The sequence below is a fragment of the Mycobacterium sp. genome (assembly GCF_019247635.1).
In the GTDB taxonomy this organism is placed as follows: domain Bacteria; phylum Actinomycetota; class Actinomycetes; order Mycobacteriales; family Mycobacteriaceae; genus Mycobacterium.
Genome location: NZ_JAFBAR010000062.1, coordinates 1 through 41,003, shown reverse-complemented (window position 1 = coordinate 41,003; position 41,003 = coordinate 1). Strand labels below are relative to the sequence as shown.

Annotated in this window: 39 protein-coding genes and 1 tRNA gene; 22 read left to right on the top strand and 18 right to left on the bottom strand. The window is 66.8% G+C overall.

Annotation, left to right across the window (positions count from 1 at the left end; genetic code table 11):
• Window positions 1-126 precede the first annotated feature (126 nt).
• The gene (locus JO236_RS09045) at window positions 127-975 is read right to left on the bottom strand and encodes an SDR family oxidoreductase (protein WP_293327598.1); all 849 of its coding nucleotides are present in this window, start codon (window positions 973-975) and stop codon (window positions 127-129) included.
• Window positions 976-1,290: 315 nt separating this feature from the next.
• Between JO236_RS09045 and JO236_RS09040 the strand changes: the two genes are divergently transcribed.
• Both JO236_RS09040 and rsrA read left to right on the top strand, forming a co-directional pair.
• Complete coding sequence (locus JO236_RS09040; protein WP_293327615.1) at window positions 1,291-1,941, top strand: sigma-70 family RNA polymerase sigma factor; 651 nt, start codon at window positions 1,291-1,293, stop codon at window positions 1,939-1,941.
• Window positions 1,938-2,246 carry a mycothiol system anti-sigma-R factor gene (rsrA, locus tag JO236_RS09035; RefSeq protein ID WP_293327595.1) on the top strand — a complete coding sequence of 103 codons (309 nt, stop codon included), beginning with the start codon at window positions 1,938-1,940 and terminating at the stop codon, window positions 2,244-2,246. Before JO236_RS09040 ends, rsrA begins: the two co-directional genes overlap by 4 nt.
• A 125-nt stretch (window positions 2,247-2,371) precedes the next feature.
• Here the strand turns inward: rsrA and JO236_RS22500 are convergent, their stop codons facing one another.
• Window positions 2,372-2,446 (bottom strand): 50S ribosomal protein bL37, encoded by a 75-nt coding sequence (locus JO236_RS22500; RefSeq protein ID WP_089025046.1) that lies wholly within the window; start codon window positions 2,444-2,446, stop codon window positions 2,372-2,374.
• A gap of 206 nt (window positions 2,447-2,652) precedes the next feature.
• Between JO236_RS22500 and JO236_RS09030 the strand changes: the two genes are divergently transcribed.
• Both JO236_RS09030 and JO236_RS09025 read left to right on the top strand, forming a co-directional pair.
• Window positions 2,653-2,868, top strand: a complete 216-nt coding sequence (locus JO236_RS09030; RefSeq protein WP_293327613.1) for a biotin/lipoyl-binding carrier protein — start codon at window positions 2,653-2,655, stop codon at window positions 2,866-2,868.
• Window positions 2,869-2,927: 59 nt separating this feature from the next.
• The gene (locus JO236_RS09025; RefSeq protein WP_293327592.1) at window positions 2,928-4,427 is read left to right on the top strand and encodes a sensor histidine kinase; all 1,500 of its coding nucleotides are present in this window, start codon (window positions 2,928-2,930) and stop codon (window positions 4,425-4,427) included.
• A gap of 57 nt (window positions 4,428-4,484) precedes the next feature.
• Here the strand turns inward: JO236_RS09025 and whiB1 are convergent, their stop codons facing one another.
• Window positions 4,485-4,739 (bottom strand): transcriptional regulator WhiB1, encoded by a 255-nt coding sequence (gene whiB1, locus JO236_RS09020; RefSeq protein WP_067205475.1) that lies wholly within the window; start codon window positions 4,737-4,739, stop codon window positions 4,485-4,487.
• Window positions 4,740-5,017: 278 nt separating this feature from the next.
• Window positions 5,018-5,995, bottom strand: coding sequence for a diacylglycerol/lipid kinase family protein (locus JO236_RS09015; RefSeq protein WP_293327586.1), 978 nt, complete (start codon window positions 5,993-5,995; stop codon window positions 5,018-5,020).
• Between the two features lie 57 nt (window positions 5,996-6,052).
• Between JO236_RS09015 and JO236_RS09010 the strand changes: the two genes are divergently transcribed.
• Entirely contained in the window at window positions 6,053-6,484 is a 432-nt protein-coding gene (locus JO236_RS09010; RefSeq protein ID WP_293327584.1) for a hypothetical protein, read from the top strand.
• Here JO236_RS09010 and JO236_RS09005 read toward each other — a convergent pair.
• The 3 genes from JO236_RS09005 to JO236_RS08995 all read right to left on the bottom strand — a co-directional run bounded on the left by JO236_RS09005 (window position 6,436) and on the right by JO236_RS08995 (window position 8,661).
• Window positions 6,436-6,894: a GNAT family N-acetyltransferase gene (locus JO236_RS09005; RefSeq protein WP_293327610.1), complete on the bottom strand. Its 459-nt coding sequence runs from the start codon at window positions 6,892-6,894 to the stop codon at window positions 6,436-6,438. The two genes, JO236_RS09010 and JO236_RS09005, sit on opposite strands and share 49 nt — an antisense overlap.
• Before the next feature lie 14 nt (window positions 6,895-6,908).
• Window positions 6,909-8,006, bottom strand: coding sequence for an isochorismate synthase (locus tag JO236_RS09000; RefSeq protein ID WP_293327581.1), 1,098 nt, complete (start codon window positions 8,004-8,006; stop codon window positions 6,909-6,911).
• A gap of 64 nt (window positions 8,007-8,070) precedes the next feature.
• Entirely contained in the window at window positions 8,071-8,661 is a 591-nt protein-coding gene (locus JO236_RS08995; protein WP_293327578.1) for an acid phosphatase, read from the bottom strand.
• Window positions 8,662-8,791: 130 nt separating this feature from the next.
• On the opposite strand from JO236_RS08995, the gene JO236_RS08990 reads away from it, so the two are divergent.
• Window positions 8,792-9,592: a ParA family protein gene (locus JO236_RS08990; RefSeq protein WP_293327575.1), complete on the top strand. Its 801-nt coding sequence runs from the start codon at window positions 8,792-8,794 to the stop codon at window positions 9,590-9,592.
• A gap of 28 nt (window positions 9,593-9,620) precedes the next feature.
• On the opposite strand, the gene JO236_RS08985 is transcribed toward JO236_RS08990, so the two are convergent.
• Both JO236_RS08985 and JO236_RS08980 read right to left on the bottom strand, forming a co-directional pair.
• Window positions 9,621-10,832 carry a hypothetical protein gene (locus tag JO236_RS08985; RefSeq protein ID WP_293327572.1) on the bottom strand — a complete coding sequence of 404 codons (1,212 nt, stop codon included), beginning with the start codon at window positions 10,830-10,832 and terminating at the stop codon, window positions 9,621-9,623.
• A gap of 14 nt (window positions 10,833-10,846) precedes the next feature.
• A complete protein-coding gene (locus JO236_RS08980) occupies window positions 10,847-12,352 on the bottom strand; it encodes a DEAD/DEAH box helicase (protein ID WP_293327569.1) in 1,506 nt (501 codons plus the stop codon).
• A 253-nt stretch (window positions 12,353-12,605) separates the two neighbouring features.
• Between JO236_RS08980 and JO236_RS08975 the strand changes: the two genes are divergently transcribed.
• Window positions 12,606-13,331 carry a ferritin-like fold-containing protein gene (locus tag JO236_RS08975; RefSeq protein WP_293327566.1) on the top strand — a complete coding sequence of 242 codons (726 nt, stop codon included), beginning with the start codon at window positions 12,606-12,608 and terminating at the stop codon, window positions 13,329-13,331.
• 69 nt (window positions 13,332-13,400) lie between these two features.
• Here the strand turns inward: JO236_RS08975 and JO236_RS08970 are convergent, their stop codons facing one another.
• Window positions 13,401-14,096 carry an MmpS family transport accessory protein gene (locus JO236_RS08970; RefSeq protein ID WP_416362197.1) on the bottom strand — a complete coding sequence of 232 codons (696 nt, stop codon included), beginning with the start codon at window positions 14,094-14,096 and terminating at the stop codon, window positions 13,401-13,403.
• Between the two features lie 170 nt (window positions 14,097-14,266).
• Here JO236_RS08970 and JO236_RS08965 point away from each other — a divergent pair, with 170 nt between their 5' ends.
• Window positions 14,267-14,524, top strand: a complete 258-nt coding sequence (locus JO236_RS08965) for a DUF3107 domain-containing protein (protein WP_293327560.1) — start codon at window positions 14,267-14,269, stop codon at window positions 14,522-14,524.
• Here the strand turns inward: JO236_RS08965 and JO236_RS08960 are convergent.
• Window positions 14,511-15,191 carry a TetR/AcrR family transcriptional regulator gene (locus JO236_RS08960; RefSeq protein WP_293327557.1) on the bottom strand — a complete coding sequence of 227 codons (681 nt, stop codon included), beginning with the start codon at window positions 15,189-15,191 and terminating at the stop codon, window positions 14,511-14,513. The genes JO236_RS08965 and JO236_RS08960 overlap by 14 nt on opposite strands.
• Before the next feature lie 206 nt (window positions 15,192-15,397).
• Between JO236_RS08960 and JO236_RS08955 the strand changes: the two genes are divergently transcribed.
• The 3 genes from JO236_RS08955 (at window position 15,398) to JO236_RS08945 (ending at window position 18,591) form a co-directional block, all read left to right on the top strand.
• Window positions 15,398-16,438 carry a DUF3152 domain-containing protein gene (locus JO236_RS08955; RefSeq protein ID WP_293327555.1) on the top strand — a complete coding sequence of 347 codons (1,041 nt, stop codon included), beginning with the start codon at window positions 15,398-15,400 and terminating at the stop codon, window positions 16,436-16,438.
• 104 nt (window positions 16,439-16,542) lie between these two features.
• Complete coding sequence (gene moeZ, locus JO236_RS08950; protein WP_293327607.1) at window positions 16,543-17,700, top strand: adenylyltransferase/sulfurtransferase MoeZ; 1,158 nt, start codon at window positions 16,543-16,545, stop codon at window positions 17,698-17,700.
• A 36-nt stretch (window positions 17,701-17,736) separates the two neighbouring features.
• Window positions 17,737-18,591 carry a TIGR02569 family protein gene (locus JO236_RS08945; RefSeq protein WP_293327552.1) on the top strand — a complete coding sequence of 285 codons (855 nt, stop codon included), beginning with the start codon at window positions 17,737-17,739 and terminating at the stop codon, window positions 18,589-18,591.
• Here the strand turns inward: JO236_RS08945 and JO236_RS08940 are convergent.
• The 3 genes from JO236_RS08940 to JO236_RS08930 are packed head-to-tail and all read right to left on the bottom strand — an operon-like array spanning window position 18,588 to window position 19,886.
• Window positions 18,588-18,884, bottom strand: a complete 297-nt coding sequence (locus tag JO236_RS08940; RefSeq protein ID WP_293327549.1) for an MGMT family protein — start codon at window positions 18,882-18,884, stop codon at window positions 18,588-18,590. The two genes, JO236_RS08945 and JO236_RS08940, sit on opposite strands and share 4 nt — an antisense overlap.
• 2 nt (window positions 18,885-18,886) lie before the next feature.
• Window positions 18,887-19,666 carry an alpha/beta fold hydrolase gene (locus JO236_RS08935; protein WP_293327546.1) on the bottom strand — a complete coding sequence of 260 codons (780 nt, stop codon included), beginning with the start codon at window positions 19,664-19,666 and terminating at the stop codon, window positions 18,887-18,889.
• Window positions 19,667-19,670: 4 nt separating this feature from the next.
• Window positions 19,671-19,886 carry a hypothetical protein gene (locus JO236_RS08930; RefSeq protein WP_293327545.1) on the bottom strand — a complete coding sequence of 72 codons (216 nt, stop codon included), beginning with the start codon at window positions 19,884-19,886 and terminating at the stop codon, window positions 19,671-19,673.
• A gap of 149 nt (window positions 19,887-20,035) precedes the next feature.
• Here JO236_RS08930 and JO236_RS08925 point away from each other — a divergent pair, with 149 nt between their 5' ends.
• From JO236_RS08925 to nudC, 4 genes are read left to right on the top strand one after another with little or no spacing between them, the layout of a single operon-like run.
• A complete protein-coding gene (locus JO236_RS08925) occupies window positions 20,036-23,173 on the top strand; it encodes an ATP-dependent helicase (protein ID WP_293327542.1) in 3,138 nt (1,045 codons plus the stop codon).
• Window positions 23,170-26,436 (top strand): ATP-dependent helicase, encoded by a 3,267-nt coding sequence (locus JO236_RS08920; protein ID WP_293327539.1) that lies wholly within the window; start codon window positions 23,170-23,172, stop codon window positions 26,434-26,436. Before JO236_RS08925 ends, JO236_RS08920 begins: the two co-directional genes overlap by 4 nt.
• 56 nt (window positions 26,437-26,492) lie before the next feature.
• Entirely contained in the window at window positions 26,493-27,563 is a 1,071-nt protein-coding gene (locus JO236_RS08915) for a potassium channel family protein (RefSeq protein ID WP_293327536.1), read from the top strand.
• A 36-nt stretch (window positions 27,564-27,599) separates the two neighbouring features.
• Window positions 27,600-28,532, top strand: coding sequence for an NAD(+) diphosphatase (gene nudC, locus JO236_RS08910; RefSeq protein WP_293327534.1), 933 nt, complete (start codon window positions 27,600-27,602; stop codon window positions 28,530-28,532).
• Window positions 28,533-28,541: 9 nt separating this feature from the next.
• Here the strand turns inward: nudC and mrx1 are convergent, their stop codons facing one another.
• Complete coding sequence (mrx1, locus tag JO236_RS08905) at window positions 28,542-28,796, bottom strand: mycoredoxin Mrx1 (protein WP_293327531.1); 255 nt, start codon at window positions 28,794-28,796, stop codon at window positions 28,542-28,544.
• A 108-nt stretch (window positions 28,797-28,904) separates the two neighbouring features.
• Here mrx1 and JO236_RS08900 point away from each other — a divergent pair, with 108 nt between their 5' ends.
• The 3 genes from JO236_RS08900 to JO236_RS08890 all read left to right on the top strand — a co-directional run bounded on the left by JO236_RS08900 (window position 28,905) and on the right by JO236_RS08890 (window position 31,691).
• Window positions 28,905-30,992, top strand: coding sequence for an ATP-dependent DNA helicase UvrD2 (locus JO236_RS08900; RefSeq protein ID WP_293327603.1), 2,088 nt, complete (start codon window positions 28,905-28,907; stop codon window positions 30,990-30,992).
• Between the two features lie 105 nt (window positions 30,993-31,097).
• A complete protein-coding gene (locus JO236_RS08895; RefSeq protein ID WP_293327529.1) occupies window positions 31,098-31,280 on the top strand; it encodes a hypothetical protein in 183 nt (60 codons plus the stop codon).
• Window positions 31,281-31,424: 144 nt separating this feature from the next.
• Window positions 31,425-31,691, top strand: coding sequence for a WhiB family transcriptional regulator (locus JO236_RS08890; protein WP_293327527.1), 267 nt, complete (start codon window positions 31,425-31,427; stop codon window positions 31,689-31,691).
• A 65-nt stretch (window positions 31,692-31,756) separates the two neighbouring features.
• Here the strand turns inward: JO236_RS08890 and JO236_RS08885 are convergent, their stop codons facing one another.
• Window positions 31,757-33,100 (bottom strand): ABC1 kinase family protein, encoded by a 1,344-nt coding sequence (locus JO236_RS08885; RefSeq protein ID WP_293327525.1) that lies wholly within the window; start codon window positions 33,098-33,100, stop codon window positions 31,757-31,759.
• 160 nt (window positions 33,101-33,260) lie between these two features.
• On the opposite strand from JO236_RS08885, the gene JO236_RS08880 reads away from it, so the two are divergent.
• Window positions 33,261-33,434: a hypothetical protein gene (locus JO236_RS08880; protein ID WP_293327522.1), complete on the top strand. Its 174-nt coding sequence runs from the start codon at window positions 33,261-33,263 to the stop codon at window positions 33,432-33,434.
• On the opposite strand, the gene JO236_RS08875 is transcribed toward JO236_RS08880, so the two are convergent.
• Both JO236_RS08875 and JO236_RS08870 read right to left on the bottom strand, forming a co-directional pair.
• Complete coding sequence (locus JO236_RS08875; protein WP_416362196.1) at window positions 33,431-34,315, bottom strand: cyclodehydratase; 885 nt, start codon at window positions 34,313-34,315, stop codon at window positions 33,431-33,433. The two genes, JO236_RS08880 and JO236_RS08875, sit on opposite strands and share 4 nt — an antisense overlap.
• Before the next feature lie 20 nt (window positions 34,316-34,335).
• Complete coding sequence (locus JO236_RS08870; protein WP_293327519.1) at window positions 34,336-35,724, bottom strand: zinc-dependent metalloprotease; 1,389 nt, start codon at window positions 35,722-35,724, stop codon at window positions 34,336-34,338.
• 81 nt (window positions 35,725-35,805) lie between these two features.
• On the opposite strand from JO236_RS08870, the gene JO236_RS08865 reads away from it, so the two are divergent.
• The 3 genes from JO236_RS08865 to JO236_RS08855 all read left to right on the top strand — a co-directional run bounded on the left by JO236_RS08865 (window position 35,806) and on the right by JO236_RS08855 (window position 40,836).
• Complete coding sequence (locus JO236_RS08865; RefSeq protein WP_293327516.1) at window positions 35,806-36,828, top strand: PDZ domain-containing protein; 1,023 nt, start codon at window positions 35,806-35,808, stop codon at window positions 36,826-36,828.
• 55 nt (window positions 36,829-36,883) lie between these two features.
• Window positions 36,884-39,859: a UPF0182 family protein gene (locus tag JO236_RS08860; protein WP_293327512.1), complete on the top strand. Its 2,976-nt coding sequence runs from the start codon at window positions 36,884-36,886 to the stop codon at window positions 39,857-39,859.
• 900 nt (window positions 39,860-40,759) lie between these two features.
• Window positions 40,760-40,836, top strand: a tRNA-Met gene (locus JO236_RS08855).
• Window positions 40,837-41,003: the final 167 nt, after the last annotated feature.

The window sequence follows — 41,003 nt, the reverse complement described above, 5'->3', positions numbered from 1 at the left end:
AGCTCAGCTACGAAGGGACCGCCGAGACCAGACTGACGCGCAGCGAGTCCGCGCGAGCGTAACGCCACTGCGAAATCCGGCGCTGGTTTTCGCCGTGGCGTTACGCTCGTGCCGCCAAATCCATTGTCAGGGCCCGGTGTAACCCGGCGGGTTGACGCCGTCGACCCAAAAGTCGACTCCGAGCGTCGAACCCGGGATGCAGTCGTACACCGACAGGTCGTCGACGCCGGAATCCACCAGGACGTCCTCGCATAGCAGCATGTTGCCCGTGTATTCGCGGGAGGGCTTGTTGAGGATGACGTAAGCCGCGTCGGAATACACCTCGGGCTTGCGGGCCCGGCCCATCGCCTCGTCGCCGCCGAGCAGGTTCTGCACCGCGGCGGTGGCCACCAGTGTGCGCGGCCACAAGGTGTTCGACGCGATGCCCTCGTCACGCATCTCCTCTGCGATCCCCAACGCGCACAATGTCATACCGAATTTGGCCATCATGTACGCCGTCGGCTTGAGCCACTCCTTGCCGAGCAGGACGGGCGGCGACAGCGTCAGGATGTGCGGGTTCTCCCTGCCCTTCAGGTGCGGGATGCAGGCCTGGGAGACCGCGTATGTGCCCCGCACCTGGATGCCGTTCATTAGGTCGAAGCGCTTCATCGGGACCTCGGCGATGGATCCGAGGTTGATCGCCGAGGCGTTGTTGACGCAGATGTCGATCCCCCCGAACTGCTCGACGGTCTTAGCCACGGCGGACTCGACGGAATCGGGGTCGCGGACGTCCCCGACAATCGGCAGTGCCTGTCCGCCTGCGTCCTCGAGCTCCTTGGCCGCGGTGTACACCGTTCCGGGCAGCTTCGGGTGCGGCTCGGCCGTTTTCGCGATGAGGGCGATGTTGGCGCCGTCCTGCGCTGCGCGTTTGGCGATCGCCAGACCGATACCACGGCTGGCGCCGGAGATGAACATGGTCTTACCTTCGAGGGACATGGCGTCACCCTAACGCTGCCGGTGACCGCCAATTTCATGGGTGCGCCGCTTGCGTAGTGCGTGGCTGTGGGGTTCACGCCCACCGATACCGGAAATAGCGCGCTGGGTCTTGCCGTTGTTTCATGCGATTTGTCCTGGTGAGAACAACCGGGGCAGACAGCGTCGGTCACGGCCTTTAGATTGGGAGGAGCGAACCGGGTGTCAACGGCGACGAGCTTGTTGGACGAGGAGCAGTTAGAGCGCTTCCTGCTGAGTCCGGTGTCGCCTTCGGTACAGCCCGCTGACACCGCAAACGAAGGGACCGTGTTAGGCAATATGGCCGACGTTGATGGCGTCACCCCGGTGGACGTGCCTGAGCCCGCGCCGCCCGATGAGACCGACGCCGAACTAACGGCGCGATTCGAGCGCGACGCGATCCCTCTGCTGGACCAGCTCTACGGTGGTGCGCTGCGTATGACGCGCAATCCCGCCGACGCCGAGGACCTGCTCCAAGAGACGATGGTTAAGGCCTACGCGGGATTTCGTTCGTTCCGCAAGGGCACCAATCTCAAGGCGTGGCTATACCGGATTCTTACGAACACCTATATCAACAGCTACCGCAAGAGGCAGCGGCAACCGGCCGAATATCCGACCGAGGAGATCACCGACTGGCAACTGGCAGCCAACGCGGAGCATTCCTCGACGGGGCTGCGGTCGGCCGAGGTGGAGGCGCTAGAGGCATTGCCGGACACCGAAATCAAGGAGGCGTTGCAGGCCTTGCCGGAAGAGTTCCGGATGGCCGTCTACTACGCCGACGTCGAAGGTTTCCCGTATAAGGAAATCGCAGAAATCATGGGCACGCCGATAGGTACGGTGATGTCGCGGCTTCATCGCGGCAGACGCCAGCTGCGTGACCTGTTGGCCGATGTCGCCAAGGAGCGCGGCTTTGTACGGGGCGAGCAGGCGCACGAGGAGGTGTCGTCATGAACGAGTTCTCATGCTCGGCCAATCCTGGCGGGGACTCCCACGAGGCCCACGCCTACATCGACTGCACCCAGGTGATCTCCGAGGTATGGACCCTGCTGGACGGTGAATGCACTCCCGAGGCCAAAGAGCAGCTGCGCAGGCACCTCGAGGCCTGCCCGGGATGCTTCAAGCATTACGGGATTGAAGAGCGGATCAAGGCGTTGATCGCCAACAAGTGCAGTGGCGAGAAGGCGCCGCAGGGCCTGCGCGAGAGGCTGCGGCTGGAGATCCGCCGGACCACCATCATCCGCGGGGGCCCGGGTTAACCCGCGCGACTAGGCCTGATGGTCCCACTCCTCCTCAAACCGCTCCGCGGTCTGCATCATCGCGCGACTAGCGCTGATGGTCCCACTCCTCCTCAGACCGCTCCGCGGTCTGCATCGTCGCGCGACTAGGCGTTGGGCCGCTTGCCGTGGTTAGCCTTGCTGTACTTGCGGTCACGCTTCTTGCGGCCACGCTTGGCCATCTTGGAACCTCCGTAGTTCGTCCATGTTGGGCTGGCATGACTGCGCCCGATTGTTGACCAGTGTCTCACGCGGCCGGCAGGCGAACCGCGCCAGACCGCGCGCCCGCTATCTCAGATGGTCTTGTGGTTCGATATACATGACCTTGATCGAAGCCTGATGGACCAGCAGCCAGCATGCGTCAATGGCCGGAACGAGTGGGGTGAAGATGGCCGAGGATGTTCGCGCCGAGATCGTGGCCAGCGTGCTCGAAGTGGTCGTCAGTGAGGGCGACGAAATCGGCAAGGGCGACATCGTGGTGCTGCTGGAGTCCATGAAGATGGAGATTCCCGTCCTGGCCGAAGTCGCGGGCACCGTCAGCAAGGTGAGCGTCTCTGTGGGCGACGTCATTCAGGCCGGCGACCTTATCGCAGTGATCAGCTAGGCCCCGAGAAATTTGAATCCTGCACACGTGCCGCCGGGGAACGACAACGTGAGAAGCTGATGTCCACGCTGGGTGATTTGCTGGCAGAACACACGATGCTGCCGGGCAATGCGGTCGATCACCTGCATGCGGTGGTGGGGGAATGGCAACTACTGGCCGACCTGTCGTTCGCCGATTATCTGATGTGGGTGCGCCGCGACGACGGCCAGCTGGTGTGCGTGGCGCAATGCCGGCCGAACACCGCACCGACGGTGATGCTGGCCGACGCGGTGGGTTCCGTCGTCGTCGAGGACAGCCTGCCGCTGGTAGCCGCGACGTTTGCCTCCGGCACACTCACTCGGGAAAGTGATGCGGGCCAAGAGGATTCGAGCGAACCGGCCGGCCCGAACGTCCAGGCCTCGCCGGTGCGGTACGGCGAGCACGTGGTTGCGGTGCTGACGCAACATCAAGCCGCCTTGGACCCGCGCAAAGCCGGCCAGCTGGAGACCGCGTACCTGGATTGCGCGGCCGATCTTGTGCACATGCTGTCGGAGGGCACGTTCCCCGACGTGGGCGATGTCGCCATGTCGCGTTCGACTCCGCGGGCAGGTGACGGATTCATCCGTCTCGACGTGGACGGGATCGTCGCCTACGCCAGTCCCAACGCGCTGTCGGCGTACCACCGGATGGGCCTGACCACCGAGTTGGAGGGCCGCAACCTCATCAAAGTCACCAGACCGCTGATCTCGGACCCATTCGAGGCGCAGGAGGTCGCCGAGCATGTGCTCAACCTGCTGGCCGGTGGGTCAAGCATGCGGATGGAGGTCGACGCCGGTGGCGCCACTGTGCTGCTGCGCACGCTGCCGCTGGTGGTGCACGGGAAGAACGCGGGCGCCGCGATCCTGATCCGCGACGTGACCGAGGTGAAGCGCCGCGACCGTGCCCTGATCTCCAAGGACGCCACGATCCGCGAGATCCACCACCGGGTGAAAAATAACCTGCAAACGGTGGCGGCGCTGTTGCGCTTGCAGGCCCGCCGCACGGTTAACGCCGAAGGGCGTGAGGCCCTCATCGAGTCAGTGCGCCGGGTGTCGTCGATCGCTCTGGTCCACGACGCGTTGTCGATGTCGGTCGACGAGCAGGTCAACCTCGACGAGGTGATCGACCGCATCCTGCCGATCATGAACGATGTCGCGTCGGTGGACCAGCCGATCCGGATCAACCGCGTTGGTGACCTCGGAGTACTGGATTCCGACCGCGCGACGGCACTGATCATGGTGATCACCGAACTCGTGCAGAACGCGATCGAGCACGCGTTCGACCCGGTGGCCACGGGAGGCTCGGTGACGATTCGCGCCGAGCGCTCAGCGCGCTGGCTGGACGTCGTGGTGCACGACGACGGGCGCGGCCTGCCCGAGGGATTCAGCCTGGAGAAGTCGGACAGTCTGGGCCTGCAAATCGTGCGGACCCTGGTTTCCGCGGAGCTGGACGGTTCGTTGGGCATGCGCGAAGCCCCCGATCACGGCACCGATGTGGTGCTACGAGTGCCGATCGGTCGCCGGGCCCGATTGCTGCTTTAGCGCACGCAGCAGTGCGGCCCCGACGTTTTGTCGAGGCCGCACTCAGAGAAAACTGCGTCAGACTCCGCTGCGTGCCTTCGTCCGGGCGTTACGACGCTTCAAAGCACGCCGTTCGTCTTCGCTCATGCCGCCCCAGACGCCAGAGTCCTGGCCGGTGTTAAGAGCCCAGGATAGGCAGTCCGTGGTCACCGAGCACCGATTGCAAACCAGTTTCGCGTCAGCGATCTGTGCGAGCGCCGGACCGCTATTCCCTACCGGGAAAAACAGTTCGGGATCCTCGTCGCGACAGACCGCCTTGTGGCGCCAATCCATAAGTTGTTACTCCTCACTGAGTGCGCAGCAAGGCGCACGGGCGTTTCAGTTTCCGCTGTTACGCGTGCACACCAAAGGATCCCGTACCCCTACATAATTTCTGCGTGCAACCTTTTGATCGTTTCACAGGCTCAAGAGATGTCAATAGCTTCAGTTCGCTCGTGGGCTATCTCACTTCGACGATCTCTTACCGAAGCCCTTACTCAGTTCTACTACATAGCCGCGCAATTTTCCGCTGATAATTTTCCGATGGGCCCTCCGCGTCCTGTTGCTGCAGTTCAGCCGCGATTTTTGGCAGGTGGGGCAACCACCGCCAGTGCGTCTGGAACGGCGCGGAATGTCATCGCTTCACGCATGCCGAGGTACTCCCCGTCGAACTGACTCGCGACCGGTGAGCCGGTGGAGGTGAGACGTAGGTAAGCCGCGTCATCGTTGCGGACGAGTTGTTTGGCCTGCGGGTCGGGGCGTTTCGAGAGGATCTGGCTCAGCAATCGCAATGTGGGAAACACTTTCATACTGGTGACCGCGAACACGCCGAGCCCCGACTCGAAACTGCAACCGGGGTTGGTCACCATCGGCCGGTTGTTGCTATAGGTCCACGGACGAGTGTTGGACACCCAGGCAAAGTGCACACCCGGAATCGGTTCGCGGTCGGGTAGCTCCAGCGTGAGCAGCGGTGCGCGGCGGCTGAATGCCACGGTGATGGGAATCGCCACCCGCCAGTAGCGCAATGGCGTGACCTTGACGCCCTTGTCGCGCTGCGCCTCCACTCCGGCCACCACCTCGGCGTCGACGCCCATGCCCGCGTTGATAATCGCCCACTGTTCGCCGCAGTCGATCAGGCCGATGCGCCGCCACCTTTGGTGGCGCCGGTAGTCGTCGAGCAGCTGGATGAGTTGGTTGGTGGCGGCAACCGGGTCCTTCGCGATACCCAATGACCTGGCCAGCACATTGGCCGAACCGCCAGGCACCACGGCAACCGCGGGAACGCGGCCGGCCTGCGCTGGAGGTGGGCTGGTGCCGGGCCGGCCAAGCAAGCCGTTGACCACCCCGCTGACCGTCCCGTCACCTCCGTGCACTACCACGAGGTCGAGACCGTCGTCGACCGCCTTCTGCGCGAGTTCGGTGCCGTGACCGCGGTGCGTCGTGTGCTCAACGGTGAGATCGAGGCGGCTCTTGAGCGCGTGCGTCAACAGATCGCGAGCGGCCGGAGTGGTGGATGTGGCTGTTGGGTTGACGATCAGCACAGCGCGCATGATGCATGAGCTTAGGCGTGGCCGGAATCCCACGGGGTACGTGACTACGCTGACGCTGTGACTGCGAGCGTCCCGGGACCCGTGCGTGGGGCGGGGCTGATCGTCGCGGTGCAGGGTGCGGCGGCGCTGCTGGTGGCGGCGGTGCTGGTGGTACGCGGACTCGGCGGGGCTGACCAGCGTGGGGTCAATGGCCTGGGCACCGCGGTGTGGTTCGCTTTGGTCGGCGGCGCGGTGGTGGCCGCCGGGTACGCGCTGATCGTCGGCAAGCGCTGGGGTCGCGGGCTGGGAGTGTTCACGCAGCTGTTGCTGTTACCCGTGTCGTGGTACCTGGCGGTGGGGTCGCATCGGCCGTTGTTCGGGATTCCGCTGGGGGTGGTCGCGCTGACCGGGTTGGCGCTGCTGTTCAGTCCCGCCGCCGTGCGCTGGGCCGCCGGGGGCGGTCAGCGCGGTTCGGCCAGCTCGGCCAGCCGCGGCCCGGAGAGCCGGTAGCTGATCCACTCGCGTTGCGGTCGGGCGCCGACCCCGTCATAGACCGCAATGGCATCCGAGTTCCATTCCAGCACAGCCCATCCCAGTCGCGTGTAGCCATTGTCGCGGCATTCAGCCGCCAACGCGGCCAGCAATCGACTTGCCAGGCCGCGGCGGCGAAACTGTGGCCGCACGAACAGGTCTTCCAGATAGATACCCGCGACGCCATCCCAGGTGGAGAAGGTGAGGAACCACAGTGCCATCGCCGCGATTTCGCCGTCGACCTCGGCGACGTGCCCATGCAACGTCGGGAAACCACCGAATAGTGCTGTGGCAATTTGTGTTTCGGTGACCGTGCATTGATCGGCGGCGCGCTCGAACTCGGCGAGCTGGTGGATCATCGCCGTAATGTCGGCGGCGTCCTCGGGCATGACGCGGCGGATGGTCACAGCTGTACTCCCAGCGCGGTCAGTATCGTGGCGAATTTGGTTGTGGTTTCCTCGACTTCGTCGTCGGGATCCGATTCGGCGACGATGCCGCCACCCGCGCGCGCGAGCGCGCCGCGCCGGTCGGCCGACAGCTCGGCGCAGCGGATGGACACGACCCATTGGCCGTCGCCGCTGGCATCGCACCACCCGACCGCTCCCGCGTAGAAACCGCGGTCTCCCTCGAGTTCGGCGATGAGCTCGGTGGCAGCCTTGGTCGGCACGCCTCCGACTGCCGGGGTGGGATGCAACGTCAACGCCAGATCTATTGCGGTGGTTGATGCTTCGCGAAGCCGGCCGCTGATCGGTGTGCTCAGGTGCCAGACGGCCGCGGTTCGGCTCAGTTGCGGCTCGGTTGCGATCGTCAGGTCGTCGCAGAGCGGCTCGAGAGCCGCGCGCATGGTGTCGATGACCAGTTGGTGCTCGTGGCGGTCTTTGGCCGACCGGGCCAATGCGGCGCCGTTGGCGGCGTCGCGTTTCGGGTCCAGGGCACGCGGGGCCGACCCGGCGAATGGTTGGCACAGCACGCGGTCGCCGGCGCGCGCGACCAACAGCTCCGGACTGGCGCCCACCAACGCCGCGCCCGCGTAGTCTGCGCCAGCCGGCGTCAGGTCGACCAGGTAGCCGTATGCTGCCGGATCGGCGGCAACGAGGCGGCCCAGGATCGCGCGGGCGTCGAGGGGCGCGTCGGCGGCCAGTCGCAAGGCCCGGGCCAGCACCACCTTGTGCAGGGGGTTCTCCGGTGCGGCGAGTTGATCTCGTGCGCGGCTGATGCGGACCCGGTACTCGGCGGGTGTAGGGATGGCCTCGGCGACCCGAACCGGCGGCAGCGGGCCCGGGAGCCAGTCCGGCCGGGTATTGGCGCGTCGCACAGTGTCCGGTGCCAGCAATGCCGCGGGCCGGCTCACGTCAAAAGGCAACGCTCCCAACAGTATTGACACTTCGCCGGAATGCAGCGCCGCCTGTGCTGTGGACACGTCGTGATAGTGCGCTCGCACGCCGTCGGCAACCAGAGTCCCCCGTGGCCCGCTCAACGCAAACGGCGGCTCGGGATTCAAGCGCCCGGCTCCTCATCGCGTGGGTGGGGGGCGCTTAACCCCGAGGCCGCAGCCGCGCGGTATTTCACTGCCCCTTCAACCCGAGCGCGGAAAGCTGTCGCACCCCGTGCTCGAACCCGCACACCGCGACCGAGGCGGTGGGCATGCCGAAGCGGCTGCCCTCGACTAAGGGCAGCTCCAACCAGCGCGTGATCACCGAGCGGGAGAAGTGGCCGTGGCTGACGAACACCACGTCGCGGGACTCCATGTGCTGCAACGCCAGCGCTATCGCCCGGTCGGCTCGATCGCTGACCTGCGCGACGCTTTCACCACCGGGACAGCCGTGGGTGAACACCAGCCAGTCGGGGTCGGATTCCCTGATCTGCGGGGTGGTCAGGCCCTCGTAAGCGCCGTAGTCCCACTCGGCGAGCAGCGGAGACACCTCGTCAACCGTGAGGCCGGCCAGCTTTGCGGTGTCGACGGCGCGCTGGCGCGGACTGCTGATCACCAGCGGATGGTCGGGTTCGAGTTTCGCCAGCGCGCGCCCGGCGAGTTCCGCCTGCGCCCGTCCGTTGTCGGTCAGCTCGAGATCGGTGCGACCGGTGTGCTGACCTGATTTCGACCACGTGGTCTCGCCGTGGCGGAGCAGGAGCAGTCGGTGGTTGTGCAGGCCCATGTCGACCGATTGTGCCCGAAGACATGCCGGGAGCCATGCCGGAGCCATGCGACGCCGAACGTGTCAGGATGGGCACTGTGTCCGCGGCGACGGTGCAGCGGGAGATAGCGATGAGTGGGGCGGGAAGCTTGTGACTGAGACCCGGGTACTGGCGGTGGCCAACCAGAAAGGCGGGGTGGCCAAGACGACGACGGTCGCCTCGCTCGGTGCGGCGATGGTGGACAAGGGGCGGCAAGTGCTGCTCATCGATTTGGATCCGCAGGGTTGTCTGACGTTCTCGTTGGGCCAGGATCCCGACAAGCTGCCGGTCTCGGTGCACGAGGTGCTGCTCGGTGAGGTCGAACCGAACGTCGCACTGGTCACGACCATGGAGGGAATGACGCTGCTGCCGGCCAACATCGACCTGGCCGGGGCCGAGGCGATGCTGCTGATGCGGGCCGGCCGGGAGTACGCGCTCAAACGCGCGCTGGCCAAGCTCTCCGGTCAGTTCGATGTCGTCATCATCGATTGCCCGCCGTCGCTGGGCGTGCTGACCCTCAACGGGCTGACCGCCGCCGACGAGGTCATGGTGCCGTTGCAGTGCGAGACGCTGGCGCACCGCGGTGTCGGCCAGTTCCTGCGCACGATCGCCGACGTGCAGCAGATCACCAACCCGAACCTGCGGTTGCTGGGCGCGTTGCCAACGTTGTACGACTCTCGCACCACTCACACACGTGACGTGCTGCTCGACGTCGCCGACCGCTACGACCTGCCCGTGCTGGCCCCGCCGATCCCGCGCACGGTGCGCTTCGCCGAAGCCAGCGCGTCGGGCTCGTCGGTGATGGCGGGACGCAAGAACAAAGGCGCCGTGGCCTATCGGGAGCTGGCACAAGCGTTGCTCAAGCACTGGAAGTCGGGCAAACCCTTGCCGACCTTCGCGGTGGAACTTTAGCCCGGCAAGCAAACGCAGAACCGCGGTCTTATCCGAGTGCCACCACGGTGTCGCCGCGCTGCTCGAACACCCGCGAACCCGAGACGGCCGGAACCACAGCCGCCGCGCTCGGCTCCCGCTGCACGGGAATGAAACCGTTGTTCGTGCCGGTCAACGGGTCATAGACACCTATCCCGTCGGTGACCGGCACCAGCAGCTGACCGGCCATCATCACGCCCGGCCCCAGCGGCACTGCGTCGCCTGCGGCGATCGTGTAGCGCTGGGTCAGCTTGCCCGCATCGAAGACCAGGACCGCGTCGCCGGTCCACCAGGTGATCATGTTGCCGGCCTGTGTCAAGACAGCCGAGCTGGAGGGCGGCTTGGGTAGCAGCGTGCTCGCCACTGTGCTGCCGGTCTCGTCGATCACCTCGACGCGGGGCTGCGGGGAGGGCAGGTAGACCGCCGTGTTGTGTTCCGAGACGGTCAGTACGCGGGCTCCCGTACCCGCCCTGATTCCGGGTTCGGCGACGACGTGTTGGTCGGGTTCGTCGTCCTCCTTGCCCGGGTGCAACAGGACCAGCCGCAGGTCGGCCTCGTTCGCGCAGGACTCGAGCACGGAGACCGCCGACGAGCCGGCCGCGGCGGACTCGAGCGTGCACCCGGAGTGCAGGCCTCGCGCGGACGGTTTCACCCTGGCGTCGGTCTCGCCGTAGGCCAGCATCCGGACCATGTCCGAGCGCCAGAGCTCCAGGCGGGTCGTGCCCGCCGACAGCACCGTGGTGCCGTCAGAGGAGAGCTGCACCCGCGGATCGGCATAGCTGCTGCGGGCCGCTCCACGCCGGCCGGTGGAGCCGTCGATGGTACTCACCTGGCCGCAACCGCGATCGTCCTTATAGACGGCGACGGCAAAGTGGTACACCCAGGACACGCCGCACAGATCGGCGTCACGGGCGTAACTCCAGCGCGACTCGCCGTTGGCTGGGTCCCGGCCGTCCACCTGTCGCCCGTCTCCCGTGATCACCGTCCCGCCCACGACAACCGGCACGGTGGTCGCGGGGCTGCGAGCGGTCCAGAGCTGTTTTAGCGAGGTAGGCACTTGCCGGGCGGGAGTCGGGTTGGCCGCGGGAACCTCGGCCGGCCGGCTGACGGTGGCCCGGGCGTCGCTGGTCCACCAGATCAGCGCCGCGAGCACGGCCACGACGACGGCGATGGCCGAGGCGATCGCAATGTCGGCCTTGGTCCTGCGCTCGGGTCTGACCATGCGTCAGCGCGGGCTTAGTTGACCTGTGCGGTTGCTTCGGCTGGCTTGCGACGGCGACGGCGACGTCGGCTGGTCCCGTTGCCGTTGCCGTTGCCGGCGGCCGAGCCGGATGGTGCTTCCGCGGTGGCGTCGCCGTCGGCGCCGGTGTTGGTCGTGGGATGGCCGGTGACCGGCTTGCCGCCACGGGTGCGCCGACGTCGTGGGCCCGAGCGCGTGCGGGTCTCCGACTTCGGTTCGTCGCGCCGTTTGACCTGGGGTTTGCGTGGCGCGCGGACTCTGCCCCCGGCCTCGGGGGGAATGCCCACCTCGGCATAGAGGTGCGGCGAGTTCGAGTAGGTCTCTGCGGGATCGGGGGATCCCAGGCCCAGCGCTTTGTCGATCATGGTCCAGCGGGGCAGCTCGTCCCAGTCCACGAGCGTCACCGCGACGCCGGTGCGGCCGGCACGGCCGGTGCGCCCGATGCGGTGGACGTACATCTTCTCGTCCTCGGGGCATTGGTAGTTGATGACGTGCGTGACATCGTCGATGTCGATACCCCGGGCGGCGACGTCGGTGGCGACCAGCACGTCGATATCACCGGCGCGAAAAGCCTTGAGCGCCTTTTCGCGCGCGATCTGGCCGAGGTCGCCGTGCACGGCGCCTACCGCGAAACCGCGCTCCTCCAACTCGTCGGCCACCTTCTGCGCGGTGCGCTTGGTGCGCGTGAAGACCATCGTGGCGCCTCGGCCGTTAGCCTGCAGTATCCGGCTGACCAACTCCACCTTGTCCAGCGCGTGAGCGCGGTAGACGAATTGCTCGGTGGTGTCGTGCACGGCCAACGAATGCGGCGCCTCGGCCCGGATGTGAGTGGGCTGGTCCATGAACGTGCGGGCCAGGGTGATGATCGGATCCGGCATGGTCGCCGAGAACAGCATCGACTGACGATCGGCCGGGATCTGGCGCAGAATGCGTTCGATGTCGGGCAAAAAGCCCAAGTCGAGCATTTCGTCGGCCTCATCGAGCACCAGCACCGACAGGCCACCCAGCTGCAGGTGACCCTGTTGGCACAGGTCGAGCAGCCGGCCCGGGGTGCCCACCACGACGTCGGCGCCCTTGTGCAACGCCTCGATCTGGGGTTCGTAGGCCCGGCCGCCATAGATGGAGACCACCGACAGCGGGCGATCGTCGTTCGCGGTCAGGTACCTGGCTGCGGTGGCCAGGTCGTCGGTCACCTGCAGGCAGAGCTCGCGAGTGGGCACCACCGCTAGGGCTCGTGGTGCGCCGGTCAGCGGCCTGGTCGCGGTGTCGGCGGTGATCCGCTGCAGCAGCGGAACGCCGAAGGCAAACGTCTTGCCCATGCCGGTGCGGGCCTGGCCGATCACATCCTCGCCGGCCAGCGCCAGCGGCAGGGTGAGCTCCTGGATAGCAAAAGGTCGCTCGATGCCCTTCTCCGTGAGCGCGCGAACTATTTCGTCGCGGACGCCGAGTTCGGCAAACGTTGTTTCAGGGGTCAGTTCAGTTGTGCTTTTCAGAGCAGTCATACGTGGTTAGCAAGCCTTCCGGTGGCGTAAACGTTGTCGGTCGTGTGTCGTACTTCTCTTCATCGCGGTTCACGCGCGCACGAGTTCCGACTTCGATATCGCCGCCGAGGCGCCGGGGCCCACGCTCGATGGTGGGCCGGCACATGCACGCACATTTCGCCGGCAACAGCAATAAAGCTATTACCTCCTTGCATGATAGCTGGTCGACAGCTGGCGCCCATCTTCTGTTAAGCGCGCCGACTAGAGTGTGGCCATGACGTCGCCTTCCCCCGTCCCCTCTCGTACGGGCTCGGCGGCCGACCGAGTGGCCGATCCGGACCGGGTGCGGCTGCCGGCGGATCATCCCGGCGTCAACGAATTGTTCGCGGTGTTGGCGTACGGCGAGGTGGCGGCCTTCTACCGGTTGACCGAAGAGGCTCGGATGGCGCCCGACCTGCGGGGCCGGATCTCGATGGCGAGCATGGCCGCCGCCGAGATGGGCCACTACGAGCTACTGCGTGACGCGCTGGAGAGTCGAGGCGTCGACGTCGTGTCGGCGATGTCGAAATACGTCTCGGCGCTGGAGAACTACCACCGGCTGACGACCCCGAGCACCTGGTTGGAAGCCCTGGTGAAGACCTATGTCGGTGATGCGTTGGCCGCCGATTTGTACCTGGAGATCGCCGACGGACTGGCCGACGAGGTCGCCGACGTGGTGCGGGCCGCCTTGTCGGAGACGGGGCACTCCCAGTTCGTGGTCGCCGAAGTGCGCGCCGCAGTCACCGCCAGCGGCAAGCAGCGCAGCCGGCTGGCGCTGTGGTCTCGTCGTCTCCTGGGCGAAGCGATCACGCAGGCGCAGTACCTGCTGGCCGACCACGATGAGCTCGTCGACCTGGTGTTGTTCGGGACCGGCGGATTGGGCCAGCTTGGTGCCTTCTTCGAACATTTGCAGCACACCCACGACCAGCGCATGCGGGAACTCGGACTCAGCTCAAGCTGATGGCGGCGACCCGCCGCGACCGGCTTCGCCGCTCTTGCGATCGCCGCGGGGCTAATGGCGGCTTTGCCGCTAGCGAGTGCAGGTCGCTATCGCTGAGTTGTTCGTCGACGTTTTGACCAACTGGCCCTGCGCGTTGACGATCGAGCAGTCCAGCCGGCTGTAGATGCTGCTCGCAATCACTGACTGTGTTTGCACGCCGGGGTTCAGCACCACCACCTTCGTCCATGGCAGCGCAACGTTGAACTCGGTCACGGGAAAGCCCCGGGCGTCGGTGTAGACGACGTTGACCAGGTCGATTAGCTGTTTGGATCCGGTCACGCTATAGACGACGGTGCGCGGGTTCACTGCGATGCGCGGGGGCACTGCGACGGGCGGCGGCGCGGCATTGGGCAATGTGCCCGGCGTCGTCAGCGCGGGGCTGGTCGGAATCACGGTGGTGACCGTCTCGCGGGGCAGTTGTGGTGCGGGCGAAGTAGTCGACGGCGGCGCCGTGGGCCTGGGCGAGGTGGTGGAGATCACGGTGTGCGGAGTGGGTGTCGGTGCCCCCACGGTGGCCTTGGTTGTCGCGCTATCCCCGCTGTTGATGATGACCGCGGTTGCCACAGCGCCCAGCGCCATGACAGCGCCGATGATGGCCACCGCCGGGCGCCATCGCCGATCCGCCGGCCAGCCCAGCTCTTCGTAGCCGAAGCTGTCCGTATCGCAGTTCTCGTCGTCCGGGTAGTCCTCGATGTCATCGACGAGTTGTTTCAACCTGTTACCGATGATGCTGATGTTACTGTCGTGAAATCACGGATTGGGTTGTGCCAGTGTCGTTTCGCTTACTGCGGAGTAACGACCTGGTCGCAGGGTCCATCTGCGGCACACCGGACTCGTCCACTAGCCTGCTGCAGAGCACGCATGCGAGACCAACGTCAAACGGAAAGGGGCCACCCGTGGAGGTCAAGATCGGCATCACGGACAGTCCACGCGAGCTGATCTTTTCCAGTGCGCAGACACCCGATGAGGTGGAGAAGCTGGTGAACGCCGCGTTGAGCGAGGACGCTGGTCTCCTGGGACTCACCGACGAGCGCGGCCGTCGTTTTCTGGTGAACACCGCCAAGATCGCCTACGTCGAGATCGGCGTCGCCGACGCTCGCCGGGTCGGCTTCGGGATCGGGGCGGACTCCGGGAAAGGCGCTAAGAGCGGGTAAGCGGCACGTGCGATAGTCCGCCCCAGGCGAAGTGCACGGTGCCGTCGACGGCGTCGGATTTGGAGATGGGCCGGTCGCTGTCCAGCCAGTATCTCGCGCAGTCGACGCTGACGCCGACCAGGCCCACCGCGATCATCCGCGCGCGGTGGGGGTCCAGCCCGGAATCCTCGCTGATGAGGTCGAACACTGCGTCGATGCACGATTCGGTGGCCACCCGAACCTGAGCGGCCACCTCGGGCTCGGTGACGTTGTCGTTCTCGAAGATGAGCCGGTAACCCTGGCTGTCATGTTCGATGAAGTCGAAGAACGCCTGGACCGCCGCGTGCAGCCGGCGCCGGTTATCGGTCGTGGTGCTCAGCGCCTGTTGGACGCCGGACACCAGGTTTTCCACGTGCCGATTGAGCACCGCCAGATACAACTCGAGCTTGCTCGAAAAGTGTTGGTACAGAACAGGTTTGCTGACGCCGGCGCGATCGGCGATCTCGTCCATTCCGGCCGCATGGTAGCCGTGGTCGACGAAGACGTCACTGGCAACGACAAGCAGTTGGCCCCGACGTTCGTCGCGGGGCAGTCGGTTGCCGCGCCGGTTGGCGGCGGGCTCGGCCGGCCGACCGCGATCGACTGCTCTGATAGAGCGCCGCTGCGCTGCCCTGGCGAGATCGCTCATCGGTCCTCAATCTGAAGTGCGTTGTTTGGGAGGGCCACTTTCAACCCCTTTTCAACCCCTTTGTAAACCCCACGCCCGTACATGTGTCGCCACGACATTACTACCGTTAACGTTCAGTCGACCCGAACTAGCGGTACCAGTAACTGCGAGGACCGTTAGGGCGCGCCAGGACTGACCACCCGGCCCGGCTGTGCAATCCTGGGAAAATGACCCACGAACCGGCGGGGCCTGGGCGCGGCCCTGGCCGAGTACCGGTGTTGCGGGAAGGGTGGCGCGAACCACTGCGGGCCCAGCGTGATCCGCTGGCCCACGACGCCGGACGAGTCCGCGTCGACCGCGGCCGGCAGCGTCAATGGCGCAAGCAGACCTGGCTGGGGCGATTCGTGTCCACCTATGGGTGGCGCGCCTATGCCCTGCCCGTGCTGCTCGTGCTCACCGCGGTGGTGGCCTATCAGACGATCACCAACCCGAACGCGCCCAAGGCCGAGATGCGCTCGTCGATCCAGGGACCGCCGGCCATCGGGGCGGTGGGCACGGCGATCCTGGACGCCCCGCCGCGCGGCCTGGCGGCTTTCGACGCCAATATTCCGGCCGGCACGCTGCCCGACGGCGGCGCGTACACCGAAGCCGGCGACAAGACCTGGCATGTCATTCCCGGCACGACGCCGCAGATCGGGCAGGGCACGGCGAAGGTATTCCGCTACACGGTCGAAATCGAAAACGGTCTGGACCCCACGATGTACGGCGGTGACAACGCCTTCGCCCAGATGGTCGACCAGACGCTGGCCAACCCCAAGGGCTGGACGCACAATCCGCAGTTCGCCTTCGTCCGCATCGACGGAACCGATAAGAGCAAGCCGGACTTCCGGATTTCGCTCGTGTCGCCGGTAACGGTGCGTGAAGGGTGTGGCTATGAATTCCGGCTGGAGACCTCCTGCTACAACCCGGCGTACGGAGCGGACCGCCAGTCGAGGGTCTTTATCAACGAAGCACGATGGGTGCGCGGAGCCGTTCCGTTCGAAGGTGACATCGGTTCCTACCGGCAGTATGTGATCAATCACGAGGTCGGCCACGCCATCGGGTATATCCGGCACGAGCCGTGCGACAAGGACGGTGGCCTGGCCCCGGTGATGATGCAGCAGACGTTTTCCACGTCCAACAACGACGCCGCCAAGTTCGACCCCGACTTCGTCAAGGCGGACGGCAAGACGTGCCGGTTCAATCCCTGGCCGTTCCCCATCGCCTAGGACCCGTTGAGCGCGAGCAGACGCATAAACACCCGATTTCCTGCCACAAGGGGTGACTTTGCGTCTGCTCGGCAGGCAGGGTTTCGCCTAACCTCGATGGTGTGTTGCCTCCCTTGGTCGAGCCCGCGGCGTCGCTGAGCCGGGAAGAGGTTGCCCGCTACAGCCGCCATCTGGTCATTCCGGAGCTGGGCCTGGAGGGGCAGGAACGTCTCAAGAACGCGCGCGTGCTCGTTATCGGCGCCGGCGGACTCGGGGCGCCGACGTTGCTCTACCTGGCCGCGGCAGGCGTGGGCACCATCGGCATCGTCGACTTCGACGTCGTCGACGAGTCGAACCTGCAGCGCCAGATCATCCACGGGGTCGCCGACCTCGGGCGCTCGAAGGCCCGGTCGGCGCGCGAGTCTATCGCCGCGATCAATCCGTTGGTTGACGTGCGGTTGCACGAGGTCCGGCTGCACGCGGATAACGCCGTCGACCTGTTCAATCAGTACGACCTGATCGTCGATGGCACCGACAACTTCGCCACGCGGTATCTGGTCAACGATGCGGCGGTGCTGGCCGGCAAGCCGTACGTGTGGGGATCGATCTACCGCTTCGCAGGTCAGGTGTCGGTGTTCTGGGAGGACGCGCCGGGCGGCCATGGTGTGAACTACCGCGACCTGTACCCGGAGCCGCCACCGCCCGGGACGGTGCCGTCCTGCGCGGAGGGCGGCGTGCTGGGCATCGTCTGCGCCTCGGTCGCGTCCGTGATGGGCACCGAGGTGATCAAGCTGATCACCGGGCTTGGTGAGACGCTGCTGGGCCGGTTGATGATCTACGACGCGCTGGCCATGAGCTACCGCACGATCAGGATCCGCAAGGACCCGTCCGCTCCGCAGATCACTCAATTGCTTGATTACGAAGAGTATTGCGGCGCGGTGGCGGACGACCTGGCTACCGGCTCCAGCATCAGCCCGCGGGAATTGCGTGCGCTGATGGACTCCGGCACGAGGTTGGCCCTGATCGACGTCCGCGAGCCCGCGGAATGGGCCGTCGTGCACATCGAGGGCGCGCAGCTTATCCCGCAGTCGCTCATCTCCTCGGGGGAGGGGCTGGCGCAGCTGCCGCGAGACCGCATGGCCGTGCTCTACTGCAAGACCGGAGTGCGCTCGGCCCAGGCGCAGGCCGTGGTGCGTAAGGCCGGATTCGCCGACGCGGTCCATCTGCAGGGCGGCATCGTGGCATGGGCCAAGCAGGTGCAGCCCGACATGGTCGTGTATTGACCGGAACCGGGAAGGCGCTCTATTAGTCTGACCCCTGTGACAGTCGAGCCGCCGCCCGAGCATGTGTTGGCGGCGTTCGGTTTGACCGGTGTGAATCCCGCCCCACTCGGTGCCAGCTGGGAAGGCGGCTGGCGGTGCGGTGAAGTCGTGCTGTCGCAGGTTGCCGACCATGCTCGTGCGGCCTGGTCGGCTCGCGTGCGGGAAACGTTGTTCGTGGACGGCGTGCGGCTGGCTCGGCCGGTGCGGTCGACCGACGGGCGGTACGTGGTATCGGGTTGGCGGGCGGACACATTCGTAGCCGGCACGCCGGAACCCCGGCACGACGAGGTCGTTTCAGCGGCGGTGCGATTGCACGAGGCCACCGGCAAATTGGAGCGCCCGCGATTCTTGACTCAGGGACCCACAGCGCCGTGGGCGGACGTCGACGTCTTCATTGCCGCCGACCGAGCCGCCTGGGAGGAGCGGCCGTTGCAGTCGGTGCCGCCGGGGGCGCGGACGGCACCGCCGAGCGCCGACGCCCAGCGCTCCGTCGACCTGATCAATCAGCTCGCCACGTTGCGCAGGCCGACCCGCAGCCCTAATCAGCTGGTCCACGGAGACCTTTACGGGACAGTGCTTTTCGTCGGCACCGCGGCGCCCGGGATCACCGACATCACGCCCTACTGGCGTCCGGCCTCCTGGGCGGCGGGCGTGGTGGTCATCGACGCGTTGTCCTGGGGAGACGCAGATGACGGCCTTATCGAGCGGTGGGGCGCATTGCCGGAGTGGCCACAGATGTTGTTGCGCGCGTTGATGTTTCGCTTGGCGGTCCACGCACTGCACCCGAGGTCGACGGCCGAGGCATTTCCGGGTTTGGCCCGCACCGCGGCTCTGGTCCGGTTGGCGCTCTAGAACTCATGGCGCACCGCGGCCAGCGCGATCCGGCCGTCGACAGCCAGCACTCCCTCGGCGCGCAGCAGACTCAGCTGCGGCGTCCGCAGATGCCGCGCCGGACGCCCGGACGCGGTGATCACGCGGTGCCAGGGCAGGTCCGAGGAGTCGGTGCGCATGATCCAGCCCACGATGCGCGGACTGGAAAGGCCTGCGACAGCGGCGATGTCGCCATAGGTGGCGACCCGGCCGGGAGGGATGGCCGCCACCAGCGCGCGCACCCGTTCCACCTGCTCGTCGGTGACCGGCGCCACGGTTAACCCAGCCGCTTCCGGATCAACGCCGCCGTCTCCGCGGGTTTGGCGTGGGGGACCATGTGGTCGCAATCGAAATCCAGCAGCTCGAAATCGGCACCCAATCGTTGTCGGAGCCCGTCGATCAGTCGGTCGCCGACGTAGGGCGGCGAGGTCCAGGCCGCCCGGACCAGCGTCGTCGGCGTCCCGGCCGGCGGCAGGTCGATCTCGCGGGCAAGTTCGCTCCAGTAGGACATCATCGCCGGCACGCTGATGCGCCAGCCGTACCGCCCGTTCGGCAGTTTGACCAGGTGCTCGTCGAGGTCGGCGTCGAGCACCGCGGGGTCCACGTCCGCCCAGGAGCCGGCCGTCTTCTCCCGACGTGCCTCCGCAGGGTCCGGGTAGTCGGGGGAGGAAAACATCGCCTCAGCGATCTCGCTCATCCACTTGCCGTCCAGGCCGATCGCGGGATCCAGCAGCAGCAGCGCCGCCACCAGGTCGGACCGAACGGCCGCCAGATGCAGGGCGACCGCACCGCCGAACGAATGTCCGACCACCAGCACGGGCGCGTCGGCCTGCTCGTCGAGCAGCGCGGCCATCGCCGCGACGTTGGCGTCAATCGACCATGGCGCGGCCCACGACGATCGGCCGTGGGCCAGCAGATCCGGTGCGGCAATGCTGATTTCGGGCACGTAGCCAGCCAGGTGCTGCCAGCGCTGGCCGTGTCCGGTCAGTCCGTGCATCGCAAGCATCCGCACCGGGCCGGACGGCCCGTAGCGGTGCACGTGGAGGTCGGCCGTCACGCGTTCAGCGGTCGACGTCCCAGTCGTCGTCCGGGTCGGCGACGGTGGTGGCCTGGTCGATCAAGTCGGCCTCGTTGGCCTCCCGGTCGGCCGAGCTCAGGTAGGCGGTGTCCAGGCCGGCTTCGTCGTCAACGACGAGTTGGTGTTGTTCGACCGCGTCGGCTTCGGGCACATCGCCGGTTGGTCCGATATCTCCGATGTCTCCGATGTCCCTGACCATCGAAACTCCTCCTCAGGTGTTTCGGCTTTGGTGTCCAGTATCCCGGCGAGGCGGAAGAACTTCATCTCGGATGGTTCGGCGGGGCGGCCCAGCATATCGCTGGCAGCGCTGGGCCGATTTTTGTCAGACCCTCGTGATTGCATGCCGCTATGTCATTCACCTGGGGCGTCGAGGCGCGCGCGGTACTCGAGCCCGGCACGCGCGGCTCGGTGCGCATCCTGGGCGGCCCGGGAACCGGCAAGAGCAGCCTGCTGGTCGACGCAGCGATCGCCCGCATCAGCGCAGGTGCTGATCCGAAATCCGTTGTGCTGCTCACCGGTTCCGGCAAGATCGGGATCCAGGCGCGCAGCACGCTGACGACCGCGCTGTTGCGGTCGGGTACGGCCGGCGGCCGCCTCGCCGCGGTCCGCGAGCCGTTGGTGCGCACCGTGCACAGCTACGCCTACGCGGTGTTGCGGCGGGCCGCCGAGCGCGCTGGCGACGCCCCTCCCCGTCTTGTCAGCAGCGCCGAACAAGACGCCATCATCCGCGAGCTGCTGGTCGGTGACATCGAGGACCGCCCGGACGCTTGGCCGGCGCAGCTGCGGCCCGCTCTGAGTTCCGCGGGGTTCGCCGCCGAGCTGCGAAACCTGTTGGCACGCTGCGCCGAACGCGGCGTGGACCCGGTGGACCTGGAGCGGCTGGGCCGGCGGTGCGGGCGCCCGGAATGGACCGCCGCCGGCCGATTCGCGCGGCAGTACGAGCAGGTGATGTTGCTGCGGGCGGCGGTCGGCATGGCGGCGCCGCAGGCCACCACGCCGGCGCTGGGTGCCGCCGAACTCGTCGGTGCCGCGTTGGAGGTCTTCGCCGTCGACCCGGAGTTGCTGGCCGCCGAACGTGCCCGCGTGCGAGTGCTGTTGGTTGACGATGCCCAACAACTCGACCCGCAGGCAGCCACTCTGGTGCGGGTACTCGCCGCGGGTGCCGACCTGGCTTTGGTCGCCGGGGACCCGCACCAGGCGGTGTTCGGCTTCCGGGGTGGCGAGCCGGCCGGGCTACTGGCCGAAGGGTCGCCGTCGGTCCAGTTGGCCGTGTCACACCGCTGCGCTCCCGCGGTGGCGCGTGCCGTCAGCGGCATCGCCCGTCGATTGCCCGGCGGTGGCGGCGGCAGGCAGATCGAGGGCTCAGGAATCGAAGAGGGATCGGTGACGGTGCGCCTGGCCGCATCCGCTCACGCCGAGGCGGCGTTGATCGCCGACGCGCTGCGTCGGGCGCACCTGGTCGACGGCCTCCCGTGGTCACAGATGGTGGTGATCGTCAGATCGGTGCCGCGGGTGGCCGCGCACTTGCCGCGCGCACTGGCGGCCGCGGGGGTTCCGGTCACCGTTCCGGTAACCGGCGGCTCGCTGTCGGAGAACCCGGCAGTCCAGGCGCTGCTCACCGTGTTGGCGGCCACGGCCGACGGTCTGGACGGTGACCAGGCGCAGGCGCTGCTGACCGGCCCCATCGGTCGTGTCGATCCGGTCTCGCTTCGCCAGCTGCACCGGGCCCTGCGGCGCGCCCGTTCCGAGGGTGACTCCGCCACACTGGGTGCTCTGCTGGTGCAGGCGCTGACCGGCGACGCACCGCTCTCGGGACCGCACGCTCGCCCGCTGCGACGGGTGTGCGCCGTGCTGGCCGCCGCCGCGCGCTGTCACCACCCGGGTTCGGGTCAAGGCCAGGATCCGCGCTACACGCTGTGGGCGGCCTGGCATCGTTCCGGTCTGCAGCCCCGCTGGCTGGCCGCCAGCGACCGCGGTGGCCCGGCCGGCGCGCAGGCCGACCGGGACCTCGAAGCGGTGACCGAGCTGTTCGACATCACCGAGCACTACGTGTCTCGCACGTCCGGTGCCTCGTTGGGTGGTCTCGTCGAACACGTCGCGGCGCTGCAGTTGCCGCGTGTCGACCGCGACTCGGCGGCAGGCGCGGAGCGAGTTCGGGTGCTCAGCGCGCACGCCGCGTTGGGACACGAGTGGGAGCTGGTCGTCATCGCGGGGTTGCAGGAAGGGCTGTGGCCCAACACCATTCCACGTGGCGGGGTGCTGGGCACCCAGCGGTTGCTCGACGAACTCGACGGTGTCGCGCAGGACACCTCGATGCGGGCGCCGCTGCTGGCCGAGGAGCGCCGATTGCTGGTGGCGGCGATGGGCCGTGCTCGGCGACGGCTGCTGGTGACCGCCGTGGACAGCGACACGGATGGTACGGGACAAGAGGCCGCTCTGCCGTCGGCGTTCGTCTCCGAGATCGCTCAGTGGGACACCGGTGACATAGATCCTGTTGCAGTGCAACCTATTTCGTCTCCGCGTGTGCTGTCGGCGGCGGCTATGGTGGGCAGGTTGCGCGGCGTGGTGTGCGCTCCCGACGGCGGCGTGAGCGACGCCGCTCGCGCGTGTGCGGCAACGCAGTTGGCCCGGCTTGCCGCAGCCGGCGTGCCCGGCGCCGACCCGGCCGGATGGCACGGACTGATTCCGGTCAGCAGCAGTGACCCGCTTTGTGGCAGCGACGATCTCGTTACCTTGACCCCGTCCACCCTGCAGATCCTCCACGACTGCCCGCTGCGCTGGCTTGCCGAACGGCACGGCGGAACCAACGCCCACGATCTGCGGTCCACCCTGGGCTCGGTGCTGCACGCGTTGATCGCTTTGCCGGGCAAGGACGAATCGCACCTGATCGCCGAACTGGACCGGCTGTGGCGGCGGCTGCCCTTCGACTCCGACTGGTATTCGGCCAATGAACTTGAGCGCCACCGCGCCATGGTCCGAGCTTTTGTCGAGTGGAGGGCCCAGACTCGGGGAGAGCTGACCGAGGTGGGTGTCGAGGTCGACGTCGACGGCGTGTTGGGCACACCCCGCGAAGGCGGCGGCCAGGTTCGGTTGCGCGGCCGGGTTGATCGGCTCGAACGCGACGCGGCCGGCCGGCTGGTGATCGTGGACGTGAAGACGGGCAAAACACCGGTCAGCAAGGACGATGCGCAACAACACGCCCAGTTGGCGACGTATCAACTGGCGGTGGCCGAAGGCATGATGGCCGACGGTGACGAGACCGGCGGCGCTCGGCTGGTCTACATCGGAAAGACGGGCGCCGCGGGTGCCACCGAGCGCGAACAGGACCCGCTGACACCGGCCATGCTTCAGGATTGGCGCGACCTGGTCCGGCGGGCCGCCGCCGCGACCGCCGGGCCGCAGTTCATCGCGCGCCGCAACGACGGATGCTCGCACTGCCCGATACGGTCCAGCTGCCCGGCCCATGCCCACGGGACGGCATCGTGACCCCGCGTTACAATCCGGCCGAATTAGCCTGCGCGCTAGGGCTTTTACCACCAACCGACGAGCAGGCTGCGGTCATCGCGGCGCCGCCGGGCCCGCTGGTCGTCATCGCCGGTGCCGGCGCCGGAAAAACCGAGACGATGGCCGCGCGGGTGGTGTGGCTGATCGCCAACGGCTACGCCGACCCCGGCCAGGTGCTCGGATTGACGTTCACCCGCAAGGCGGCCGGTCAACTTTTGCGGCGGGTCCGGTCGCGGTTGGCCCGGCTGGCCGGCGTGGGCCTGGGTGCCGGTGACCCCGCGGCCGGGGAGGGCGTCCCCATGGTCAGCACCTACCACGCCTTTGCTGGTTCGCTGCTGCGCGACCACGGCCTGTTGTTGCCCATCGAGCCCGACACCCGGCTACTCAGCGAGACCGAGCTGTGGCAGCTGGCGTACGACGTGGTCTGCGGCTACCGCGGCGAGCTGCAGACAGACAAAACCCCGGCGGCGATCACGTCGATCGTGCTGCGGCTGCGGGGCCAGCTCGCCGAGCACCTGGTGGGCACCGGCCAGCTGCAGCACACCCACGACGAGCTGAAACGGCTGGTCGGCACGCTGCCCGCGGGTCCTTACCAACGCGACCGCGGCCCCAGTCAGTGGCTGCTGCGCATGCTGGGCACGCAGAACGAACGCGCCGCGCTCGTGCCGTTGCTCGACGCGCTCGAAGAGCGCATGCGCTGCGAGAAGGTGATGGACTTTGGTGCGCAGATGGCCTCGGCCGCGCGGCTGGCGGTGACGTTTCCCCAGGTTGGTCGCGAGCTGAGGGACCGCTACCGGGTGGTGCTGCTCGACGAGTATCAGGACACCGGGCATGCCCAGCGCGTCGCGTTGTCGTCGCTGTTCGGCGGCGGTGTGGACGACGGGCTGGCACTGACGGCCGTCGGCGACCCGATTCAGTCGATCTACGGTTGGCGCGGCGCCTCGGCAACTAACCTGCCTCGCTTCACCACCGACTTCCCCCGGTCCGACGGCACCCCGGCGCCTGTTCTGGAGTTGCGGACCAGTTGGCGCAACCCGCCGCGGACGTTGCGCGTGGCCAACGCGATTTCCGCCGAGGCGCGACGGCGGTCGGTCGCGGTGCATGCGCTGCGGTCCCGTCCGGATGCCCCGCCGGGAACCGTCCGCTGTGCGTTGCTTCCCGATGTGCGGGCCGAACGCGACTGGATCGCCGATCATCTGCTACGGCAGTACGAGCGCGCCCGTGCCGAGGGCGTCAATCCGCCCACCGCAGCGGTGCTGGTGCGCCGCAACGCTGATGCCGCGCCCGTCGCCGAAGCCCTCCGTGACCGCGGTATCCCGGTCGAGGTGGTCGGTTTGGCCGGCCTGTTGTCCATACCCGAGGTCGCCGACCTGGTGGCCATGCTGCGCCTGGTGGCCGAACCGACGGCCGGCGCAGCCGCGATGCGGGTGTTGACCGGTCCGCGGTGGCGGCTCGGTGGACGCGACATCGCCGCGCTGTGGCACCGCGCCGTGGCTCTTGGCGCGGACCCGCGATCAACGGAGGCATCGCCGCCCAAGAACCTCGCGCTGACGGCCGGCGCGGACCCCGACGCCCCGTGCCTGGCCGACGCCCTCGCCGACCCCGGTTCCGCCGGTAGGTATTCCGCCGCTGGATATCGGCGCATCACCGCGCTGGCCGACGAACTCATGGCATTGCGTGGCCACCTCGTTCATTCCCTGCCCGACTTGGTCGCCGAGGTGCGTCGCGTGCTTGGCCTGGACTGCGAAGTTCGGGCCAGATCAGCTGCCTCGGGGCAGTGGGCCGGCGCCGAACATCTCGACGCTTTCGCCGACGTGGTCGCGACGTATGCCCAGCGGACGGGTGGGACCTCGGTGGCCGGGCTGCTGGCCTACCTCGATGCCGCTGAGCTGGCCGAGAATGGTTTGCCACCAGCCCAATTGGCCGTCGTCCAGGATCGGGTTCAGGTGCTTACCGTGCACGCCGCCAAGGGCCTGGAATGGCAGGTGGTGGCGGTCGCGCATCTCTCCGGCGGGACGTTCCCCGCTACCGCGTCGCGGAGCACCTGGCTTACCGACGCCGCCGAACTGCCACCGCTGCTGCGCGGTGATCGCGCCGGTGCGGGCGCGCTCGGCGTCCCGGTGCTGGACACCGCCGACGTGACAAATCGAAAACAGCTGTCGGACAAGATCTTTGCCCATCGGGGTCAGCTTGAGCAGCGGCGCGTCGACGAGGAGCGTCGGCTGCTGTACGTGGCAGTAACCAGAGCCGAGGACACCCTGCTGGTATCCGGTCATCACTGGGCTTCGACCGGCATCAAACCGCGCGGGCCATCGGATTTCCTGTGTGAACTCAAGGATGTCATCGACCAGTCGGCCGCGGCCGGCGATCCCTGCGGCGTCATCGAGCACTGGGCTCCCGCACCGTCGGAGGGTGAACGAAACCCCTTGCGGGATAAAGCCGTCGAAGCGATGTGGCCCGCGGATCCGTTGGCCACGCGGCGTGACGACGTCGAACGCGGAGCCGCGCTGGTGGCTGCCGCGATGGCCGGTGTGGTCGGCGTCGACACCGAATTCGCCGACGTCGAAAGCTGGGCCGCCGACGTCGACGCGTTGTTGGCCGAGCGCGCGCGACTGTCGAAGCCGCCCGTCCACTCGCTGCCCGGCCAGGTGTCGGTCAGCGGCCTGGTGGATCTGGCGCGCGACCCGGCAGGGGCCACGCAACGGTTGACGCGTCGGCTACCGACACGGCCAGACCCACATGCGTTGTTGGGCAATGCCTTTCACGTCTGGGTCCAGCAGTTCTACGGCGGCGAGCTGCTGTTCGACCTCGGCGACCTGCCCGGTGCGGTGGACTCCGAGGTCGGCGACACCCGGGAGCTGTCCGAGTTGCAGGCGGCATTTGCCGGATCGCAGTGGGGCGCACGCACGCCGGTCGCTGTCGAGGTGCCGTTCGAAATGCCGATCGGCGACACCGTGGTGCGCGGGCGCATCGACGCGGTGTTTGCCGAATCCGACGGCGGTGCCACCGTGGTGGACTGGAAGACCGGTGAGCCGCCGCATGGGCGGGCGGCCCTGCGCCAGGCGGCCACCCAGCTCGCCGTGTACCGGCTGGCGTGGGCCGCGCTGACGGGCTGCGCCCCGGAGTCGGTACGCACCGCGTTCCACTACGTACGCAGCGGTAGAACCGTCGTCCCCGACGAGCTTCCGGATGCCGCCGAGCTGGCGGCGTTGCTCGCCGACTCCGACCGCCCCGACGTGGCCTGATCGTGGTTACATGATTGTCGTGTGGTGCGCTGGGCTTCAGCCGATGAAGGGTTGCTGTGCGCAACGATAAGGCGCGGCAACTGAGCGGTCTGGATGAGACGCTGACCGCCCAGCCCGGTCATCTGCTGGTCGGCGTGCTGCGGATTCCGGAAGATCACGCCAGTCCGATCCGCGTGATCTCGCGCCGAGTGGCCATCGCCCTCGTTGTGTTGTTCGGTGCCGCCGTCATCGTCTACCTGGATCGCGGTGGCTACCGCGATGTGCGGGGTCAACCACTGACGTTCCTGGACAGCTTGTATTACGCCGCGGTGTCGCTGTCGACTACCGGGTACGGCGATATCACCGCGTTGTCGGAATCTTCGCGGTTGATCAACATCGTGGTGATGACGCCGCTGCGGATCACCTTCCTGGCGGTGCTGGTCGGCACGACGCTCGAGGTTCTTTCGGAGCGTTCGCGACAGGCGTGGAAGATCCAGCGTTGGAGGAGCAGAGTGCGCAACCACACCGTGGTCATCGGCTACGGCACCAAGGGTAAAACGGCGATCGCCGCGGTGGTCGGTGACGAGGCCGCCGGGGGCGAAATTGTCGTTGTCGACACCGACCGCGCGGCTCTCGACCGGGCGGCGACCGCCGGGCTGGTCACCGTGCACGGCGACGCCACCAAAGCCGACGTTTTGCGGCTGGCCGGTGCACAGCACGCGTCCTCGATCATCGTCGCCGCCAATCGCGACGACACCGCGGTGCTGGTCACCTTGACGGCACGTGAGCTGTCGCCCAAGGCGAAGATCGTCGCGTCGATCCGGGAGGCTGAAAACCAGCACCTGCTGCAGCAATCGGGCGCGGATTCGGTGGTGGTCTCTTCTGAAACGGCGGGACGCCTGCTCGGCCTTGCCACTACCACGCCGAGCGTCGTGGAGATGATCGAGGATCTGCTCACTCCCGACGCCGGGCTGGCCATCGTCGAACGCGAGGTGGAGCAGACCGAGATCGGCGGTTCCCCAAGGCATCTGCGAGACGTCGTGCTCGGCGTGGTGCGCGACGGGCGGCTGTTGCGCGTCGGCGCACCCGAGGTGGACGCGATCGAAGCCAGTGACCGGTTGCTGTATATCCGGGACGCGGGCCACTAGCCGTGGCGCAGCCGGGCGCGGCGGGTCGCCACCAGGATGTCTAGCGTGGACTTTCAGCTGCACAATGTTCCGGTGCTGTCGCGCGTCGGCGCCGACCGGGCCGATCAATTGCGCACCGACATCGAGGCGGCCGCTGCCGGATGGGTGAATGCCGCGCTGCTGCGGGTGGATTCGCGCAATCAGGTGTTGGCAGCCAATGGCCGGGTGGTGCTCGGCGAGGCGGCCTCCCTGGGCGCCAAACCGCCCCCCGAAGCGGTGTTTCTGGGCCGCATCGAAGGCGGCCGCCACGTCTGGGCCATTCGGGGCGCTCTGCAGGCGCCTGAGGATCCCGAGGTCCGGGCCGACGTCGTCAATATCCGCAGTCTCGGCCCGATTTTCGACGACACCAGCAGCCAACTCGTCTCGTCAGCCACCGCGTTGCTGAATTGGCATGAGAGCAGCCGCTTCAGCGCGCTGGACGGTTCGCCGACCAAACCCGCACGGGGCGGCTGGTCGCGGGTCAACCCAGTCACCGGCCACGAGGAGTTCCCGCGCATCGACCCGGCGGTGATCTGTCTGGTCCATGACGGCCGGGACCGTGCGGTGCTGGCTCGTCAAACAGCGTGGCCGGAGCGGATGTTCTCACTGCTGGCCGGGTTCGTCGAGGCGGGCGAATCGTTCGAAGTCTGCGTGGTCCGGGAGATCCGCGAGGAGATCGGCCTGACCGTTCGTGATGTGCGCTACCTGGGTAGCCAGCCGTGGCCGTTCCCGCGCTCGTTGATGGTCGGCTTTCATGCGCTTGGTGATCCGGGCGAGGGGTTCTCGTTCAATGACGGCGAGATCGCCGAGGCGGCGTGGTTCACCCGCGACGAGGTGCGCGCGGCGCTGCAGGCCGGCGATTGGAGCAGCGCAGGCGACTCGAAACTGCTTCTGCCCGGCTCGATTTCGATCGCTCGCGTGATCATCGAATCCTGGGCTGCGCTCGCCTGACGCAACGGATCAGCCGTTGACTTCGGTCAGCTTCGCCTTGATCTCCCCCGCGCTCGGGTTGGTCAGCGTCGAGCCGTCGGCGAATTTCACCGTCGGAACCGTCCTGTTGCCGCCGTTGACCGAGCCTACGAACTCGGCGGCCGTGGGGTCCTGTTCGATGTCCACCTCGTCGTAAGCAATTCCGTTCGCCTTCAGCGCCGTCTTGAGCCGATGACAATAGCCACACCACGAGGTGCTGTAAACGGTAAGCCCAGCGTTGGTCATGGTTGGTAAACGTAGCGTGGCGATGCGGCATTCCGGACGCCGACCCGGCGTGGCGAAACACCCGGTTTGTCGGTCACCGCTGCCAAGATGGAAGCCAAGATGGACACCATGCCGACGCTCACAGATGCGTTGACCGCCGGGCTAGACGACGAGCAGTGCGAAGCCGTGCTGGCCCCGCGCGGGCCAGTCTGTGTGCTCGCGGGCGCGGGCACGGGCAAGACCCGAACCATCACGCACCGCATCGGCCAGCTCGTCGCGAGTGGTCACGTCGCCGCCGGACAAGTCCTGGCGGTGACATTCACCCAGCGTGCGGCGGGGGAGATGCGCTCGCGGCTGCGCGCGCTCGACGTCGGCGGGATACAGGCCCTGACCTTTCATGCGGCCGCGCATCGACAGCTGCGGTATTTCTGGCCGCGAGTGATCGGGGACACCGGTTGGCAGCTGCTGGACACCAAATTCGCCATCGTCGCGCGGGCGGCAAATCGCTGCAGGCTCAACACCAGCACCGACGACGTGCGCGACCTCGCAGGCGAGATCGAATGGGCCAAAGCGTCGCTGATCGGCCCGGAGGAGTACCCGAGCGCCGTCGCCGCCGCCGGCCGGGACACCCCGTTGGACGCCGCCAATATCGCGGCCGTCTACTCCGCCTACGAGGCCCTCAAGGTCCGCGACGAAGCCGTCACCCTGCTCGACTTTGACGACCTGCTGCTGCACACAGCGGCCGCGATCGAAAACGACGCCGCCGTCGCCGAGGAGTTCCGGGACCGCTATCGCTGCTTCGTCGTCGACGAGTACCAGGACGTCACGCCGCTGCAGCAGCGGGTGCTTTCTGCCTGGCTGGGCAGTCGGGACGACCTCACCGTCGTCGGCGACGCCAATCAGACCATCTACTCGTTCACGGGGGCCTCGCCCCGCTTCCTGCTCGACTTCTCGCGGCGCTTCCCCGACGCCACGGTGGTGCGCTTAGAGCGCGACTATCGGTCCACACCGCAGGTGGTGTCGCTGGCCAACCGGGTGATCGCCGCGGCGCGGGGCCGGGTCGCAGGCAGCAAGCTGCAATTGTCCGGCCAGCGCGAGCCGGGGCCGGTTCCGTCGTTCCACGAGCATCCCGACGAGCCGGCCGAGGCCGCTGCGGTCGCCCATTCGATTGCCCGGCTCATCGAAAACGGCACTCCCGCTTCCGAAATCGCGGTGCTCTATCGGGTCAATGCGCAATCCGAGGTCTATGAAGAGGCGCTGACCGAGGCGGGCATCGCCTATCAGGTCCGCGGCGGCGAGGGGTTTTTCAACCGTCAGGAGATCAAGCAGGCGCTGCTGGCCCTGCGGCGCAGCGCGGAGCGCGCTTCCGAAAATGGCTCGGCGGACCCATTGCCCGACGTGGTGCGCGCGGTCCTGGAACCGTTGGGGCTGACCGCGGAGCCGCCGACCGGCACCCGCGCGCGCGACCGTTGGGAAGCGCTGAGCGCGTTGGCCGAACTGGTCGACGACGAAGTGGCGCGGCAGCCTGGCTTGGAGTTGTCCGGCCTGGTCGCCGAACTGCGCGTGCGAGCCGACGCGCGGCACCCGCCGGTGGTTCAAGGCGTCACGCTGGCCTCGCTGCACGCGGCCAAGGGGCTCGAGTGGGACGCGGTGTTCCTGGTCGGATTAGCCGACGGCACCTTGCCCATTTCGCACGCGTTGGCGCACGGCCCCGACAGTGAACCCGTCGAGGAAGAGCGCCGACTCCTTTATGTCGGAATCACCAGAGCCCGAGTGCATTTGGCGCTCAGCTGGGCGCTCGCGCGGGCCGCGGGCGGGCGGCAGAGCCGCAAGCCGTCGCGGTTCCTCAACGGCATCGCCCCGCAGACCCGCGTCGAGGCGGCGCCGAGCAAATCCCGACGCAACCGGGGCCCAGCCCGTTGCCGGGTCTGCAATAAAGATCTGTCCACCCCGGCGGCCGTCATGCTGCGGCGGTGTGAAACCTGCGCGGGCGACGTCGACGAGGAGTTGCTGCTCGCGCTCAAGGACTGGCGGCTCGACACCGCAAAGGAAAACGACGTGCCGGCCTACATCGTCTTTTCGGACAACACTTTGATCGCGATCGCCGAGTTGCGACCCGCCGACGACGCTGCCCTGATCGCCATTCCGGGTATCGGCGCCCGCAAACTTGAGCAGTACGGATCCGACGTCCTGCGGCTGGTACGCCAATCTGGTTGAGCGGTGAACCCGCAGGTCAGAAAATCGTTTGTCAGCGACAGGTGTTAGCGTTTACCCTCGAAATCGCGTTCTTGCTGGCCGGTGCGTGAAAGGAGGTGGCCCCTAGTGATCACTCGCAAGCTCAACCGCGGCGTGTTCGGTGTACGCGTGGCCGCCACCCGCGCCGCCCACGCCCACGCCGCCGTACCGGCGGCCGCCGCGCAGGCCCATGCCGCCGTACCGGCGGCCGCGGCCAAGCACCGCACCGCCGCCGCGACTGACGCGTCCGTGAATCGGGGCCATACGTAACTAACTAGCCCGATACTCCCCAGCTGGCCACGGACCCGAAGTCACCCGGATCCGTGGCCAAACATTTTGGGTCGACCACCGCCCAACCTGGTCCGGATCACTGCACAGGGACAGCCACCAGACCAGGAAGCAGGTGAACAGGACATGTCGGCACCGACAGTCCCCAGACGCACACGGCCAGTTCTGCCGTGTCACGACAGCGATCCCGACCTATGGTTCGCCGACGCCCCGGCCGACCTGGAACGCGCCAAGACCCTCTGCGCGGACTGTCCCGTCCGGCGTCAGTGCCTGGCAGCTGCGCTGGAGCGGGCCGAGCCGTGGGGTGTGTGGGGCGGCGAGATCTTCGAGCGAGGCTCGATCGTGGGGTTCAAGCGCCCCCGCGGACGCCCACGCAAAGGATTGGCGGCCTAGAAACTAGCTAGGCGAAGGTCCCCGAAGGTCTCCGCACCGAAGTGCGCCCCGCCCTTCGGCGAGCGTTAGACGACGACCGGGTCGGGTTCGGCGAAGCCAGGGATCATCTCCTCCGACAACGCCTTGATCGGCACATGCGCATCCAGCTGGCACAGGATCGCGGCCACCGACGCGATCACCCGCATCGGAATCGCAAGCTTGGGCGGCAGGTCCATTTGCCGCGCCGTCTTGATCTGCGCCACCGAGCGATCGATCTGACTCACCGTCATCCGCTGCAGCCATTTGCGGGTGTAGTGGAATACCTCTACCTCGATGGGTTCGACGTACTGGCGCAGCATTTCGTCGATTTCGCGAACCGACACCTGCTGGCCGGCCTGGATGAACCCGGCCTTCTCCATGGTCGGCAACAGCAGGTCGTAGTTCTTGTCGCGGGCCAGCCGGATCGTCATGCCGAGCTCGACGGGGTAGCCGCCGGGCAAAGGCGCTACGGCACCGAAGTCGATGACGCCCATCCGTCCGTCCGCCAGCAGCATGAAGTTTCCGGGGTGGGCGTCGCCGTGGAGCATCTCCAATCGGCGTGGCGCGTCGAAGGTCAGCTCGAGCAGCAGCGTGCCCACCAGGTCGCGCTCTTCGGTCGTGCCGTTGCGGATGATCTCGGCCATATGCACACCGTCGATCCACTCTTGGATCACCACTTTCGGAGCGCTGGCCACGATGTGCGGAACCAGGAAGTGGGGGTGACCCTCATACGCCTTGGCGAAAGCGCGCTGGTTCTCGGCCTCCAGCCGGTAGTCGAGTTCCATCTCGGTGCGCTGGATCAGTTCGTCGACGATGCCCTGCACGTCGGCGCCCGGCGAAAGCTGCTTGAACACCGAGACCATTCGCTGCATGGTCTTGAGGTCGGCACGCAACGCCTCGTCTGCGCCCGGGTATTGGATTTTGACGGCGACCTCGCGCCCGTCGGACCACACCGCCTTGTGTACCTGGCCGATGCTGGCCGAGGCTACCGGCGTGTCGTCGAACGACGTGAACCTCGTGCGCCATTTGGTGCCCAGTTGCGCGTCGAGAACCTTGTGCACTTTGGCGGCGGGCAGCGGCGGGGCGTCCTTCTGCAGCTTGGTCAGCGCTTCGCGGTAGGGCTCGCCGAACTGCTCGGGGATGGCGGCTTCCATCACCGATAAGGCCTGCCCGACCTTCATCGCCCCGCCCTTGAGCTCGCCCAGCACGGTGAACAATTGATGGGCGGCCTTCTCCATCAGTTCGGCGTTGACCTCGTCTTTGGACTTGCCGGTGAGTCTTTTGCCGAACCCGAGCGCGGCCCGGCCGGCAAAACCGACCGGGATACTCGCCAGCTTGGCGTTACGTGCCGCGCGGCCACGTTTGATTTCTGACACACACCCATCATCCACGACAGTCAGCCCGTCATGCCGCCGATCGTGGCAAACGCCGCGCATGCCACCACCTGGCTCCGCCCCTCGACGCAGCGTCGACGACGATATGTTGTCCTTCTGCAGGACGCATTCCTGCGACCCGTCTAAACCACGTCCCGAAGGGTGGTATCGAATAACCATGGCCGCCAAGCAGACCCAGCACGATGCCGCCGACGCCTTGTTCAGAGCGATCATCGAAACGCTGGACAAGCACCGCAATGAGCGCACGTTGACCGAGGGGGTGCTGGCAGAACTTGCCGGGGCCTACGCGTCGATCTCGACGAACGTCCCCGACCAGGGGCGTATGGGTTAGCACGAGCACAACGAGCACAACGGGTGCCTCGTCCACTGCCGCGCGACGATGGAGCCGGCGTTGACGTCGAACTCCAAAGTGGCGTTCAGCGCCGCCGGTGCATCGGGTGCGCTGTCGTGGCCGCGCACCGCGGCGATCACACGGTTCACCTGGCTAAGCGCCAGCGCCGCGGTCGCCAGCAGCGTGGCCCGATCGGCCACCCCGACCGTGTCGCGCAGCTGGGCGGCGATGGCCGGCCAGGCGGGGTCGCGATCGCTACGGTGCAGGTCGGCGCACGCCAAACAGCTGGTCACGTGGGGAATCACCAGCGGCCCCACCAGCCCGGTGCCGTCGCGCACCCGCACCGGAAGGTGCGCGACACCCTGGGTGTGCAGATCGCGCACGATGCGCGGGTCGGCCACCAGATAGTCCGCGAATACCACCAGGTCCACGGCATCGGGCGTCACCGCCGCATGCGGTTGGCTGCTCTGCGCAATCCGTGCGCCGGAGCGGTGCAGCGCCTCGAGCAGCAGGTCTGACAGCGGCCCACTACCGTGCACCCGGATCGACGCCGCGCGAGCGCGCGACGACGGCTGATCGCCGCGAGTCGCGACTCCCGCGCCTACCAGCTGCCCGACCAGGTTCGCCAGGCCGGCAGCAGCGACAGACCCGCGGTCGCCGGCGAGGCGCTGCAACTCGGCGAGCGGTGTCGGGGAGCGCATGGACCGCAGTAACGCAGCCAGCTGCGCGGCCGTCAGGCCGCCTGGCGGACGGACCAGCACTGCACGGCGGGGATCCCAGCCGACCTGCACCGACCCGTCTGGGCGCAGCAACACCGGCATCGCCGGGTCCAAGGCGTACATGGTGGACGGGGCCGGTGGCATGACGAGCAACTGTGCCATGCCCGGCGCCCTCGCCCCAGTCAGTTCTCCACAGGACCCGGGTTCTCGCCGTCCTGCTCGAGCCGCGCTTCCAAATTCGCAATCGCCTCGTCGATACCGCTGGTGTCGCCGCCGATGATTCGGTCGATGAAACGCGCCGGCTCGTCGAGGTCATCCGCGGCGGGCAGCAGGTCGGGGTGTTGCCAGACGGCGTCGCGGGCGTCCGCCCCGGCGGCCTCGGTCAGGCGCTCCCAGAGTGCCGCGGCCTCCCGCAGCTTGCGAGGCCGCAGCTCCAGGCCGACCAACGTAGCGAAGGTCTGTTCGGCGGGACCGCCGCTGGCCCGGCGCCGTCGCAGCGTCTCGCTGAGCGCCGCCGCACCCGGGATTCGGTCGCCAAGCGCCGCGGTCACCACCACCTGTACCCAGCCCTCGATCAGCGCGAGCAGTGTCTCGAGGCGTTCCAGCGCCTGCGTCTGCGCCGGCGTGGCCTTGGGCTCGAACACTCCCTGACCGAGCAGCTGCTCGATAGCCGCGGGATCCGACAGGGATGCCGGGTTGAAGTCGCGCGCCAGCTCCTCGATGCCGGTCATGTCGATCTTCATCCCCATGGCGTATGCCTCGACGGCGCCCAAAAGTTGGCTGGCCAGCCACGGTACGTGGCTGAACAGCCGGTGATGCGCCGCCTCGCGTGCGGCGAGGAACGTCATAATCTCGCTGCGCGGCTGCTCGAGTCCCGCCGCGAAAGCTTCGACCGCCTCCGGCAGTATCGCGGCCACTCCCTTGGGGCCCAACGGCAGGCCGATGTCGGTCGACGTCAGCACCTCGCGGGACAACCTGCCCAACGCCTGGCCCAGCTGCGAGCCGAATGCCATGCCGCCCATCTGCGACATCATCGACAGCAGCGGTCCGGCCATGCTTTTGGCTTCGTCGGGCAATGCCGCCGCCCATACCGTCGAGATCTGTTGGGCCATCGGATCGCACAGCCGCTTCCAGGTCTCCAGGGTGTTGTCGACCCAGTCGCCCGGACTCCAGCCCACCGCTTTGGCAGTGCCGGCGGGCAGCGCAGTGGCGCCGTCCAGCCAGGTCTCGGCGAGGTGCACCGCGTCGGCGATCGCAGAGTTCGTGGTGGCAGGGATGGGTGCCACGAAGCCGATGGAGCTCGACGCCACGCTGCGCGCCAGTTCGTAATTGACCGGGCCCGACTCCTTGCCCCCGGCCATCGTCGTGCCCGCGCTGCTGAACATCTGACCCAGCTGGGTAAAGATCTGGCCCAAGTCGCCCATGCCGAAGTCGCCACTCAGGCCGAACGCGGCAAACGGATCGGACGCACCCGAACCGGATTCGGGACCGTCCTTGCCGGGCTTGTCGCGCCCGGGTTCGTCGTCCCCGGGGTCGCGTCCGGAGGAGAAACCGAAAGGCACGTCAGGCATGACTCAACGGTACTCACCGGCGAAAGGAACGCGCGATTCCCCATCACGCTTGTAGCTGAATGCCCGTCTAGTGTAATCGGCGTGAACAGGCGGATTCTGACCTTGCTGGTCGCCCTGGTGCCCATCTTGGTCTTCGGCGTGTTGCTGGCCGTGGTGACGGTGCCATTCGTTTCGCTGGGACCTGGCCCCACATTCGACACCCTCGGTGAAGTCGACGGAAAGCAGGTCGTCGACATCGAGGGCACCCAAACCCACCCGACTTCAGGGCACCTCAACATGACGACGGTGTCCCAGCGCGACGACCTGACTCTGGGTGAAGCGCTGACGCTGTGGCTCTCCGGTGAAGAGCAGCTGGTGCCCCGCGATCTCGTGTACCCGCCGGGCAAATCCCGCGAGGACGTCGATAAGGCCAACAACGCCGATTTCAAGAATTCCGAGGACAGCGCCGAGTACGCGGCCCTGGGCTACCTCAACTACAAGGCCGCTGTCACCGTCGCGACCGTCAGCGACCCGGGCCCATCGGCCGGAAAGCTCAAGGCCGGCGACGCCATCGACATGGTCAACGGCACTCCCGTGACCAACGTCGAGCAGTTCACGTCATTGCTGAAGAACACCAAGCCCGGTCAGGTGGTGACAATCGACTATCGCCGCAAGAATGAACCGGCCGGCGTCGCGGAGATCACGCTCGGCACCAATAAGGACCGTGACTACGGGTTCCTGGGTGTCGCGGTGCTCGATGCGCCATGGGCTCCGTTCGTGGTGGACTTCAACCTGGCCAATGTGGGCGGCCCCTCGGCTGGCCTGATGTTCAGCCTGGCGGTCGTCGACAAACTCACCACCGGCGAACTGGCAGGCTCGACGTTCATTGCCGGCACCGGGACCATCTCCGTCGACGGCAAGGTGGGCCCCATCGGCGGCATTACCCACAAGATGGTTGCGGCCCGCGCCGCGGGCGCGACAGTGTTTCTGGTGCCGGCGAAGAACTGCTATGAGGCGAGTGCCGACAACCGAACCGGCCTGCGGCTGATCAAGGTGGAGACTCTCACTTCAGCGGTGGACGCGCTGCACGCGTTGCAGTCGGGGGCGCCGACCCCGAGCTGCTAGCTCGACGACTGCGTACAGTTGTGACGTCAGCCAAACTGAGCAGGGAGCGTAGCTAGTGGGGATGCGGCCCACCGCACGGATGCCGAAACTGACTCGGCGTAGCCGGATTCTGATCATGATCGCCCTCGGTGTGATCGCTCTGCTGCTCACCGGTCCACGCCTGATCGACAGCTATGTCGACTGGTTGTGGTTCGGTGAACTGGGCTATCGCTCCGTGTTCACCACCGTGCTGGTCACCCGCATCGTGGTGTTCCTGGCGGCCGGTGTGCTGGTCGGCGGCATCGTGTTCGCCGGCCTGGCCGTGGCGTACCGGACCCGTCCGGTCTTCGTCCCCAACCACGACAACGATCCGGTGGCGCGGTACCGCGCGCTGGTGCTGTCGCGACTGCGGCTGGTGGGCATCGGCATCCCGGCGGCGATCGGTCTGCTGGCCGGGATCATCGCGCAGAGCTACTGGGTTCGGGTCCAGCTGTTCCTGCACGGCGGCTCCTTCGGGGTCCGCGATCCGCAATTCGGGTTGGACCTCGGCTTCTACGCGTTCGAGCTGCCGTTCTACCGCCTGGTCCTCAGCTACCTGTTCATCGCGGTTTTCTTGGCCCTCATCTCAAATCTGCTGGCGCACTACATCTTCGGCGGGATTCGCTTGTCCGGGCGGACCGGCGCGCTTAGCCGCTCGACGCGGATCCAGCTGGTCACCCTGGTGGGTCTGTTGGTGCTGTTGAAGGCCCTCGCCTATTGGCTGGATCGGTATGAGTTGCTGTCGCACACGCGCGGCGGCAAGCCGTTCACCGGCGCGGGCTACACCGATATCAACGCCGTGCTGCCGGCCAAGCTGATTTTGATGACGATCGCGCTGATCTGTGCGGTGGCCGTCTTCTCCGCGATCACGTTGCGGGACTTGCGGATTCCCGCTATCGGCCTGGTTTTGCTGCTGTTGTCGTCAATGATCATCGGGGCGGGTTGGCCGCTGATCGTTGAGCAGCTGATCGTGAAACCCGATGCCGCGCGCAAGGAAAGCGAGTACATCTCGCGAAGTATCGCCGCGACCCGGCAAGCGTATGGACTGACCGACGACCTGGTGAGCTATCGCAACTACAGCGGCGATGCCCCCGCCACCGCCCAGCAGGTCGCCGGCGACCGCGCCACCACGTCGAACATCCGACTGCTCGACCCAACGATCGTCAGCCCGGCGTTCACCCAATTTCAGCGGGGCAAGAACTTCTACTACTTCCCCGAGCAACTGTCCATAGACCGCTACCTCGACCGTGAAGGAAGCCTGCGGGACTATGTCGTCGCGGCACGCGAACTCAACCCGGACCGGTTGATCGACAACCAACGCGACTGGATCAACCGGCACACTGTTTACACCCACGGGAACGGATTCATCGCGTCTCCGGCCAACACGGTGCGCGGCATCGCCAACGACCCGAATCAGAATGGCGGCTACCCCCAGTTCCTAGTCAACGTCGTGGGGGCGAACGGCACCGTGGTATCCGACGGCCCGGCACCCCTGGACCAGCCGCGGGTCTATTTCGGACCAGTGCTCTCGAACACCTCGGCCGACTATGCGATCGTCGGAAAGAACGGGGATGACCGCGAGTACGACTACGAGACCAACACCGACACCAAGCGATACACCTACACCGGCAGCGGTGGGGTCCCGATCGGCAGCTGGATATCCCGTAGCGTGTTCGCCGCCAAGTTCGCCGAGCGAAATTTCTTGTTTTCCAGTGTGATTGGCTCGAACAGCAAGATTTTGTTCAACCGCGATCCGGCGCAGCGGGTGGAGGCGGTGGCGCCGTGGCTGACCACCGACAGCGCGGTGTATCCCGCGATCGTCAACAAGCGACTGGTGTGGATCCTGGACGGCTACACCACGCTGGACAACTACCCGTACTCCGAACTCACCTCCTTGTCCTCGGCGACCGCGGATTCCACTGAGGTCGCCTTCAACCGACTGGCGCCCGACAAGCAGGTCTCCTACATCCGCAACTCCGTGAAGGCCACGGTGGACGCGTACGACGGCACCGTCACGCTATATCAGCAGGACGAACAGGACCCGGTGCTAAAGGCCTGGATGCAGGTTTTCCCCGGGACCGTCCGCCCCAAGAGTGAGATCAGCCCCGAGCTTGCCGAGCACCTGCGCTATCCCGAAGACCTGTTCAAGGTGCAGCGCATGCTGCTGGCCAAGTATCACGTGAACGACCCCGTGACGTTCTTCAACACGTCGGACTTTTGGGACGTGCCGTTGGACCCGAATCCGACCGCCAGCAGCTATCAGCCGCCCTATTACATCGTCGCGAAAAACATTCTGAAGAACGATAATTCGGCGTCATACCAGCTGACCAGCGCGATGAACAGGTTCAAACAGGACTTCCTGGCCGCCTACATCAGTGCCAGTTGCGACCCCGCGACGTACGGTAAGATCACCGTGCTGACCATTCCCGGCAACGTCAACGGTCCAAAGTTGGCCAATAACGCCATCACCACCGACCCCGCGGTGTCCCAGGACCTTGGGGTCATCGGGCGCGACAACCAAAACCGGATCAAGTGGGGCAACTTGCTGACGCTGCCGTTGGCGCAGGGCGGTTTGCTGTACGTTGAACCGGTCTATGCCTCCCCGGGCGCCAGTGACGCCGCGTCGTCGTACCCGCGTCTGATCCGGGTCGCGATGATGTACAAGGACAAGATCGGATACGGGCCTACCGTCAGTGACGCGCTGACGGGACTGTTCGGGGCCGGTGCCGGTGCGACGGCCGCCGGGATCGCACCCGCCGACGTCGGGACACCGCCCGTACCGCTGGCCAACCCCCCGCCCGCCAATGGCCCCGGGCCGTCGCCGCCCACGGCGGTCCCGCCTGCTCCCGAAGCGGGGGTGACCTTGTCGCCAGCCAAAGCCGCTGCGCTGCAGGATATTCAGGCGGCGATCAGTGCTGCGCGGGATGCGCAGAAGAAGGGTGACTTCGGAGCGTACGGGGCTGCGCTGCAGCGGCTCGACGACGCCATCACCAAGTTCAACAACACCAAGTAGCTTCCCGCCTTTCTGGTCGCGAGCGTGCGTGTCTGTACGGCGGCACGCCGCAAACATCGGCATTCTGTGCACGCTCGTCGGGAGGTCTTGTGGCGGGGGCTGCGACCAGACCCGGGATGCTACCGCGGCTCCGCCGCGTTCGATGCCCGCAAGGTCTGGTTGAGCATCGCTTTGCACACCCCGCCCGAGATACCTGAATTCCTCGAGGCCGAAATCGCCTTGCCCACAGCGGGTATCGGTCGTCACGGCCTGACCGCCGAAACTCTTGGCGCAGTAATTGCTGCCCACCCGCGGGCGAATTTCAACACGACATCCTGGCGCACTTTGCCGATGGCATGAAGCACCGTCCCCGCAGCACCTTCGGCGCCGTGAACGCGGACGTGTTGCAGCATTACTATTCGGCCTTCGTCCGCGACGACTGTATCGACATCATCCTCAACAGCAGCTGGCCCGAATGGAGTCCATCACGACAGCGCGGTCTGCCAGCCGCCGTAATGCCAACGGGGTCAATATATTTGCGCCTCGACGGCTTGGATGAAGGTCTGCAGCGCGCTCGTGGACCTGATCGAGTTACCGCCGCAGGGTGAGCGCTGGAATCTGGTCGGGAAAACCCGGAATCTGCATCTGCACTCGACAGCATTCTCGATACCCGCACGAAGCCGGCAACGTGATCGCCGAGGCATGCATGCTTTGGGCGCGCTCGTTGCAGTCTCCGGCATACCGCGGGGTCTGTTCAACGCGACACGATCACTACTCGGATCTAAGGCTCAATGGACTGGATGGACGACTTCAGGTAGTGGTGTCGCTCACGCCGTGCGCCCACACTCGTGGCGACCGTCGAGGCGTTGAACCCGCGATTTGGTGTGGTTCCCCGGCGTTAGGTAACCTTGCGTTTACCGACGCGGGGTGGAGCAGCTCGGTAGCTCGCTGGGCTCATAACCCAGAGGTCGCAGGTTCGAATCCTGTCCCCGCTACCATTGTCGTGTCTCGAGACATCGTTGACAGGTGTCCCGAGACATGGTTTACACCTTTGGCCGGTTTTGTGGGGAGCTTCCGCATTTGACGCCGCGGGGTTTGGTAGTCGCGGGTGGGGTCGAAGACGAGTTTGCGGATGAGGTGGCCGGTGTCGCGGTGCAGGGCGCGG

Bases quoted from the DNA above. Each gene is read 5' to 3' on its own strand.
- JO236_RS09045 (WP_293327598.1), bottom strand. From the start codon at position 975: ATGTCCCTCGAAGGTAAGACCATGTTCATCTCCGGCGCCAGCCGTGGT.
- JO236_RS09040 (WP_293327615.1), top strand. From the start codon at position 1,291: ATGGCCGACGTTGATGGCGTCACCCCGGTGGACGTGCCTGAGCCCGCG.
- rsrA (WP_293327595.1), top strand. From the start codon at position 1,938: ATGAACGAGTTCTCATGCTCGGCCAATCCTGGCGGGGACTCCCACGAG.
- JO236_RS09030 (WP_293327613.1), top strand. From the start codon at position 2,653: ATGGCCGAGGATGTTCGCGCCGAGATCGTGGCCAGCGTGCTCGAAGTG.
- JO236_RS09025 (WP_293327592.1), top strand. From the start codon at position 2,928: ATGTCCACGCTGGGTGATTTGCTGGCAGAACACACGATGCTGCCGGGC.
- whiB1 (WP_067205475.1), bottom strand. From the start codon at position 4,739: ATGGATTGGCGCCACAAGGCGGTCTGTCGCGACGAGGATCCCGAACTG.
- JO236_RS09015 (WP_293327586.1), bottom strand. From the start codon at position 5,995: ATGCGCGCTGTGCTGATCGTCAACCCAACAGCCACATCCACCACTCCG.
- JO236_RS09005 (WP_293327610.1), bottom strand. From the start codon at position 6,894: ATGCCCGAGGACGCCGCCGACATTACGGCGATGATCCACCAGCTCGCC.
- JO236_RS08995 (WP_293327578.1), bottom strand. From the start codon at position 8,661: ATGGGCCTGCACAACCACCGACTGCTCCTGCTCCGCCACGGCGAGACC.
- JO236_RS08985 (WP_293327572.1), bottom strand. From the start codon at position 10,832: ATGGTCAGACCCGAGCGCAGGACCAAGGCCGACATTGCGATCGCCTCG.
- JO236_RS08980 (WP_293327569.1), bottom strand. From the start codon at position 12,352: ATGACTGCTCTGAAAAGCACAACTGAACTGACCCCTGAAACAACGTTT.
- JO236_RS08975 (WP_293327566.1), top strand. From the start codon at position 12,606: ATGACGTCGCCTTCCCCCGTCCCCTCTCGTACGGGCTCGGCGGCCGAC.
- JO236_RS08960 (WP_293327557.1), bottom strand. From the start codon at position 15,191: ATGAGCGATCTCGCCAGGGCAGCGCAGCGGCGCTCTATCAGAGCAGTC.
- JO236_RS08955 (WP_293327555.1), top strand. From the start codon at position 15,398: ATGACCCACGAACCGGCGGGGCCTGGGCGCGGCCCTGGCCGAGTACCG.
- JO236_RS08930 (WP_293327545.1), bottom strand. From the start codon at position 19,886: ATGGTCAGGGACATCGGAGACATCGGAGATATCGGACCAACCGGCGAT.
- JO236_RS08925 (WP_293327542.1), top strand. From the start codon at position 20,036: ATGTCATTCACCTGGGGCGTCGAGGCGCGCGCGGTACTCGAGCCCGGC.
- nudC (WP_293327534.1), top strand. From the start codon at position 27,600: ATGTCTAGCGTGGACTTTCAGCTGCACAATGTTCCGGTGCTGTCGCGC.
- mrx1 (WP_293327531.1), bottom strand. From the start codon at position 28,796: ATGACCAACGCTGGGCTTACCGTTTACAGCACCTCGTGGTGTGGCTAT.
- JO236_RS08900 (WP_293327603.1), top strand. From the start codon at position 28,905: ATGCCGACGCTCACAGATGCGTTGACCGCCGGGCTAGACGACGAGCAG.
- JO236_RS08890 (WP_293327527.1), top strand. From the start codon at position 31,425: ATGTCGGCACCGACAGTCCCCAGACGCACACGGCCAGTTCTGCCGTGT.
- JO236_RS08880 (WP_293327522.1), top strand. From the start codon at position 33,261: ATGGCCGCCAAGCAGACCCAGCACGATGCCGCCGACGCCTTGTTCAGA.
- JO236_RS08875 (WP_416362196.1), bottom strand. From the start codon at position 34,315: ATGGCACAGTTGCTCGTCATGCCACCGGCCCCGTCCACCATGTACGCC.
- JO236_RS08870 (WP_293327519.1), bottom strand. From the start codon at position 35,724: ATGCCTGACGTGCCTTTCGGTTTCTCCTCCGGACGCGACCCCGGGGAC.